This window comes from Nitrospirota bacterium (genome assembly GCA_030645475.1).
Lineage (GTDB): Bacteria > Nitrospirota > Nitrospiria > Nitrospirales > Nitrospiraceae > Palsa-1315.
In genome coordinates, this window is sequence record JAUSMA010000069.1 from 1 (window position 1) to 55,972 (window position 55,972).

General features: G+C 55.8%; 62 protein-coding genes and 1 other RNA gene (1 of these 63 cut by a window edge). 35 read left to right on the forward strand and 28 right to left on the reverse strand.

What is annotated here, in order from left to right; all coding sequences use genetic code 11:
- Together Q7U76_14970 and Q7U76_14975 are read left to right on the forward strand one after the other, a co-directional pair.
- Window positions 1-542: DNA gyrase C-terminal beta-propeller domain-containing protein (locus Q7U76_14970; protein MDO8357686.1), on the forward strand; the 542-nt coding region annotated here is incomplete at its 5' end.
- A 28-nt stretch (window positions 543-570) separates the two neighbouring features.
- Window positions 571-1,179: a hypothetical protein gene (locus tag Q7U76_14975; protein MDO8357687.1), complete on the forward strand. Its 609-nt coding sequence runs from the start codon at window positions 571-573 to the stop codon at window positions 1,177-1,179.
- Here Q7U76_14975 and Q7U76_14980 read toward each other — a convergent pair.
- Entirely contained in the window at window positions 1,133-1,621 is a 489-nt protein-coding gene (locus Q7U76_14980) for a DUF721 domain-containing protein (protein MDO8357688.1), read from the reverse strand. The genes Q7U76_14975 and Q7U76_14980 overlap by 47 nt on opposite strands.
- Before the next feature lie 131 nt (window positions 1,622-1,752).
- Between Q7U76_14980 and smpB the strand changes: the two genes are divergently transcribed.
- From smpB to Q7U76_15095, 23 genes are all read left to right on the forward strand, one after another.
- Window positions 1,753-2,232 (forward strand): SsrA-binding protein SmpB, encoded by a 480-nt coding sequence (gene smpB, locus Q7U76_14985; GenBank protein MDO8357689.1) that lies wholly within the window; start codon window positions 1,753-1,755, stop codon window positions 2,230-2,232.
- 187 nt (window positions 2,233-2,419) lie between these two features.
- Window positions 2,420-2,863, forward strand: a complete 444-nt coding sequence (locus Q7U76_14990) for a DoxX family protein (protein MDO8357690.1) — start codon at window positions 2,420-2,422, stop codon at window positions 2,861-2,863.
- 27 nt (window positions 2,864-2,890) lie between these two features.
- Window positions 2,891-3,748: an NAD(P)H-binding protein gene (locus Q7U76_14995; protein ID MDO8357691.1), complete on the forward strand. Its 858-nt coding sequence runs from the start codon at window positions 2,891-2,893 to the stop codon at window positions 3,746-3,748.
- Window positions 3,749-3,762: 14 nt separating this feature from the next.
- Window positions 3,763-4,644: a pirin family protein gene (locus Q7U76_15000; GenBank protein MDO8357692.1), complete on the forward strand. Its 882-nt coding sequence runs from the start codon at window positions 3,763-3,765 to the stop codon at window positions 4,642-4,644.
- Complete coding sequence (locus Q7U76_15005) at window positions 4,644-5,300, forward strand: DsbA family oxidoreductase (protein MDO8357693.1); 657 nt, start codon at window positions 4,644-4,646, stop codon at window positions 5,298-5,300. The genes Q7U76_15000 and Q7U76_15005 overlap by 1 nt, the downstream gene beginning before the upstream one ends.
- Window positions 5,300-5,734, forward strand: coding sequence for a VOC family protein (locus Q7U76_15010; GenBank protein MDO8357694.1), 435 nt, complete (start codon window positions 5,300-5,302; stop codon window positions 5,732-5,734). Before Q7U76_15005 ends, Q7U76_15010 begins: the two co-directional genes overlap by 1 nt.
- On the forward strand, window positions 5,731-6,102 hold the full coding sequence (locus Q7U76_15015; GenBank protein MDO8357695.1) for an ester cyclase: 372 nt from the start codon (window positions 5,731-5,733) through the stop codon (window positions 6,100-6,102). Before Q7U76_15010 ends, Q7U76_15015 begins: the two co-directional genes overlap by 4 nt.
- Before the next feature lie 33 nt (window positions 6,103-6,135).
- Window positions 6,136-7,242 carry an NAD(P)H-dependent oxidoreductase gene (locus Q7U76_15020; protein MDO8357696.1) on the forward strand — a complete coding sequence of 369 codons (1,107 nt, stop codon included), beginning with the start codon at window positions 6,136-6,138 and terminating at the stop codon, window positions 7,240-7,242.
- A 59-nt stretch (window positions 7,243-7,301) separates the two neighbouring features.
- Window positions 7,302-7,748, forward strand: coding sequence for a VOC family protein (locus Q7U76_15025; protein ID MDO8357697.1), 447 nt, complete (start codon window positions 7,302-7,304; stop codon window positions 7,746-7,748).
- A gap of 77 nt (window positions 7,749-7,825) precedes the next feature.
- Window positions 7,826-9,010, forward strand: a complete 1,185-nt coding sequence (locus Q7U76_15030; GenBank protein ID MDO8357698.1) for an efflux RND transporter periplasmic adaptor subunit — start codon at window positions 7,826-7,828, stop codon at window positions 9,008-9,010.
- Window positions 9,011-9,023: 13 nt separating this feature from the next.
- Complete coding sequence (locus Q7U76_15035; protein MDO8357699.1) at window positions 9,024-12,203, forward strand: multidrug efflux RND transporter permease subunit; 3,180 nt, start codon at window positions 9,024-9,026, stop codon at window positions 12,201-12,203.
- Window positions 12,196-13,611 carry an efflux transporter outer membrane subunit gene (locus Q7U76_15040; GenBank protein ID MDO8357700.1) on the forward strand — a complete coding sequence of 472 codons (1,416 nt, stop codon included), beginning with the start codon at window positions 12,196-12,198 and terminating at the stop codon, window positions 13,609-13,611. Before Q7U76_15035 ends, Q7U76_15040 begins: the two co-directional genes overlap by 8 nt.
- A 7-nt stretch (window positions 13,612-13,618) precedes the next feature.
- The gene (locus tag Q7U76_15045) at window positions 13,619-14,215 is read left to right on the forward strand and encodes a nitroreductase family protein (protein MDO8357701.1); all 597 of its coding nucleotides are present in this window, start codon (window positions 13,619-13,621) and stop codon (window positions 14,213-14,215) included.
- A 168-nt stretch (window positions 14,216-14,383) separates the two neighbouring features.
- Complete coding sequence (locus Q7U76_15050; GenBank protein MDO8357702.1) at window positions 14,384-15,115, forward strand: glucose 1-dehydrogenase; 732 nt, start codon at window positions 14,384-14,386, stop codon at window positions 15,113-15,115.
- A 10-nt stretch (window positions 15,116-15,125) separates the two neighbouring features.
- Window positions 15,126-15,515: a RidA family protein gene (locus tag Q7U76_15055; protein ID MDO8357703.1), complete on the forward strand. Its 390-nt coding sequence runs from the start codon at window positions 15,126-15,128 to the stop codon at window positions 15,513-15,515.
- A 28-nt stretch (window positions 15,516-15,543) separates the two neighbouring features.
- A complete protein-coding gene (locus Q7U76_15060; protein ID MDO8357704.1) occupies window positions 15,544-16,188 on the forward strand; it encodes a DNA-3-methyladenine glycosylase 2 family protein in 645 nt (214 codons plus the stop codon).
- Between the two features lie 10 nt (window positions 16,189-16,198).
- A complete protein-coding gene (locus Q7U76_15065; protein ID MDO8357705.1) occupies window positions 16,199-17,080 on the forward strand; it encodes an MBL fold metallo-hydrolase in 882 nt (293 codons plus the stop codon).
- Between the two features lie 2 nt (window positions 17,081-17,082).
- Window positions 17,083-18,717, forward strand: coding sequence for a hypothetical protein (locus tag Q7U76_15070; protein MDO8357706.1), 1,635 nt, complete (start codon window positions 17,083-17,085; stop codon window positions 18,715-18,717).
- 18 nt (window positions 18,718-18,735) lie between these two features.
- On the forward strand, window positions 18,736-19,668 hold the full coding sequence (locus Q7U76_15075; GenBank protein ID MDO8357707.1) for a VTT domain-containing protein: 933 nt from the start codon (window positions 18,736-18,738) through the stop codon (window positions 19,666-19,668).
- A gap of 80 nt (window positions 19,669-19,748) precedes the next feature.
- Window positions 19,749-19,955 (forward strand): hypothetical protein, encoded by a 207-nt coding sequence (locus Q7U76_15080; protein ID MDO8357708.1) that lies wholly within the window; start codon window positions 19,749-19,751, stop codon window positions 19,953-19,955.
- A gap of 18 nt (window positions 19,956-19,973) precedes the next feature.
- Entirely contained in the window at window positions 19,974-20,201 is a 228-nt protein-coding gene (locus Q7U76_15085; GenBank protein ID MDO8357709.1) for a DUF1772 domain-containing protein, read from the forward strand.
- Between the two features lie 74 nt (window positions 20,202-20,275).
- Window positions 20,276-20,625, forward strand: a transfer-messenger RNA (tmRNA) gene (ssrA, locus tag Q7U76_15090).
- 211 nt (window positions 20,626-20,836) lie between these two features.
- Window positions 20,837-21,805, forward strand: a complete 969-nt coding sequence (locus Q7U76_15095; GenBank protein MDO8357710.1) for an SUMF1/EgtB/PvdO family nonheme iron enzyme — start codon at window positions 20,837-20,839, stop codon at window positions 21,803-21,805.
- A gap of 43 nt (window positions 21,806-21,848) precedes the next feature.
- Here Q7U76_15095 and aqpZ read toward each other — a convergent pair whose 3' ends face one another.
- Window positions 21,849-22,538 carry an aquaporin Z gene (gene aqpZ / locus Q7U76_15100; protein ID MDO8357711.1) on the reverse strand — a complete coding sequence of 230 codons (690 nt, stop codon included), beginning with the start codon at window positions 22,536-22,538 and terminating at the stop codon, window positions 21,849-21,851.
- A 161-nt stretch (window positions 22,539-22,699) separates the two neighbouring features.
- On the opposite strand from aqpZ, the gene Q7U76_15105 reads away from it, so the two are divergent.
- The 3 genes from Q7U76_15105 (at window position 22,700) to Q7U76_15115 (ending at window position 24,643) form a co-directional block, all read left to right on the forward strand.
- Entirely contained in the window at window positions 22,700-23,518 is an 819-nt protein-coding gene (locus tag Q7U76_15105) for a polyphosphate kinase 2 family protein (GenBank protein ID MDO8357712.1), read from the forward strand.
- A gap of 10 nt (window positions 23,519-23,528) precedes the next feature.
- The gene (locus Q7U76_15110) at window positions 23,529-24,218 is read left to right on the forward strand and encodes a DUF4412 domain-containing protein (GenBank protein ID MDO8357713.1); all 690 of its coding nucleotides are present in this window, start codon (window positions 23,529-23,531) and stop codon (window positions 24,216-24,218) included.
- A 122-nt stretch (window positions 24,219-24,340) separates the two neighbouring features.
- Window positions 24,341-24,643: a hypothetical protein gene (locus tag Q7U76_15115; protein MDO8357714.1), complete on the forward strand. Its 303-nt coding sequence runs from the start codon at window positions 24,341-24,343 to the stop codon at window positions 24,641-24,643.
- Window positions 24,644-25,478: 835 nt separating this feature from the next.
- On the opposite strand, the gene Q7U76_15120 is transcribed toward Q7U76_15115, so the two are convergent.
- Window positions 25,479-26,816, reverse strand: a complete 1,338-nt coding sequence (locus Q7U76_15120) for an amino acid permease (GenBank protein ID MDO8357715.1) — start codon at window positions 26,814-26,816, stop codon at window positions 25,479-25,481.
- 214 nt (window positions 26,817-27,030) lie between these two features.
- Here Q7U76_15120 and Q7U76_15125 point away from each other — a divergent pair, with 214 nt between their 5' ends.
- Entirely contained in the window at window positions 27,031-27,381 is a 351-nt protein-coding gene (locus Q7U76_15125; protein ID MDO8357716.1) for a 4a-hydroxytetrahydrobiopterin dehydratase, read from the forward strand.
- Between the two features lie 42 nt (window positions 27,382-27,423).
- The gene (locus Q7U76_15130) at window positions 27,424-29,283 is read left to right on the forward strand and encodes a RiPP maturation radical SAM C-methyltransferase (protein MDO8357717.1); all 1,860 of its coding nucleotides are present in this window, start codon (window positions 27,424-27,426) and stop codon (window positions 29,281-29,283) included.
- A gap of 21 nt (window positions 29,284-29,304) precedes the next feature.
- On the opposite strand, the gene Q7U76_15135 is transcribed toward Q7U76_15130, so the two are convergent.
- The 3 genes from Q7U76_15135 to Q7U76_15145 form a co-directional block, all read right to left on the reverse strand.
- A complete protein-coding gene (locus tag Q7U76_15135; GenBank protein ID MDO8357718.1) occupies window positions 29,305-29,637 on the reverse strand; it encodes an arsenosugar biosynthesis-associated peroxidase-like protein in 333 nt (110 codons plus the stop codon).
- 84 nt (window positions 29,638-29,721) lie between these two features.
- A complete protein-coding gene (locus Q7U76_15140) occupies window positions 29,722-30,006 on the reverse strand; it encodes a hypothetical protein (protein MDO8357719.1) in 285 nt (94 codons plus the stop codon).
- Between the two features lie 141 nt (window positions 30,007-30,147).
- On the reverse strand, window positions 30,148-30,966 hold the full coding sequence (locus Q7U76_15145; protein MDO8357720.1) for an inositol monophosphatase family protein: 819 nt from the start codon (window positions 30,964-30,966) through the stop codon (window positions 30,148-30,150).
- A gap of 255 nt (window positions 30,967-31,221) precedes the next feature.
- On the opposite strand from Q7U76_15145, the gene Q7U76_15150 reads away from it, so the two are divergent.
- Window positions 31,222-31,731 (forward strand): winged helix-turn-helix domain-containing protein, encoded by a 510-nt coding sequence (locus Q7U76_15150; protein ID MDO8357721.1) that lies wholly within the window; start codon window positions 31,222-31,224, stop codon window positions 31,729-31,731.
- Window positions 31,732-31,957: 226 nt separating this feature from the next.
- Here Q7U76_15150 and lpxC read toward each other — a convergent pair whose 3' ends face one another.
- The 6 genes from lpxC to rplI form a co-directional block, all read right to left on the reverse strand.
- Window positions 31,958-32,893, reverse strand: coding sequence for a UDP-3-O-acyl-N-acetylglucosamine deacetylase (gene lpxC / locus Q7U76_15155; GenBank protein ID MDO8357722.1), 936 nt, complete (start codon window positions 32,891-32,893; stop codon window positions 31,958-31,960).
- Between the two features lie 320 nt (window positions 32,894-33,213).
- Window positions 33,214-33,885 (reverse strand): response regulator transcription factor, encoded by a 672-nt coding sequence (locus tag Q7U76_15160; GenBank protein MDO8357723.1) that lies wholly within the window; start codon window positions 33,883-33,885, stop codon window positions 33,214-33,216.
- On the reverse strand, window positions 33,872-34,981 hold the full coding sequence (locus tag Q7U76_15165) for a sensor histidine kinase (GenBank protein ID MDO8357724.1): 1,110 nt from the start codon (window positions 34,979-34,981) through the stop codon (window positions 33,872-33,874). The genes Q7U76_15160 and Q7U76_15165 overlap by 14 nt, the downstream gene beginning before the upstream one ends.
- A gap of 101 nt (window positions 34,982-35,082) precedes the next feature.
- The gene (gene nrdR, locus Q7U76_15170; protein ID MDO8357725.1) at window positions 35,083-35,547 is read right to left on the reverse strand and encodes a transcriptional regulator NrdR; all 465 of its coding nucleotides are present in this window, start codon (window positions 35,545-35,547) and stop codon (window positions 35,083-35,085) included.
- Window positions 35,548-35,577: 30 nt separating this feature from the next.
- Window positions 35,578-36,840: a serine hydroxymethyltransferase gene (gene glyA, locus Q7U76_15175; protein MDO8357726.1), complete on the reverse strand. Its 1,263-nt coding sequence runs from the start codon at window positions 36,838-36,840 to the stop codon at window positions 35,578-35,580.
- 16 nt (window positions 36,841-36,856) lie between these two features.
- The gene (gene rplI, locus Q7U76_15180) at window positions 36,857-37,330 is read right to left on the reverse strand and encodes a 50S ribosomal protein L9 (GenBank protein MDO8357727.1); all 474 of its coding nucleotides are present in this window, start codon (window positions 37,328-37,330) and stop codon (window positions 36,857-36,859) included.
- 248 nt (window positions 37,331-37,578) lie between these two features.
- On the opposite strand from rplI, the gene Q7U76_15185 reads away from it, so the two are divergent.
- The 4 genes from Q7U76_15185 (at window position 37,579) to Q7U76_15200 (ending at window position 41,116) form a co-directional block, all read left to right on the forward strand.
- Window positions 37,579-38,508 (forward strand): metal ABC transporter substrate-binding protein, encoded by a 930-nt coding sequence (locus Q7U76_15185; protein MDO8357728.1) that lies wholly within the window; start codon window positions 37,579-37,581, stop codon window positions 38,506-38,508.
- Window positions 38,509-38,554: 46 nt separating this feature from the next.
- Complete coding sequence (locus Q7U76_15190; GenBank protein ID MDO8357729.1) at window positions 38,555-39,346, forward strand: metal ABC transporter ATP-binding protein; 792 nt, start codon at window positions 38,555-38,557, stop codon at window positions 39,344-39,346.
- A 12-nt stretch (window positions 39,347-39,358) separates the two neighbouring features.
- Entirely contained in the window at window positions 39,359-40,189 is an 831-nt protein-coding gene (locus Q7U76_15195; protein ID MDO8357730.1) for a metal ABC transporter permease, read from the forward strand.
- Window positions 40,190-40,483: 294 nt separating this feature from the next.
- Complete coding sequence (locus Q7U76_15200; protein MDO8357731.1) at window positions 40,484-41,116, forward strand: outer membrane beta-barrel protein; 633 nt, start codon at window positions 40,484-40,486, stop codon at window positions 41,114-41,116.
- Window positions 41,117-41,186: 70 nt separating this feature from the next.
- Here the strand turns inward: Q7U76_15200 and Q7U76_15205 are convergent, their stop codons facing one another.
- The 16 genes from Q7U76_15205 to mnmE form a co-directional block, all read right to left on the reverse strand.
- On the reverse strand, window positions 41,187-41,618 hold the full coding sequence (locus tag Q7U76_15205) for a GNAT family N-acetyltransferase (protein ID MDO8357732.1): 432 nt from the start codon (window positions 41,616-41,618) through the stop codon (window positions 41,187-41,189).
- A 351-nt stretch (window positions 41,619-41,969) separates the two neighbouring features.
- Entirely contained in the window at window positions 41,970-42,392 is a 423-nt protein-coding gene (locus Q7U76_15210) for a hypothetical protein (protein MDO8357733.1), read from the reverse strand.
- Between the two features lie 48 nt (window positions 42,393-42,440).
- Entirely contained in the window at window positions 42,441-43,406 is a 966-nt protein-coding gene (locus Q7U76_15215) for an RluA family pseudouridine synthase (protein MDO8357734.1), read from the reverse strand.
- Between the two features lie 137 nt (window positions 43,407-43,543).
- Window positions 43,544-43,963: a F0F1 ATP synthase subunit epsilon gene (locus Q7U76_15220; protein ID MDO8357735.1), complete on the reverse strand. Its 420-nt coding sequence runs from the start codon at window positions 43,961-43,963 to the stop codon at window positions 43,544-43,546.
- Between the two features lie 116 nt (window positions 43,964-44,079).
- Window positions 44,080-45,522: a F0F1 ATP synthase subunit beta gene (atpD, locus tag Q7U76_15225; protein MDO8357736.1), complete on the reverse strand. Its 1,443-nt coding sequence runs from the start codon at window positions 45,520-45,522 to the stop codon at window positions 44,080-44,082.
- A 27-nt stretch (window positions 45,523-45,549) separates the two neighbouring features.
- Complete coding sequence (gene atpG / locus Q7U76_15230) at window positions 45,550-46,428, reverse strand: ATP synthase F1 subunit gamma (protein MDO8357737.1); 879 nt, start codon at window positions 46,426-46,428, stop codon at window positions 45,550-45,552.
- A gap of 30 nt (window positions 46,429-46,458) precedes the next feature.
- Complete coding sequence (atpA, locus tag Q7U76_15235; protein ID MDO8357738.1) at window positions 46,459-47,976, reverse strand: F0F1 ATP synthase subunit alpha; 1,518 nt, start codon at window positions 47,974-47,976, stop codon at window positions 46,459-46,461.
- A gap of 2 nt (window positions 47,977-47,978) precedes the next feature.
- Complete coding sequence (gene atpH, locus Q7U76_15240; GenBank protein ID MDO8357739.1) at window positions 47,979-48,575, reverse strand: ATP synthase F1 subunit delta; 597 nt, start codon at window positions 48,573-48,575, stop codon at window positions 47,979-47,981.
- A gap of 67 nt (window positions 48,576-48,642) precedes the next feature.
- The gene (mnmA, locus tag Q7U76_15245) at window positions 48,643-49,725 is read right to left on the reverse strand and encodes a tRNA 2-thiouridine(34) synthase MnmA (protein MDO8357740.1); all 1,083 of its coding nucleotides are present in this window, start codon (window positions 49,723-49,725) and stop codon (window positions 48,643-48,645) included.
- A 55-nt stretch (window positions 49,726-49,780) separates the two neighbouring features.
- The gene (locus Q7U76_15250) at window positions 49,781-50,200 is read right to left on the reverse strand and encodes a polymer-forming cytoskeletal protein (GenBank protein ID MDO8357741.1); all 420 of its coding nucleotides are present in this window, start codon (window positions 50,198-50,200) and stop codon (window positions 49,781-49,783) included.
- Window positions 50,201-50,291: 91 nt separating this feature from the next.
- Window positions 50,292-50,786 (reverse strand): polymer-forming cytoskeletal protein, encoded by a 495-nt coding sequence (locus Q7U76_15255; GenBank protein MDO8357742.1) that lies wholly within the window; start codon window positions 50,784-50,786, stop codon window positions 50,292-50,294.
- Between the two features lie 155 nt (window positions 50,787-50,941).
- Entirely contained in the window at window positions 50,942-51,790 is an 849-nt protein-coding gene (locus Q7U76_15260; protein ID MDO8357743.1) for a ParB/RepB/Spo0J family partition protein, read from the reverse strand.
- Window positions 51,768-52,544 (reverse strand): AAA family ATPase, encoded by a 777-nt coding sequence (locus Q7U76_15265; protein MDO8357744.1) that lies wholly within the window; start codon window positions 52,542-52,544, stop codon window positions 51,768-51,770. Before Q7U76_15265 ends, Q7U76_15260 begins: the two co-directional genes overlap by 23 nt.
- Before the next feature lie 81 nt (window positions 52,545-52,625).
- Window positions 52,626-53,273: a 16S rRNA (guanine(527)-N(7))-methyltransferase RsmG gene (gene rsmG / locus Q7U76_15270; GenBank protein ID MDO8357745.1), complete on the reverse strand. Its 648-nt coding sequence runs from the start codon at window positions 53,271-53,273 to the stop codon at window positions 52,626-52,628.
- Between the two features lie 76 nt (window positions 53,274-53,349).
- On the reverse strand, window positions 53,350-55,248 hold the full coding sequence (mnmG, locus tag Q7U76_15275; GenBank protein MDO8357746.1) for a tRNA uridine-5-carboxymethylaminomethyl(34) synthesis enzyme MnmG: 1,899 nt from the start codon (window positions 55,246-55,248) through the stop codon (window positions 53,350-53,352).
- Between the two features lie 13 nt (window positions 55,249-55,261).
- Window positions 55,262-55,972, reverse strand: the 3' end of a protein-coding gene (gene mnmE, locus Q7U76_15280; GenBank protein ID MDO8357747.1) for a tRNA uridine-5-carboxymethylaminomethyl(34) synthesis GTPase MnmE. Its footprint extends 717 nt past the window's final position; 711 of the gene's 1,428 nt are visible here — the last part of the coding sequence; its start codon lies off the right edge, out of view; it ends in the stop codon at window positions 55,262-55,264.

A 55,972-nucleotide genomic window follows, 5' to 3' on the forward strand; every position in this document is an offset into this window, starting at 1 on the left:
TGGAGAAGGGAGATCGGCTCCTCAGCGTGCATGTCACCGCCGGCCAGCGGGAAATCCTGTTGGGCACGATGAAGGGTATCCCGATTCGCTTCAAGGAAGACGAAGCCAGGCCGATGGGCCGCACGGCGCACGGGGTGCGCGGCATTACGCTGGAAGAAGGCAACGAAGTCATCGGGATGGAAACCATCACTCCCGACTCCACCACGCAGATACTCACGGTTACTGAGGGTGGTTATGGCAAGCGCACGCCGGTGAATGAGTATCGTATCCAGGGACGTGGAGGGAAAGGCATTATCAGCGTAAAGACCAATGAGCGCAACGGGCTTGCTGTCGGGTTTCTTCAAGTCCGAGACGGCGATGAAATCATGCTGATGGCCGCTCACGGCAAGGTGCTTCGGTGCAAGGTGGATGAGTTCCGCGAGATCGGCCGCAATACTCAGGGCGTTCGCATTCTCGATCTCGATGGCGAGGGCGACCGGGTTGTGGCTGTCGCGCGGTTGGCGGAAGCGGTTGAAGTGCTCCCTGAAGAGGGTAGCGCGTAAGGGGTAGCGCGGCGTTATCCTCTTTACCATGCACGAACAGAATGCTTCTTCAACGACCCCGTCCGAATCTCAGCCGAAGAAGCCGCTGGATACGGTCGTCAAGATGGCCCTCGGTGTGTTCGTCGGGTCGTTTGTCCTGATCTGGGGCGGGATGTATCTGAGCCGTCCCGATCGTTCGATCCCTCCTTTTAGCATCGGATCGCAAGAAGAGACGGCCGTTGCGATTCATGTCCCCTCGTGGACGAGCGATCAGGAAATCGAAACGCTGATCGAGCGTTTCCGCAAAGTCGGCCGCGAATCGAGAAATTTCGGGTCGCTCAAAGTGAGGCCGACGACGCCGGACGATCCGACCAACCGCTACCGCCGACTCACCCTCTATGTGTTTTCTCTCGATGCCTGGGCTGATCCGATGATGCTTCACAAGTATCTGACCGGTGAAGATCGGGATGTGCGCGACGGGTTTCGAAAAGCCTTACGGGGGCTGTATCAGATTACGGAGTCGGACGAAGAAGGGCGGATCGGTCCTATGCTGGAGGGTCCTGAGACGCCGGCGACGAAGGTCTATGCCCACCAGCTCTTCAAAGGACCGCTCAACGTGCCTTTGGTCCAGGCGGTTGAGCCAGTGCCTGCGCCATGAGCTGCGCCAGGTGATTGCGGAGCTCCGGGTCTTGAATCGTGGTCACATGCGCCGAGATCTCCGCGAGTAGCGCGTCGCTCGGTGGGGAGGCCGGCGCGTGATGCACCTCAGGCACTGCGGCAGCACGGTCGACTTTCGGCAACGTCCCTACCCGCAATACGATGTCCGTAATGAGTTCTGAACCAACTACTCTGTTGAGCTTTTCGATGAGCGTCGGTTTTAGGAAGGTGAGTTGGTGGAGCCAGACACTATTGTGGACTAAGAGGTAGAGTTTCTTGTATCGAATCTGATCGGGCCAGGTATTCGAGGCCATGGGTTCCCCGACGATGGAGACCCAATTCCGCCGCAAGCGGCTTTCGAGCAGTATGGATTCGAGCCCAAGACGGCGAACCAGTCCTTCGAGGACGCTGAATACTGAATCGTTGGAGCTGAGTCCGCCCATGGGGCCATCATAGCAAAATCGGTTGAGGCAATCAGTAGCCGGCTCCCGGTCATACTCGGATGGTCTTTTCCTGGTATTCTAGAACGAATGCTGTCCGCGCTTATACTTTGGCAATGAAAGTCTGATGCCTGATGGGGAAAGAGAGAGAGAGTTTTGAACGGCCGGTGGTCACGAACCGTAAGGCGTACCACGACTACTTTATTGAAGAGAAGTTCGAGGCGGGTATCATGCTCCAGGGCACGGAGGTCAAGTCTCTCCGTGAGGGGCGCGTGAACCTGTCAGATAGTTATGCCAGTGTGAGAGAAGGGCAGATATTTCTCCACCATTGCCACATCAGTCCCTACAGCCACGGCAACCTTTCGAATCATGAACCGCTCCGCACCAGGAAACTCCTGCTCCATCGCAAGGAGATCAATAAACTCCTCGTCAAGACGCAGCAGCAGGGGCTGACGATCATCCCGCTCAGAATCTATTTTTCCAATCGTGGCCTGGCCAAAGTCGAACTCGGGTTGGCGAAAGGCAAAAAACAGCATGACCGCCGGGAATCCGACAAGACGCGTGAAGCCAGCCGCGAAGTGGAACGGGCGATGAAAGGATCGCGGCGCGATTAATTCGCACGGGTCCGTTTCCTGCTGTCTCGCTCGAACCGATTGATCCCACTCACAATTTTACAAAGAAAAGAGGGGACGGATTTTCTCTATTGATATTGTGCTAACTAGGACTATTATAATCGACATGTCGGGCAGTGCAATGTTCGGCGATCGGACGAGGTGGTTAGACCATTCAAGGAGGTGTGTGATGCGGCAATTATTTTACACAGACAACAACTGGGCCGGTCTTATTCTCCGTGTAACACTCGGACTGGTGATGTTTCCGCATGGAGCCCAGAAATTATTGGGCTGGTATGGCGGGTTCGGATTCGCCGGAACCATGGGATTTTTCACGGAGACCATGCATTTGCCTTGGATCGTCGCCTTCTTGGTGATCGTGGGAGAGTCCTTCGGCAGTATCGCTCTGTTGCTCGGGCTGTTGACGCGCTTCACGGCGGCGAGTTTCATCGTGATCATGCTTGGCGCCATTACAACCTCGCATCTCACAAACGGATTCTTTATGAACTGGTTCGGGAAACAACAGGGTGAAGGTTACGAGTATCATCTCTTGGTGATCGGCATCGCTGTGGCCTTGCTCATCACAGGCGCGGGCCGGTGGTCAGCGGATCGTATCATCACTGAGAAGTTGTAACGGTTGCCGGGCACAGGAGGCTCCATCATGTTTGTTGTTGTGGGTGCCACAGGGAATACAGGATCAGCGGTCGTCGAGACCTTGCTCAATCGGAAGCAGCCGGTACGAATCGTGGTGCGCTCGGCTGAGAAGGCTGCGTCTTGGAACGCGAAGGGGGCGGAGGTTGCGGTCGCCTCGTTGGAGGATGTGCCGGCGATGACGAAAGCCTTAGAAGGCGCGTCGGGTCTCTATTTGCTGGTTCCACCAAACTACGGGGCAACGGCCTGGCTCTCCGAACAACGGCAACGGATGGATCAGGCCGCGGAAGCCGTGAAGGCCAGCGGAGTTCCGCACGTCGTCTTCTTGTCGTCAATCGGCGCCCACATTGCGAAAGGCACAGGGCCTATCCAGGCCGCTCGTTATGGCGAGCAGGCGCTCGGGGCTGTGGCCAAGCATCTGACCGTCCTGCGTCCCTGTTATTTCATGGATAACTGGGTACCGGGGATCGGTATGGCCAAGGGGCAGGGCCGCCTGCCGACCTTCATCGCGCCGATGGCGAAGGTGCCGATGATTTCGACCAAGGACATCGGCCGCACGGGAGCTGAACGGTTGATTGCGGGCGGCCAGGGCAAACAGGTTGTGGAGCTGGCGGGTCCCGAGGAATATAGTCCGGAAGAGGTGGCCGCGGCCCTGGGCCAGATTCTTGGGAAGTCGGTGTCGACGCAACATGCGCCGCTCAGCGCGGTGGTGCCGACGTTCACGTCGTTCGGCTTCTCCACGGAAGCGGCAACCTTATTCGAAGAGATGTACGCAGCATTCGCCAAGGGCGCGATTGGATACGAACGTCCTGAGCAGCGTATTCGGGGTACGGTGACGCTTGCCGAGGCATTACGAGGCCTGGCGTAAGAAAGGAGGCCATTATGGCCACAGATACGACAACAGCAAAGCCCGTACTCGGTGTTTATCAGCCTGGGTCCGCATACATGGTCGGCGATGGATTTCCCGTAAGGAATCTCTTCCCGAGTAATGACCTCGATCGAGCAGTCGATCCGTTTCTCATGCTCGATTATGCGGGGCCGCAGTACTTCTCTCCTACGGACCATCCGCGTGGGGTTGGAGAACATCCACATCGCGGGTTTGAAACGGTCACGATCGTGTATGAAGGCGTATTGGCCCATCGCGACTCCGCCGGTCATGCCGGGGTGATCGGACCTGGCGATGTGCAATGGATGACGGCGGCGTCCGGGATCGTCCACGAGGAGTTTCACGAGAAGGCATTTGCGAAAAAAGGCGGCACGCTCCACGCGATTCAGTTGTGGGTGAATCTGCCGCGCGCGTCAAAAATGTCTCCGCCGGGCTATCAGACGATTCTGAACGCCGATATTCCGGCTATTGATCTGGATGGTCATGGGACATTGAGGGTGATCGCCGGATCATATTTAGGACAGAAAGGCCCGGCGCGTACGTTCACGCCGATTCACTTGTATGACGTTCAATTGAACGCGGGAGGTCGTGTCTCGTTGACGGTGCCCGAGGGGGACAACAGCTCGATCTTTGTGCTGCGGGGCCCTGTCTCGGTGAATGGGTCCTGGGAAGCCGGTGAAGCCGAACTCATCGTCAATGAGCGGAACGGCTCGCAGATTCTGATCGATGCGCAGGCGGACAGCCGCCTGTTAGTCATGAGTGGCACGCCGATCGATGAACCGATCGCCCGGTACGGTCCCTTCGTGATGAACACGAAGGCCGAATTGACGCAGGCGGTGCAGGACTATCAAGCGGGCAAGATGGGACATTTATCGTGATGGAGACGAAGCTTCACATCGAGGTCTATTCCGATGTCGTCTGTCCCTGGTGTTATGTGGGGAAGCGTCGGTTGGAGCGGGCACTGAGTGACTCGAAGGGTCTGGTAAAGCCGGCGATCACCTGGCGGCCGTTTCAACTGAATCCGACGATGCCGAAAGAAGGCCTCGAACGCACAGCCTATCTCGAAGCGAAGTTCGGAAGCTTGGATGCGTTTCGCCAGATGGAAGAGCAGGTCCTTGCGGCTGGCGCTGATGAGCATATTGCCTTTGCGTTCGACAAGATTGCGCGGACGCCCAATACCTTCTTGGCCCATCGGCTGATTTGGTATGCGGGACAAGAGGGGTGCCAAAACGCCATGGTCGACTCGCTCTTCAACGGCTACTTCGAAGAGGGTGCGGATATCGGGTCGCACTCAATCCTTGCGCAGTTGGCCGACCGTGCCGGGCTCAAGGCCGAGCCATTTCTCAGAGGTCAGGATGGAACGGCAGAGGTGAAGGCTGAAGAATCGGCGGGACATCGGCTCGGTATTCGCAGCGTCCCTTATTTCCTGCTGAACGGGACCTATGCGCTATCCGGCGCGCAGCCCCCGGATCGATTCGTTGCAGCCTTCAAGAAGGTCGAAGTGGATCAGCTGACAAGAAAGGCAGGTGCGTAATGGCCGTTCAGGTCTATGGCTGTAACCATATCGTGATCGAAGTGACCGATGCCAAGAAGGCGGTGCAGTTTTATGCCGATGTCTTTGGTTTGACCATGCTCACCGGTGGCGAAGGCGCAGCCTGGTGCAAGCTGGGCGAGCATCAATTCATGGCGATCTTTGAAGTGGAGACATTGCAACCGGACCGTGTGAAACATTTCGGTCTGATGGTCCGGGATGCCAAGCAGATCAAAGAAGTCCGGCGTAAGTTGATGAGCAAATACAAGCTGAAGATGCGGCCGGGTTTTCGGTGCGACTTCCGCGATCCCTGGGGAAACCGTATTCAGGTTGGCGATCTCAGCGACGAATCGCTGGTCTGGCTTCTTCCCTATCAGGAAGTGCAGAAGGCCGGGATTACATTCACGAGCCAACCTCGAAAGGAGAAACAATCATGAGCGCGGCGAATCTACAACAGCGGCTGAACGATCTGTTGGGCTACATCCGTCAGGGCAAGATCATCGAAGCAGTCACGGAGTTTTATGATAAAGACGTGAAGATGCAGGAGAATGCCAATCCCCCAACGATAGGCCAGACGGCAAATATCGAGCGGGAAAAGCAGTTCATGAGCGGCGTCAAGGAGTGGAAAGGATTCAACGTGACGGCTCAGGCTGTGAGCGATGACACAACCTTCTATGAGTGCAACATGGACTTCATTGCCACCAATGGGCAGCCGGTCCATATGGAGCAAGTGGTGGTGGCGAAGTGGAAGAACGGCAAGATCATCCACGAGCGGTACTACTACGATAGCGGTGCGAGCAAGTAAGGCACCGAGATCTCATCACCGAGGGAGCCTGTGATGCCGGACAGACAATGGACGGACATTGGAAGCGTCGAAGAGCTGAAGAAGACGCCTCTGCAGGAAGTCTCTTCCGGGAAGACAACCATCGCGCTGACGTATAAAGACGGCTTGTTTGCCGCGATCTCCGGGGTCTGCAATCATGTCGGTGGTCCATTGGGTGAGGGCACGATCGACGGCGACTATGTGGTCTGTCCCTGGCACTACTGGAAATTTCATCGCCAGACCGGTCAAGGAGAACCGGGGTACGAACAGGATCAGGTTCCTGCCTATGCGACCAAAGTGGAGAACGGCCGGCTCTCTATCGACCTGTCGTCGGCGACGAAACGAAAGAAGCAGAAGCACGAGCCCCATCCGCTCGCACGCCCGGTGGTGCGCCAGGCCGGCCCGATCCGCGTCGTGGGGATCTCGACGACGGCTATGACGACGGAACATCCACGGTACAGCACGTCCGACGCGATGTTGGACGTGGCGCTGGACCATGCCCGGAGCGCGCTGAAACTGGAAACGCAATGCATTAAGCTCCGCGAGTTGAACTTTCGATCCTGTGAAGGGTTTTATTCCAAATCGGCTCAGGCCTGTACCTGGCCCTGTTCGATCACTCAGATGGATCCGAGGGATCAGCTCGACCGCGTGTACGAAGCGATCGTGCATTGGGCCGATGTGATTCTGATATCCACCCCCATCTGCTGGGGCAACGCCAGTAGTCTGTATTACAAGATGGTCGAGCGGATGAACTGTATCCAAAATCAGGAGACCATTGCGAATAAACACTTGCTCAAGAACAAGGTGGCGGCATTCATCATCATGGGCGGGCAAGATAACGTCCAGGGGGTGGCTGGACAACTCATGACCTTTTTCGCCGAAGTCGGCTGCCAGTTCTCACAGTTTCCATTCATTGCCCATTCAAGGGGTTGGAGTGCCGAGGACATGGAGCGGAATGTCAAAGAGGTCCAGAATAGCCAGGAACTTCGGAAAGGGGCGCAAGAACTCGTTGTGCGCGCGGCGGACTTGGCGACGCTCATGATCGGCGGTCAGATTCCTGAGCATCCGCTTGCCCGTGGTGGACGGAAGGCCCATCAGCTCGATCGTGAGCCGACCGGGTAAGTCATCGGTAGAGGTAGAATGTATTTACGAATCGTGTCTCCTATCTGTGGGGTGCAGGAATGAGGGCTCACTATCTCGGCCATGTCGTGTTCTATGTGAAAGATCTGCAGCAGTCCCTTGCCTTCTATCGGGATCTGTTGGGCTTCAAGGAGGTTGGACGGATTTTCAACGGTGCGGCGGCAGCGCTGACCTCTGGACGGACCCATCACGAGCTGCTGTTGATTCAGGTCGGTGCTGCGCCTGGTCCACTCGAAGGACGCCGTCGAGGGCTCTATCACATCGGTATCAAGGTCGGAGATAGTCTCGACGAGTTGCGTACGGCGAAGAAAGAGCTGGAGCAGGCCGGGATCACGATCGACGGCATGAGCGATCATACGGTGAGCCAAAGCCTCTATCTGCGCGATCCGGATGGGAATGAGATTGAGTTGTATGTGGACGCAGATGAATCGGTATGGAAGAGCGATCCGGCGGCTGTGGTGTCGCCGATCAAGCCCCTTGTGCTCTGATCGTAGGTGCGAGGTAGAGAACTCTGAGCATAAAGAGGTAGACTGAGCGGCTCCTCTACAATGGAATTGGTTTGATCATGGTAACAAGACATAGGGTTGCACATATCGTGTCCTACGGGCTTTCGGCTGTTTTGCTGGCTGTGCCTGTTGGCTGTAAACAAGATGCGGGATCCGCCCCGGCTCCTCAGGTCTCGCAAGTCGAGGTAATGACGGTGGTTCGTCAGACGATCCCGGACGAACCGGAATTTATCGGGCAAGCCGAGGCTTCGCGTCCGGTGGAGATCCGTTCGCAAGTGACCGGCCTGCTGAAGGCCGTGCTCTATCAGGAGGGGCGTGACGTCAAGAAGGGCGACCGCCTCTATCAAATCGATCCCGTTCCCTTCCAAGCCGCCGTGGCGATCGCGAAAGCCAAGATTGCCGAGGCGGAAGCGAGGCTGGTGCAGGCGAAACAGGATCTGGCGCGTGTCAAACCGCTTCTGGCGGAGCAGGCGGTGAGTCAGAAAGATGTCGACGATGCCGTGGCCGGCGATCTCACCGCCAAAGCGCTGCTGCAAGGGGCGAAGGCGGAGTTGACCAAGGCGCAGTTCGATCTCGACAATACGCTGATCACGGCCCCCATTACCGGATTGATCGAACGGAGCCGCTACTACGAAGGGCGCCTAGTCTCTGCGCAAACGGATTTATTGACGGTGGTCCATCGTGTTGACCCTATGTATGTCGTCGTGAGTGTCCCGGAGACGTTTATCCTCAAGCGGCGGCGGGACATCGAGTCGAAGAAAATCACCCATCCGGGGGTCTACCAGTTGCGAGGACAGCTCACACTGATGGATGGCTCGGCCTATGCGCATGAAGGGGTGCTCGATCTCCTGGAGCCAGGCTTGCGAACGGAGACCGGATCACGTCAAACCAGAATCACCTTTCCCAATCCCCAGCGCAGTCTTCTGCCGGGGCAATTTGTGAAGGTGCGGTTTACCGGCGATACGAAGACGGACGCAATCCTCATTCCCCAGCGCGCCGTGTTACAGGGCCCGCAGGGTCCTTTCGTCTATGTGGTGAATCAAGACGAGAAGATCGCCATTCGCGACGTGGCCGCGTCCGACTGGAAAGGGGACCAGTGGCTCATCGACAGCGGCCTCAACCAGGGCGATCGCGTGGTGGTGAATGGGCTGATGAAGATCGGTCCCGGCGCTCCGGTGAAGGCCATTCCCTGGGGAGGGACGAATGTCCCGGCCACGGACGTCACTCCTCCCACCTCTCAATAAGGATAGATTGGTTGTGACGTCGCACGTCTTTATCGACAGGCCTATTCTTGCGTCGGTGGTCTCCATCGTCATTGTGGTGATGGGCCTGCTCGCGCTGCAGTTTCTACCTGTCGCCCAGTTTCCGGAGATTACCCCGCCGGTCGTGCAGATCGATGCGGATTATCCAGGCGCCAGCGCGGAAGTTGCCGCAGAATCAGTCGCCCGGCCGATCGAGGTCACGCTTCCCGGCATCGATAATTTATTGTATTTCGATTCCACTAGCAGCAACGATGGACACGTCACGATCAAGCTGACGTTCGAGATCGGCACCGATCCTGACATCGCTCAGGTCCAAACCCAGAACCGTGAAAAGCTCGCCGAGCCGCAACTGCCGACGGAAGTCATCCGGCAGGGTGTCACCGTCAAGAAGGTGTCTCCGGACCTCGTCGCAGTCATCGTCCTGAAGTCCACGGATCCCCGCCATGACGCGGTCTTCCTCTCGAACTATGCCACGCTTCGGCTGGTCGACGATCTGAAGCGGGTCAAGGGCGTCGGGGATGCGCTGGTATTCGGACAGCAGAATTACAGCATGCGGATCATCCTCAATCCCTTGCACATGGCGAAACTGGGTCTCATGCCGACCGACATCGCGGCGATCATTCGAGAGCAGAATCGCGATTATCCAGCCGGGACGATCGGGCGGGAACCGGCGCCGAAGGGCACCGAGCTGACGATTCCGATCATCACGAAGGGCCGACTGACCGATGTAAAGGACTTCGAGGAACTGATCGTGCGTGCATTGCCGGACGGCTCCACGGTCCGGCTGAAGGACGTCGCGCGCATCGAACTGGGTGCCCAGTCCTATGCCCTTGAGGGGCGCTGGAACAGCAAGCCCACGACATTTATTTTGACGTTTCTTTCTCCCGGGGCGAACGCGCTGGACACCATTCGTCGCGCACGCGCGCAGATGGATGAGCTGGCCAAGAACTTCCCCCCCGGGGTGTCCTACGATATTCCCTACGACACTACGCGCTTTATCGAAGTCTCGATCAAAGAAGTGGTCAAGACGTTGGCCGAGGCCATGGTCCTGGTGGTGCTCGTGGTCTATCTGTTTCTCCAAAGCTGGCGTGCCACGATCATTCCAACCGTCGCTGTGCCGGTCTCGCTGATCGGCACCTTCATTGGCCTGTATGCGTTGGGATTCTCGATCAATACGATCACCCTATTCGGAATGGTGCTGGCCATCGGGATCGTGGTCGACGACGCGATTGTGGTCGTGGAAAACGTTGAACGGCACATGCGTGAAGATCGTCTCTCGGCCAAAGACGCGGCGAAGCGGGCGATGAGCGAAGTGACGTCGCCGATTATCGCCATCGTGTTGGTGCTGGTCTCTGTCTTCGTCCCCGTCGGTTTTGTCGGCGGGATCACGGGAGCGCTCTATAAGCAATTTGCCGCGACGATTGCGATCTCGGTCACCGTGTCCGGCTTTGTCGCGCTGACCCTGAGCCCGGCGCTTTGTGCGATGGTCCTCCTCCCGCAGCATGAAACGCGTGGTGGGTTTTGGGCTTTCTTCGACCGGACGTTCGGGCGGACGCAGCGTGGTTATATGGGTGTGGTCGGCGCCTTCATGGTGCGGCCGGTTGTCGTGATGCTGTTGTTCGGAGTGCTCCTCGCCGTCTCGACCGGTCTCTTCAAGGCGCTGCCGAAAAGCTTCCTTCCGGAAGAGGACCAAGGGTATTTCATCGTCGTCGCGCAACTACCGGACGGCGCATCGAAGCAGCGGACCGATGCGGTGCTCGAACGGGTCGAACGGTATTTTCAGGCAAACCCGGCGGTTCATTCAACCGACGCGCTCTCCGGCCAAAACTTCGTCTTTGGCACCAGAGGGCCGAACTCGGCGACGATGTTCGTGCCGCTGACACTCTGGGATGAGCGCGCGGAGCCGCAGAATCATGCGAAGGCGTTGGTCGGGGCGGCCTATGGAGAATTTGCGAAGATCCCTGAAGCCTTGCTGCTGGCGTTCAATGCGCCGGCGATTCGTGGCGTCGGGGCGGTCGGCGGATTCTCTGCACAGCTGCAAGACCCCAGCAGCGGAGACTTTAAGAAGTTTGCGGCGGTCGCGCAGCAGTTCGTCGATCGGGTACAGAAGGAGCCGGCCATCGGTCGGGTCGGGACGAACTTCCGTGTGTCCTCGCCGCGGCTGTACGTGCATGTGAATCGGGAGCGGGCGAAGGCGCTGGGAATCCCGATTTCTGACATCTTCGACACGCTGCAAGCCTACTTCGGGAATTTCTACATTAACGACTTTGTCAAATTCGGCCGCGTCTATCACGTGCAGACAGAGGCGGAGGCGGAGTATCGGGCCACCCCTCAGGATATTTCGAAGATCTATGTGCGGGCTCAGGGTGCCCAGGGCTTCAACATGATTCCCCTCGACACGGTGGTAACGACGGAGTATCAGAGCGGACCGGATCCGGTGAATCACTTCAACGGATATAATACAGCCCTGGTGTTGGGTGCTGCAGCGCCAGGCTACAGTTCTGGTCAGGCGCTCGAAGCGCTCGATCGCGTGGGCAAAGAGGTGCTCGTGCCGCAGGGCTACGCGATCGACTACAGTAACATCTCCTTCCAGGAACGGCGGGTCGGCGGCCAGTCCACCCAGGTCTTTGCCGTCGGTCTCTTGATGGTGTTTCTCGTGCTGGCCGCCCAGTTCGAGAGCTGGGTGGTTCCCTTCGCGGTGATCCTGGCCGTGCCCTTCGCCATTTTCGGCGCCTTGTCAGCCGTGTGGATGCGCGGTTTCGAGAACGATGTGTATTTCCAGATCGGACTGGTAACCTTGATCGGCCTGTCGGCAAAAAATGCGATTCTGATCGTCGAATTTGCCAATACCCGCTATGAAGCGGGACGCCCGTTGATCGAGGCCGCGCTGGAAGCGGCCCGGTTGCGGTTCCGGCCGATCATCATGACCTCCATGGCCTTTATTTTTGGGATGGTCCCGTTGGTCGTGGCTTCAGGCGCGGGGGCCTCAAGCCGTCAGTCGATTGGAACCGGTGTGATGGGTGGGATGCTCGGGGCCACCTTCCTTGCGATCTTTTTTGTGCCGCTCTTTTATGTGGTCATTCGTCGGCTGACCCAGCGTCGTGTATTGGCAGAGCCAGTCGCGGAGGAACTATCGATGACATCATCTCCGGAGGATCAGGCCCAAGATGCGTAAGCCAGTTGTCATTGGCCTCTCGTGTTTTCTCATGTCCTGCGCGATGGGACCGGACTACGAACGCCCCAAGACGGATATGGCAGAGAGCTTTCGGATGGCCGACGCATCGCTGGACGCTCCGTCGATCGCGAATTTGCCTTGGTGGGAACTCCTGCGCGATGAGCCGTTGCAACAGTTGATGCGTATCGCGCTGGAAGAAAATAAGGATCTCCAGCGCGCTGTCGCAGTGGTCGATGAATTCCAAGCCCGTGCACTGATCGCCCGCTCGGACTATCTTCCAGGAATGTCCGTTTCCGGGAATGCACCGTCCTTGGGACGGAAGACGATCTTCCTCTTTCCCGGTTTTGCCAATCCCTTCAACTATTATCTCCAGGGCACTCTCACCTGGGAGCTTGACCTCTGGGGCCGTGTGAGGCGCTCGAACGAAGCGGCTCGTGCCGATCTCCTCTCGAAGGAAGAGAATCGGCGGGCGGTGGTGTTGCAACTTGTGAGCGGCGTCGCAGAAAGTTACTTCAACCTGCTCCAGTTCGATATGCAGTTGGATATCGCCAAGCGGACGTTGCAATCCTGGGAAGAGTCGGTTCGCATTGCGCAAGCCAGGCTGAAACAGGGCATGACGTCGCGCCTCGACACGGATCAGTTTGAAGCGGAACGAGCCAACGCTGCTGCACGGATGGCGGAGCTCGAACGGCAAATGGTGCAGGCGGAAAACCAATTGAGCGTGTTGCTGGGGCGCAAACCATTTTCGATTCCCAGGGGCCGTGCCCTCACGGATCAGGTAATGCCGCCTGCCGTACCGCCCGGTCTGCCTTCGGAACTGTTGCAGCGACGGCCGGACTTGCTGCAGGCAGAACAACAGCTCGCAGCCGCGACGGCCCGTATCGGAGCGGCCAAGGCTGAGCGCTTTCCCAAGATTTCACTCACGGGGTTGCTTGGTGTGGCCAGCCCGCAGCTATCCCAGCTCTTTACCGATCCCGCCTCCTTTGGTGTAGCCGGGGTTGGACTGGCTGCGCCGTTGTTGAACGGACAGGTCCTGGGGTTTCAGCAGGAAGCGGCGGAGGCGCAAGCCAGGCAGGCTGTCGCGCAGTATGAACAGACGGTCTTGACCGCGTTTCGTGAAGTGGAAGATTCACTCGTGGCGGTGCGGACGGTGCGAGTGCAAACCGACGCGCAGCAACAACAAGTGACGGCCCTGCAGTCAGCGCTCAAGTTGGCTGAACTCCGTTATAAGGGTGGATTGGCGAACTATCTTGATGTGCTCGTGGCGCGGCGGAATCTCTTTGAGGCGGAATTGTCCCTGACCGGCACGCGCCGTCTGCATCTGGTCTCGGTGGTGCAACTCTACAAGGCTCTTGGCGGCGGTTGGTCTCCCGAGATGGCCCGACAAAAAGACCTGAGCAAAGGATAATAGGGTTATGGATAAACCGGCAGAGACGCAGTATCCCATCCACGACCTGTTACGTCAGCGGTGGAGTCCCCGCGCCTTCGACAATCGGCCGGTCGAGCCGGAGAAGCTCCGCAGTCTGTTTGAAGCGGCTCGCTGGGCGCCGTCATCGAATAACGGACAGCCTTGGCGTTTTTTGGTTGTGACCAAAGAGAATACGACCGAGTACGAACGATTGTTCAACTGCCTGGTCGAAGGCAATCAGAAATGGGCCTACCGCGCGCCGGTGCTGATGTTATCCGTGGCGCAACTTCAGTTTGAGGACGGTTCGCCGAATGCCCATGCATTGCATGACACGGGCATGGCGGCAGAGAACCTCGTGCTGCAGGGTACGGCGTTGGGGCTGGTCGCCCATCAGATGGCGGGGTTTCGAAGCGATCAGGCGAGGGCGGACTGTCACATTCCCGAGGGCTATGTGCCGGTGGCCATGATCGCGGTCGGGTATCCGGGCGATCCTGCCGTGCTGTCGGATCGCCTGCGGGCAAGGGAAGTGCAGCCAAGAGTCCGGAAGCCCCTCACAGAGTTGGTGTACTCGGCAACCTGGGAACAGCCCTCGCCTCTTCTCTGATAAGGAGTGAGTCGAGAGACTGTTCAAGGATCGAGTCGAAACAGGGTATCCACCAAATCGTCGATGAGGCAGTGAGTCTTTATCGACTCGCTCGGCTCGCGTATTGTTCTGGTTTCAATGAGTAGTAGCAGAGAGATATCCGGTACTCAGCACGGTAAAGGAGATAACATGGCCTCACTCAGTGGAAAGGTGGCGATCGTGACCGGATCGTCCAGCGGAATCGGGCGAGCGATCGCGGAGCGCTTGGCCGAAGAGGGCGCGATTGTCGTGGTGAATTACGGGACCAGTGCTGAGAAAGCGCAACAGGTTGTCACGGGCATTCAGGCCAGGGGCGGGAAAGCCGTTGCGGTGCAATCCGACATCAGTCAGGTGGCGGAGGCCCGCCGGCTCGTGATCGACACGGTGAAGCAGTTCGGGCGGCTGGATATTCTCGTGAATAATGCCGGGAAGTTTATGCCAAAACCCCTCATGGACACGACCGAAGCCGACTTCGATCAGGTGATCGGCTTAAACGCCAAGGGTCCTTACTTCGCGATGCAGGAAGCGGCTAAGACCCTTAAAGAGGGTGGCCGCATCGTGAACATTTCCACCGATGGAACCCATTTGAGTTTTCCAGGCGCGACGGCTTATCTTGGCAGCAAGGGTGCGCTGGAACAGTATACGAAGGGACTGGCGCAGGAACTCGCTTCACGTGGGATTACGGTGAATACCGTGTCGCCAGGGTTTACGGAGACAGGCATGATGACCGAGCCGTTTCGCCAGATCGGTATCCAGATGTCGCCGTTGAAGCGGCTGGGTACACCCAAAGACATCGCCGATGTGGTGGCGTTCGTCGTCAGCGAGGAGGCCCGTTGGTTGACGGGCCAGAATATTCATGCCGGCGGCGGCATCGTGATGTAGGAGGAAAGAGATGGGACGGCAGAATATTTCCACTGGTGGTCCTTGGGAAGCGAAGATCGGCTATTCACGGGCGGTGCGTGTTGGTACCTCGATCTCCGTCTCCGGTTCGACGGCGATGACCTCTTCCGGCCTGGTCGGCAAGGGGGATCCCTATGCCCAAACGATTCAGACCTTCAAAACGATCGAAGCGGCGCTCCAGCAGGCCGGCGCTTCGCTTGCCGATGTCGTGCGGACGCGCATCTACATGGCGAACATCGATCAATGGCAGGAGGTGGGCCGCGCGCATGGTGAAGTGTTCGGGACCATCAGACCTGCGACGACGATGGTGGAGGTGAAGCGCTTGATCGATCCCGACATGCTGGTTGAAATCGAAGCCGATGCCATTATGAGTCATGGCTAGAGCTTGTTCGACGAGTGGATAGGATCGGATGACCGGGCATTGTCCTGAGACGAAGTTTCTGGCGAGGGTCGATCCAGTGATGCGCCGGTTGATCCGCGAGGTGGGCCCCTTCACGTTAACGCCCCGAGCGCGTCGGTCGCCGTTCGAGTCCTTGGCACGAGCGATTGCGAACCAACAACTGCACGAGAAAGCTGCTGACAGTATTTTGCGCCGGTTCGTTGCCCTGTTTCCGGCTCGGCGTTTTCCTCAACCGGCCGATCTACTGGCGATGGACGAGCAGATGATTCGAGGCGCTGGGTTTTCGCAGGCGAAGGTGGCGGCGCTTCGCGACTTGGCTGCGAAGACGCTCGATGGTACCGTGCCGCACGGTCGTGTCATCAAGAGGCTTGAGGACGATGCGATTGTCGAACGTCTCGTGGCGGTGCGCGGCGTCGGACGTTGGACGGTCGAAATGTTGCTGATCTTCCAGCTGGGCCGTCCCGATGTCCTGCCGGTCGACGACTTCGGTGTGCGTAACGGGTTCCGCATCGCCTACGATCGGCGTGCGATGCCGGCGCCCAACGAGGTGTTGCGATACGGAGAGCGCTGGAGACCCTATCGCACGGCGGCGGCTTGGTATCTCTGGCGTGCGGCCGATCGCGCGAAAGAAGAGGGCGTAGGAGTCATCCTCTAGAGGTTGTGGTATGGCCGATCAGAAGAAACGACTCGATTCCAATATCGCTGGAAATTTCTATGTCGATGCGACCTGTATCAACTGCGACACCTGCCGCCAATTAGCTCCGATGAGCTTCGAGGAAGTCGGCGATTTCTCGGCAGTCACCAGCCAGCCGGCCGAACAAGGGCTTCTCCATCAGGCCTATCAAGCGCTACTCGCCTGCCCCGTCGGTTCGATCGGCACCGAGCACAGTGACAAGTCTCTGATGCAGGACGCGATGGCCAGCTTTCCGATCCATCTGGAGGGCGGTGTCTCCTACTGTGGCTTCAACTCAGAGAAATCGTTCGGTGCGAACAGCTTTTTCATCGAACATCCTGACGGCAACTGGCTCATCGATTCGCCGCGCTACATCAAGCATCTCGTCGAGGCCTTCGAACGAAAGGGCGGCATTGCCCGCATCTTTCTCACGCATAAAGACGATGTGGCCGATGCAGAGAAGTACGCTGCACATTTCGGCGCGAAGCGGATGATTCATCGGGCGGACATCGAAGCGGTTCCGGATGCGGAATGGATCATCGAAGGAGTCGACAGCGTCGAGGTCTCGCCGGAGTTTCTGATTATTCCTGTGCCAGGCCATACGGCAGGCTGCATGGCTCTCCTCTACAAGAATCGGTTCCTTTTCACGGGTGATCATCTCTGGTGGGACTCCGAGCAGAAGATGCTCGGCGCTCCGAGCCGGCTGGTCTGGAGAAAACATGTGCTGGTGGACTCGATCAGGAAGCTCCTCGACTACCCATTCGAATGGGTTCTGGCCGGGCATGGGGATCGGACGCGATTACCGGCTGATGAGATGCGCGCGAAGTTGCAGGCGTTGGTCGAACGTCGCCAGCCCACCAGGGTGGGGTCATAGCGATGTTTATGCGGCTGGTCCAGTGGGTCGATCGCAACATTCTTTCCCTCGGCCGTGATATGCGGCTCTCGTACCTGCCGCCGCTCATGGTCTACATGGCCTACGGGATCTCGGGCCTTACCGGTATTGTCGGAACCTTCTTCGTCAAAGACTACCTGGGACTTTCCGCTTCGTTCCTTGCCGCGTTGGGTTTCTGGGCCGGCATTCCCTGGGCATTGAAGATGCCCATCGGACATACGGTCGATCTGTTATGGCGCTGGAAAGGCTGGCTCGTGGGCCTTGGAGCCGGGCTGTTGGCCGCCAGTCTGGCCATCATGGCGGCGTTGATCGGTGCCCGCGAGGGGATGACCGCAATCCTACCAGCCGAGGTCTGGTTTGTGATGAGCGCACTCCTGGCTCCTATCGGGTATGTGCTGCAGGATGCGGTGGCGGATGCGATGACGGTCGAAGCCGTGCCTCGTGTGGATGAGCGAGGGCAGCCATTCGATGAGCCGACAAGGAAGCTCATGCATACGACGATGCAGACGCTTGGCCGCGTGGCGATTGTCGGAGGCGGGATCCTGGTGGCGATGATCAACGTCTATGTTTTCACCGGGACGGAAGGGCTTCCACAGGCAGAGATCGTACGGCTGTATAAGCAGGTCTACCTCATGGCGCTTGTCATCCCCTTCGTCTCAGTTCTTGGGTTGGGGGTAGCCTGGTGGCTGCAACGGCAACATTGGCAACAGCTTGTTCAGCAGGGTTTCTCGCGTGAGCAGGCTCGGCAAATGGTCGATGCACGGGAATCGTCCGGCGAACCGACGAAGCCCAATTGGTACATTCTTGGCGGGAGCTTCGTGTTTGTCCTCTTCACTTTGACGGTCGGTTTCGGCGGCTTCTCCTATAGCGAAGAGATTGTGTTTGCCGGCTCGATGGCCATTGTCCTGTTTCTGATGTCTCGACTGGTGCGGGAGCTGGAGCCTGACAAGCGATTCACCCTGGTCGGGACAGCCGTGGTGGTCTTTATCTTTCGCGCGATTCCAGGAACGGGGCCTGGGACGACCTGGTGGATGATCGACCATCTGAAGTTCGATCAGCAGTTTCTCTCCATCCTCTCGCTGATCGGGAGCACCCTCACGCTGGCTGGCATGTTTGTCTTTCGCCGTTTTATGGCCGAGCGGTCGATCGCGTATGTGGTGGGGTTTCTCACGGTGATCGGTACCGTGCTGACCCTTCCAATCGTGAGCATGTTCTACGGCTTGCATGAATGGACGGCGAGCATGACCGGAGGTGTGGTCGATGCCCGCTTCATTGCGCTGATCGATACGGCGCTGGAGTCGCCCCTCGGTCAAATTTCCATGATTCCGATGCTCGCCTGGATTGCGAACAGTGCCCCCGCAAATCTGAAAGCCACGTTTTTTGCCGTGATGGCGTCGTTCACCAATTTGGCCCTGTCGTTGAGCCAGCTCGGAACCAAATATATGAATGATGTCTATGTGGTCACGCGGGAGGTTCATGACCAAGCCTCCGGTGCGATTCAGACTCCCGCCGACTACAGCCAGCTCGGCTCCCTCCTCATCGTGCAGTTATTGTTAGGTCTGGCCCTCCCTTTCGCCGCAATTGTGTTTGCCAAGGTCACTCGCTTCAAGAGCGCCTGACATGAACGGGTTTGCCGTATGACCACCGTGCAGTTTCTTGTCGATCACGGCGCCTCGGTCCTGTTCTGGGTTGTGTTTATCGAACAGGTGGGCCTGCCGATTCCTGCTATTCCCCTCTTGATTGCCGCCGGCGCACTCGTAGGAGCCGGCAAGATGAGCGTCCTGACCGCGCTGCTGATTCCTGTTGCCGCGTCGCTGCCTCCCGACCTCGCCTGGTATTACCTGGGTCGGTTGAAGGGGGGGAAGGTGCTGGGTTTCTTATGCCGGATGTCGATGGAGCCAGACTCCTGCGTGAGGGATACGGAAAATCTCTTTCATCGGCATGGATGGCGCGCGCTGCTCTTTGCAAAGTTCATCCCTGGATTCAGCACGGTGGCTCCTCCGTTGGCCGGCATCGTGGGCATGGGGGCCGCAAGGTTTCTCTTGTACGATACAGCCGGGGCGCTGATTTGGGTCGGGGTCTGCGCCGGAATCGGCGCGCTCTTCAGCAACCAACTTGAACAGGTTGCTCTGCTCATTGACCAGACCGGTGGCTGGTTTCTCATGATCATCGGGGTCGGCCTGGTCGGATTTATCGCCTATAAGTTCCTTCACCGGCAGAAGTTTCTGCGAGATCTCCGAATGGCGAAGATCACCGTGGATGAATTGAAGCAGCGTATGGATGCCGGCGATCTCATCACCATTGTCGACGTGCGGCATCCGATGGCTCTGGAGTTGGATCCCGAGACGATCCCAGGATCCTTGAACTTTCGGATGGAGGAGATCGAACATCGCCATCACGAAATTCCGCGCGACCGGGACATTATCCTCTACTGCTCCTGTCCGAACGAAGTGTCCAGTGCCCGCACCGCATTTCTTTTGAAGAAGAAAGGCGTCCACCGTGTCCGTCCGCTCGAAGGGGGCCTCGATGCCTGGCGGGAACGGAAGTTTCCGATTGAGCGGCGCAGCTGATAGAAACTGGTTCCAAGCTACGGGATACTCCCTGGTGATAGCCTGGGCCTGCTCGAAGCGTGCATGAGAAGGAGGAGCTTATGGTCATCGGTCTATTCGCGCTAGTCCTTGCATCGTTATTCACAGGAGCGGCCTTCTATATTACGTTGGTGGAGCAGCCAGCGCGTCTGGGGCTTGAGGATCGGGCTTTGCTGGCAGAGTGGAAGCCAAGCTACAAGCGCGGCTTCAACCTGCAAGGATCGTTGGTTGCCGTGACGGCTCTGGTCGGGGTCATCGCCTATATTTAGACCGGACATTGGTTATGGTTGACCGGTGCCCTCATCATTTTTGCTAACTGGCCCTATACACTCATCTTTTTGGTACCGACCAATAACAGGTTGCTGGCCATTCCCCTGGAGTCCGCCGGACCAGAGACCCGCAGGATGATTGAGGCGTGGGGGCGAGGACATTTGGTCCGCGGTTGTCGCATTCTTCTTGGCGGCCTTCTCCTGAGTAGCCAGATCGGTCCTACATCATCTCTGGCAAACCCTTGACCTGTGCAGTATGATGAGTATCTAAGACGTGAGCGAGGTTCCTCTCATGTCTTCCGTTTCACGCAAACAAGAAAGGGGGCGACCGGAATCGACGGGGATACTAAGGTCAGCGGTGCATGTCGAGCTCTCGGGGTCTCGTAAATCCTCCGGGAAAATGTAACTGCAAACCAAGAATTTGCACTCGCAGCTTAAATAACTGCGACGTTCCTCCACCTGAGGCCCGCGGGGGTGGTCGGAGCGCGATACAGCGGGCTGGTCCAAAGCTGGTGCTCAGCGGCTGAGGACGAGACAATACTGGGCTAGTGGCCAGTCTAAGCTAGCCGGTGGGCGTGGGTGGCTGCGAAACTAAAACGATCGGCTAAACATGTAGATCCGTTGTGCTGAAGGTCTTCGGACAGGGGTTCAACTCCCCTCGCCTCCACCAAATCGCGCATCGTGCGTGCCGCCGGCTCTTCATCGCTGTATTGCGATGAATGCCGGCGGGTCAAATCTGCAGTCTTTCTTGTCCTCTACCATATGAAATAGCGTATCGCCCATTCGAGACTGGCAGAAGAGTAGATTTGTCCTCACGGTTTTCGGTACCCTGGTCTGGTGGTGCACGAAGCACCTGCTCTTTCACGGAGACGAGACCGTCGATGATGCAGTCTCGGAACATGATTCACGGCATGATGTTCGGCTTGTTGTCGGTGTTATGGATCACCAACGATCTTTCACTGGCGAATGAAGCGCCGCTTGCCAAGCCGGAGCCGGTTCCAGCACCAGCTCAAGTTCCAGCCCCAGCCCAACCCAAGCCCCATGTGGCAGAGAGTGAACCGAAGCCACCTGGAAAGGTACATCCTCCTTCTACTGCTGGAGCCACCTCAAAGCCGGTCAGTCCGCCCCAACTGCCTGCCGAGATCACCGGAAAAGATGCTGTTCCCATGATGCTGGTCCCAGCCGGTGAGTTCACGATGGGGAGCGACAAGGGTGATGACGACGAGCAGCCGATCCATCGTGCCTTCCTCGACAGTTTCTATATGGATAAGTTCGAAGTGACGAACGGCCGATTTGCGAAGTTTGTCGAGGCGATTCAGAGTGAACCGCCTTGGGGCTTCGCGGATAAGGAGACCCCGGTGGTCCATTCGGATCGTCCGGTCCGATGGGTGAACTGGATGGAAGCCATGGGTTATTGTCTCTGGGCCGGGAAGCGATTGCCGACCGAGGCAGAATGGGAGAAAGCCGCCAGAGGTGCGGATGGAAGGATCTATCCCTGGGGGAGTGATGCGCCGACGCCGGCCCATGCGGTCTTCGGGTTAAAAGAAGGGGCGGACACGGTTTCTCCCGTCGGCAATCGCGACAAGGGGAAAAGTCCCTATGGTGTCCACGATCTGGCGGGCAATCTGTACGAATGGGTGACCGACTGGTACGACGAAGAGTTTTATAAGAAGAATCCTGCCATCAACCCGCGTGGACCGGTCGAGGGCACCGCGAAGGTGCAACGCGGCGGCTCCTATATCAACAATCCCTATCGGCTCCGGTCGTCTTTTCGGACGAAAGGCGATCCCACCGAGCATGATCCGAACGTCGGATTTCGCTGCGCCCAGGACGCCCCGAAACTGCCGTAGCCTGTTCTCTCTCTTCTCGCTCTGTGCCTGGAGAACTCCAACCTTATCGTTTCGGGCTGCCTGCGATCAGAGGATAGGCGACTCCTGCCAATGCGGCACCGATGATCGGGGCGATCCAGAAGAGCCAGAGTTGGCCGAGCGCCCAGCCTCCCACGAAGAGGGCGGGGCCAGTGCTGCGCGCCGGGTTGACGGAGAGATTGGTGATCGGGATGCCGATCAAGTGGATGAGCGTCAGGCCCAGGCCGATTGCGATGGGCGCGAAGCCTTGGGGTGCGCGGCTGTCGGTGGCTCCCAGGATAATGAACAGAAACATGAAGGTGAGTACGACTTCGGTGAGGAGCGCGGCCATGAGCGAATAGCCGCCCGGGGAATGTTCTCCGTACCCGTTGGAGGCGAAGCCGCCGAGGTCAAAGCCAGCTTTCCCGCTGGCGATGAGATAGAGCGTTCCGGCTCCGAGGACCGCACCGAGTACTTGGGCGCCGATGTATCCAGGGAGATCGCTGGCCGGGAAACGTTTACCGACCACGAGGCCCACGGAGACGGCCGGGTTTAGATGGCAGCCGGAAATATGGCCAATGGCATAGGCCATCGTGAGGACGGTCAGTCCGAAAGCGAAGGATACACCGAGCAGGCCAATCCCGACTTGTGGAAAGGCGGCGGCCAGCACGGCGCTCCCGCATCCCCCGAACACCAGCCAAAACGTGCCGATCGCTTCTGCTGCCAGTCGATTCATCGTTCATCCTCCCGGTAGGTGTACTGCTGAGCCGCACTATGCCCGTGGTTTCGATAAATCGCAAGGTGGGAGGCGTTCATGTGCCAGGCCTGGCACTATATTCTTTGTTCGGACCGGCGTATTTTTATGGAGATACTACCACGAGGCGGAGGGAGGCACTGATGAAAGACTATCGAGTAAAGCCGGGACGCGCGTTGTCGCTCGCACGATTCGACCCTGATGACAGCGGTGACTACAAGAAGACCGATCAAGGAAAAGAGAAAGCCAAGGCCATCACGGCGGGGTTGATCGGTCGGCTGGGCGAACTCCAAGAGCGGCTTTATGCGAACGGGACTCGATCCTTGCTGGTCGTGCTGCAGGGAATGGACACCAGCGGGAAAGACGGCACGATTAGGAGCGTGATGTCGGGGGTGAACCCCCAGGGCTGCAAAGTTGTGTCATTCAAAGCTCCGTCGTCCGAGGAGTTGAGCCATGACTTTCTGTGGCGCGTGCATCAGAAGGCGCCGTCGAAGGGCCAGATCGGTATCTTCAATCGCTCGCACTATGAGGATGTCTTGATCACCCGCGTCCATGGATGGGTGTCTGACAAGGTGGTGAAACAACGGTTCAATCAAATTAAAGAATTCGAGGGGCTGCTCGCTGAAAACGGGACAACTGTGCTCAAGCTCTTTCTGTACATCTCGAAAGACGAACAGAAAGAGCGGCTGGAGGAACGTATCCGAGATCCGGAGAAGCGCTGGAAATTCAACGAGGGGGATCTTGAAGAGCGGAAGCTGTGGAAGCCCTACATGGATGCGTTCGAAGACATGATGGCCGCCACGAGCACTGATTGTGCTCCCTGGTATATTGTGCCTGCCAACCGGAAGTGGTATCGCAATCTTGTGGCCGCGGAACTTGTAACCAACGCATTGGAAGCGATGAAGCTCACGACACCACCGGCGCCTGAAGGCATCGACTTTTCCACGTTGAAAATTGTGTAAGAAAAACCGAATGAACAAAATCCACAGGGCGAGCAGTGACGTGGGCATCACATTGTTAGCGGTGGCCTTGTCGGGTCTGGTCTGGCTTGGGTATCCGAGTCTCGTGCGCGCTGGTTCTTTTGAAGGCGTGGTGGTTATGAAGAGATCGTCTGATGGCGAGGTGAGCACGCACAAGACCTATTTCAAAGGTGAGAAGATGCGTGCCGATGGTGAGAGGAATGGAGATTACATGGTGTGGGATTCCACGACCCAAGAAGGATTCGTCGTGGAATCTCAAGAGCGGAGCATGATGATTCTGCCACGGAATCATCTGAAGTCTGAGGACGTCAAGAAGATGTTCGAGGGCACGACGGTGACGAAGACCGGGAAACGCAGCAAGGTGGCTGGATATCCCTGTGAGATCTATGTGGGCAAGGACGATGACGGAACCAGCGAAGTCTGCGTTGCGAAGGGCATCAGTAACGCGGCGTTCTACGGGTTACTGTCCAGTGATCCTGCAGGTGGTGGAGGTTATCCTTCCTGGGTCCGCGACATCATCAAAGACGGCGGCTTTCCTCTCCGCGACATCGAACGAGACGAATCAGGAAAAGAAGCATCTCGTGAGGAGGCGATTCACATCAAGGCCCAACGCTTAGACGACAGTCTGTTTGCTCCTCCGGTGGGTTACCGGACGGGGGAGTACGCGCCGATCATGAAATAGGCAGACGGGGCGATAGGGCGATCCCCATCATCGTAGGCACTTGAATCTATGTAGACTGTTCGATAGGCTTCCCCAAGCCGCTCGTTCCCCGGGCGGTTCTCATCATTTAGGAGGAACTTCAGATGCGCAGATCAATGTCTGTAACGTTGACGATGTCCATGATGGTTCTGGGATTGTCTTCAGTCGTCTTCGGGCAAGCTCCGTCGCTCAGCGATATGCAGCAAAAGCTCGATCAGGAGATGGCCAATGCCAAGCGGTCCGCAACGGAATCCAATTCCAGCGCCCGCCAGGCAGCGAGTGACAAGAAATCTGAAGCCGAGCAGAAGATGAGCGACATGGCTGCCCAGCATAAGAGCCAGGCCGAAGGGAAGATGACGGAAGAGATTGAAAAGGCAAAACGGAAGGCCCAGGGCACGGGCTATTAGGGGTACTTACGTTTCGGCGTTGTCTGTGGGGGGATCAGCCATCAGGTTGATCCCCCCTTGTCGTTTGTGAAGGAAGCCGCAAGTGGTGGTCGGGGGTCCGAATGTGGCTGCTACGAAGGCTTCTTTTCATAACCGTAGGACGGTATTCGCTCCTGAAAGGCTTGCGGGTGTCCGCACAAAAAATAATGGCACCCCATTGACACGTTTTACTAATGGGCGTATGAGGAAAGTACGGCCCATTCATTCACTCGATCAGAGGGACCGGACAGACCGCGCGGCTGTCAACGGGTCCCCCGCACACTTTCTCAAGAGAGGAGGGTAGCGATGGATGATCTCACTCCACCTGACCACATAGGCCCGTCGACTCGAAGGCGGGGCTTCTGATTGATCGTGTTAGCCGGTTCTCCACTGGCTGTGCCGTAACGGCACCAAAGACCAATAGGTTATCAGCCGATTTCATCGTGGAGAACTCGACGCTGGCCGAGGCACACAAGCTCCGGGGATGCATGCATGTTCCCCCGATCAGGTGCCCGATATTCTCGTAGTCGCGCGGGTTTCAGTTTTTGCTGGGCCGAGACAATTACACAGCGAAACCGGCGTCCTAAGCGCCATAGAACGGGCGACCTCCTACCTAGTGCAGGGTCGCCCGTTCCATTTCTGGCAGGCTGTTCAAAACGGGGACCCGGCCGCCTCACCGCTCGGCGGTGCGCACAAACTTGGTGCTCCTTATTCGTCGCACCGTGCGCTCCAGAGGGTACGCCTCCGGTCTTCACTCTGCTTTTCTCGGTGTGGGCGAGCCCTGTCGGATTGAGGTGGATGATTGGGATGGGGATTTTTATGGGCCTCGTTGGGACTCATGCCGGTGGTGATTGTTCGCCCTCCGCCAGTAGTAATACAGCGGAATACCGCTGAGAACAGTTGCAGCACCGTAGAGCGATTCTGCAGGTCGTTCGAGCATACTGGAGAGGACTAGGGCGGCAGCACCACAGACGAGCGTGATCGGGAGAAATGGATAGAGTGGTGCCTGGTACTGCTGGATCTCTATGGGACGTGCTCGACGAAGACGAAAGATGGAGGAGAGGGTCAAGGCCATGAAGAACGAGAGTACGAGGCCACTATAGACGAGGAGTTGTTCGAACGTTCCACTCACAATGAGTAGTGAGGCCCAGAGGCTTTGAAAGACGATTGCCCGAGCCGGCACGGCGGTGCGGGGATGGAGCTTGGCGAGCCAGGGCGTAATCATGCCATCCTGTGCCATCGCCCAATAGACACGGGGTCCTGCCCAGGTCATGGCGCTGACGGCTCCAGCAATGGAGAGGCAGAGAATGGCAGCCACTACTCGTCCGCTCTGGGGTCCCCACAAGGCTGCAGCGGTCTTCTCCGCGACCGGCACAATGGGTTCTTGGGCCAACTCCGTGATCGAGAGCGTCGACAGGTAGACGACATTCAGCAGGAGATAGATCATGGCGACGAAGGCTGTGCCCCCGATCATGATCCTGGGCAAGGTCCGTCGGGGGTCAACGATGTCGCTGGCAATGTAGCCCGCCACGTTCCAGCCGAGATAGCAGTAAGTCACGATGACCAGCGCGATGGCGGAGGCTCCAAACGTCGGCTGGAGCAGGGAGGGCCTCTCGAGGAGGCCGATTCCCTGGTCTGCCATCGCCCATAACCCGCCGAGGATCAATCCCCCAATGGCGACGACTTTTGTGGTGGTGAGCAAGAGCTGCACGCGGCCGCCGGTTCCCAGGCCTTGGCAATGCAGGAAGGTCGCCATCCAGAGCAGCGCGAGTGATAGACCCTTTGCCAGCCATCCCTGCTCATCCACGATCGGTATCACTCTCAATGCATAGGACGAAAAACTGATAGCTGAGGCTGCGACTGCGGCCCCGAAGCCGATCGTAAAGGAGGTCCATCCACTGAGGAATGCCACCAAAGGCCCATAGGCCTCTCGCAGGTAGACGTAATCCCCGCCGGCATGTGGGAGGCGCGACCCCAGTTCGCCATAGATCATCGCACCGCCGACGGCGAATAATGCTCCCATGAACCATAAGAGGAGAATCAGCATCGGATCGCCGAGATCCCGGGCCATGATGCCGGTCGTCGTGAAGATGCCGCCCCCGACGATATTGCTGATGAGAACACAGGTAGCCGTGAACCAACCAATTTTTCGCATAGAGGATTTCTGTCCTGGTTCCTTATTCGAAGGGTGGTTCATGGCAACTTGTACCATTGTTCCCTAGCACAGTGAGCGATGCCTGGGAAGCAAGCCCGTAGAGCTTCCTGGTCTCCAGTTTTCCCCACCTTGCCCTTCCTGCCTGAGCCCCTTTAGAATACCGTGCTCGGAGTGAACGACCGGGGGAATGGATTCCCTATCGGGAGGTGGTGTCATGGGTCTTGCCGACAACAAATGCATCCCTTGCCGTGGTGGGGTGCCGCCGGTTCCGGCGGATCGCGTGCAGACTCTACTGAAAGAACTCGGGCGGGGCTGGTCGCTGAATCAGGTCGGCCATCTTGAACGATTGTATACATTCAGTGATTTCGCCCAGGCACTGGCCTACGTGAACAAAGTGAGCGCGATTGCTGAAGCCGAGGGTCATCACCCGGATCTCTATCTCGCCTGGGGCAAATGCAAGGTCGAAATCTGGACTCACAAGATCAATGGCTTGACCGAGAGCGATTTTTTTATGGCAGCTAAAGCCGATCGCGAATTTGAACCGTTTCGCGCATCCGCCAGTTAATCCCATGTCAGATAGTTGTGTCATGAACCCACGAGGCAGCAGATGAGCGACAAGGCCGAGGTGGCGCTCGTCAATATGCCGTTTAGTTACTCGAAGTATCCTTCGATCCAACTGGGCACCCTCTCTGCGCTGCTCAAGTCGAGGGGAATCCCCGTCGACTGCCACCATCTGAATGTTCGGTTCGCCCACAAGATCGGTGTCCCCCTCTATGAAATGATCTGCGAGAAGCGGGCGCTGTTTGGCGAATGGCTGTTTTCCTACCTCTTGTTCCGAGACAATCCGAAGCGCGCCGAGTACCCCCGACTCTTCAAGCCGGTATTTGAGCAGGTTGCCAAGGAGAGTGGGCATCAGGCTTCGTTCTTTGAAGGTATGGCGACGAGGACGGCGCCACAGTTCTTGACCGGGGCTCTGACCTCCATTGACTGGGGGCAATACAAGATTGTCGGCTTCACCTCCACGTTCGACCAAAATGTCGCTAGCTTGACGATGGCTAAACTCATCAAGGATCTCTATCCCGATGTGACGATCGTGTTCGGTGGAGCGAATTACGACGGCGAGATGGGGCTGGAATATTTTAGGGCCTTTCCCTTCATCGATCATGTCGTGGTGGGGGAAGGGGAAGAGGTGTTCCCGGAATTGGTTCGTTATCTCCTTGGGGGAAAGACCGGGGCGATGCCCAGCGGCGTGACCTATCGAGAGGGCGAGAGGATCGCCTTCAACCCGAACCAGGCATTGTTCACGGATTTTGCGAAGACCGGTCCTCCGGACTATGACGATTACTATCATTTGCTGGCTGAACTCGGGGATGCGGCACAGGGGCTCGACCGGATTCTTCTTTATGAGGGGTCACGGGGCTGCTGGTGGGGGGAGAAGCATCATTGTACGTTTTGCGGATTGAACGCACAGAGTATGAAGTTTCGGGCGAAATCGTCCGAGCAAGTGGCCCGGGAGATGGCCTATCTGTCCAGTCGCTATGACACGGCGCGATTTCGCCTCGTGGACAACATCATCGACATGAAATATGTGGACAACCTCTTCGGTCGATTTGCGGCAGACCATTGTGATCTCGATGTATTCATCGAAACGAAAAGTAATCTCCACAAGAGCCAGATCCGAACACTCGCTGCCGGAGGCGTGAAGTGTATGCAGCCGGGATTGGAGAGTCTGAGCCTCAATCAGTTGCAGTCGATGGATAAGGGCGTCACCCCGATGCAGAATATCATCTGCCTTAAGTGGAGCTACTACTATCATGTCGCGGTGTCGTGGAATATCCTGCTCGGATTTCCCGGAGAAACGAACGAAGACTACCGTCGGCAGATCGACCTGATCCCGTCGTTGTTCCATCTGCATCCGCCGGAGTCGACCGGCAAGTTATGGCTGGAACGATTCAGTCCCTACTACACCAAGCCACAGGAATATGGTGTTCGTATCACCGGTCCTGGGACGCCCTACGAGTATGTCTATGATGCTCGGCAGGTGGACTTGAAGAAGATCGCCTATGACTTCGAGTATGAATTGGACAATTGGCAGGTGGACCAAGAGGTCTATCAAGAATTGGTCGACCTGGTTCAGGAGTGGCAGCGATTAGTCGCGTCAAGCGATCGGCCGTTTCTCTATTACTCGAAGGCGATGGATTATGTCACGGTCTACGATGGCCGGAATCCAAAGGCACCGATCAGGCGGCGTTATGATTGGCCTGCAGCGGGGATCATCGAGGCCTGTAACGAAGCGGCTAAAAGTGTGGACCAGATTCGTGCCCAGCTAACAAGCCGAGCCGGCAAAGGCGAGAGCAGCGACGCAGACATTCATCAGGCCTTGGCTACGTTGACGGCGGCGCGGATTCTCTACGAAGAACGCGGCAAGTATTTTACTTTGGCCGTTCCTGAAAACCCCTACCTCTAGCTGAGCGTGACCCCGATCCCATCACATCGAGAGCTTATCGGCGACATTGCGCATCTGAACGCCATGCGCGAGCGATGCGCCGCCTCTGATGGCACAGGCGACATGGACGGCTTCTGTCATTTCCTCGATGTTCGACCCCTTCTCCAGGGAAGCCTGCGTATAGGCATCGATACAGTAGGGGCATTGAACCGCGTGGGCGACCGCAAGGGCGATGAGGGCCTTCTCTCGCTCGGTCAAAGCCCCTTCAGCGAAGACGGCGCTGTAGTAGGCCATGAACTTGTCCCAGAGATCCTTGTTCCCCTTGCCCATATCGGAAAACTTCCCCAGATCATGGGGATGATAGTAGGTGTCCATAGGCAACTCCTTGGTCGACGGTTCTGGCCGAGTTTGAGTGCTCCGGAACAAGACCGCTTCAACTGTCACTGCTAGCTTCGGCTGCTAGGCGTTGCTGGGTGGTTCGGGGTCAGCTTGGGTGAGCACCTGCGAAAACCTCGTGCCGACGATACCGGTCACCTTGGCCATGAGGTCGGTGACTTCTTGCCATTCCGTCGGCAACAAATCTTGTTTCAGTTGGGGATGGATCGCCCATTGAGCATCGACTTGTGTTCCCTTTCGGCTCACGAGCACCCGGAGCAGTTCCACATCCTTGTTGTGCGACTCGGTTCCTGTCGCTTGGGGAGAGTTTCCGTTTAATGGTCCTGATGGAGGCGTTGATCGTGCCATTGAGCCAATCTCCTTCACGTGTGTAGTGGGAGATCATACCGCATCAACATTCGGTCTGTATATCTGCCAGCAGGCCTCTAGGGCTAGTCCTGGCTGTTCGCCCATCTCGCTGGATTGGCGTGAGCGTGGCGGGGCTGAGTTCTATGAGTGGGTTAGATCCTCACGGAGTACGTCGAGCATGGACTGATGGATTACCCCGTTACTTGCAACCAGTTCTTGCTCATAGATTGAAAGGGGGGTACCGTTGAAGTCTGTCGCCATTCCCCCGGCTTCTCGGAGGATGACGACTCCCGCCGCCATATCCCAAGGGTTTAGTTTCACTTCCCAAAATCCATCGAATCGGCCGGCCGCAACATAACAGAGGTCTAAAGCCGCCGTTCCCGTGCGCCGCAGCCCCTGCACCTTCAAGGCAAATCGTGCGAAGTGGTCCAAGTTATTATTCGGGGTCTCGCGAATGTCATACGCAAACCCCGTGACAAGAAGCGCCTGATCGAGATGATCCGTGGAGGATACGGAAATGGGTGTCCCGTTGAGTTGGGCTCCGTGGCCGAGCTGCGCGGTGAAGAGTTCATCTCGAGTCGGGTCATAGACCACCCCAATTACTTCACGTTCGTCACATTCCACTCCGATGGACACACAGTAAGCGGGGAATCCGTGGGCGAAGTTGGTCGTACCATCAAGAGGATCGATTATCCATTTATAGCGGGATTGGGCCTGTCCGGTCAGCCCTCGTTCCTCGGCGAGAATGGGGTGGGTTGGGAAGGTCTCGTGGATAACGTCAATGATCCGTTGTTCCGCCTCGTGGTCGGCATCGGTGACCAGATTAATGACCTGTTTATGCTCAATGCGAAATCCAGTACGCGCGGACTTTATGAGAACGGCTCCGGCCTGGCGGGCTGCATCTGTCGCGACGGAAAGGATTCTGTCGAGGGGAATATTGTCACTCTGTGCTGGAGTCATGGGGCGGCATCTTAACACGAGCCCATGTTTCAACCATGCAGAGCGGATAGATCTTTGACGCAGGTCATCCGTTCATCGTGCAGTGAAAGTACATGCTTGCTTGTCACTCTAATAGACTTAACCGAGACCATGTTTAGTAAGCAATGATCAGTTTTAAAGCTATCATGCTATGCAAGCAACTAATACAACTTTACCTATTGACTTGCTTTGCAAGCAATGCTATAAAGCAAGCATGCTTCACCTGGGGGCGATTTCGTGGAAGAACTCACCGATATTTTGGTCGGTCTTGAGCAGCGGATTAGCGCGTACAAGAACCGGCTGCAAGAACTTGAAAAGAAACGTCGTCGCTTGGACGACGAAATCGCCACGATCAAAAAATATTTGGAATTGGCAGAAACGCTCTTTCGCGTTGAAGCCGACAAAGCCAAGCTCGCCAGTCTTTCCAGCCAATTCTACTCCGATGAAAAAGGCGGCCGACAACGACCCAATACTGATGTCACGGACCAGTCGAGGGAAATCCTCATGGGCCGGAGTAAGTACTCCGGGAAGAGTGTTTCTGAAGCCGCGTACGAAATGCTCCGCGAGGCGAACCGGTCGATGCATGCAAAAGAACTTGTGCAACGATTGGTCGAAGGGGGTCTCCAGATTAAGGGGAAGACCCCGTTAACATCTGTCGCGACGTCTTTGAAGCGAGATAAGCGGTTCAGGAAAGTGGGGCCGAATACGTTTGAGGCATTGGAAGAAGCCCTGATCCACGCAGTGTAGTGCGACTGGGCCAGTTAGACCTTAAAAGACACGAAGGGGGGTGAGAGTCTTGGCGACGAAGAAAGCAGCAAAGAAGAAGAAGAAGTAGTCCCCGCCTTGATTCTAGCGTCGGGAGCAAGGCCACTTGCTCCCGACGTTAAATCACTTGATCGTTCACCACACGTTATGAATCATCTCGCCTGTTGAGGCGAGACCGCGAGCAGAGTTCCATTGAAAAGGATAGGAGTTAGGAGGCCTGGAGTGCCACCAGCGATGCAAATCGCGGTGCAGCCATGGCCGAGCGTGGTTCGGACGCGGCAACTGGTTCCTCAGCGTTGAGCAATACCCAGCTGTCCGGATGGTTCAGGATCTGTTGAACAAGGCGCGTATGTATCGCATGCCCGGAGCGTTCCGCGATCACATGTCCGATAAAGGGTACGCCGAGTAATGAAAAATCTCCAATCAGGTCCAGAATCTTGTGACGGACGAATTCATTCGTAAATCGCAGGCCTGATTCATTGAGGATACCGTCCTGAGAAAGGATGATCGTATTATCCAGGCTGCCACCCTTTCCAAGTCCACGGGCCCAGAGAGCTTCCACTTCCTGCATGAAGCCGAATGTCCTGGCGTCCGCGATCTCGCGTTCGAAGGCATGGACCGAGTGCTCATAGGCGTAGGTCTGAGTCTGGATCAATGGATGATTGTAGTGGATAGAGTAGGTAATTTTCGTGGTCGAAGACGGTTCGATACGAACCCGTCGATTTCCATCTATGACCTCGAGGGGCCGTGTGATTTTCAGATAGGGTTGCCGTTGGCTCTGGGGAGCAATGCCAGCTGAGCGAATGAGGCGAACGAAGTGGCCTGCACTTCCGTCCATGACGGGGGCTTCGGCGGCATCAACCTCGACGTATACGTTATCGATGTCGAGTCCGGTTAATGCTGCCAGAATGTGTTCGATCGTCTTGACTTGAAAGCCATTCCCGCTGATCGCCGTGCAGAGTTCCGTTGCCACCAAATGTTCAACGGAGGCAGCAAGAGAGGCTCCGCCTTTGCCGCTTCGGTTTACGAATACCACACCGGTATCCGCTGGAGCAGGTCTGAGTGTAAGAGTTACGGGCAGTCCTGAATGGAGCCCAACCCCTGAACAGCTCACCGCATTTGCCAACGTCTGCTGTACTCTCACAGATCACCTCAATAATTACACAGAGGTAAAAGCAACTCGTGTGCCAGAGATTTCTGTTGAGGTTAAACAACAATAAGACATTGATATTACATGCATAAATAGACATTTCCCTTGCTGTAAGTGGCGTTGTATAAATATTACACCTGTGACTTTTCATAGAATGCAGGGAGCACAGTCGCAGTGCTTTGACGTCGATCGCTGTGGTCGGTAGCAAAGGCTCAAGACCTGTTGGTGGCTGAGTCAACCGTGTAATCGGCTGCTTTAGGGCGATCTGAAAACGTCTTGTCTCGCAGGAAGGCTTCCTGTAGTGGTCACAGCAGCTATGGTCGTGGGTCCAACTCGATGAGGCCTTTCCGAATGGCCAGGATGGCGGCTTGTGTGCGATCGTAGACTTGGAGCTTGTGAAAAATATTCCGGACATGGTTCTTGACGGTCTTTTCGCTCAGATCTAAATTATTGGCAATTTCCTTGTTGGTCTTGCCGTCAGCGACCAAGCGGAGGACTGTGATCTCTCGCTCTGTCAGGTCGTGCTCGACCCACCCTGGTTTTTTGCCCTTTTTCTGGGACATCAAAGAGAACTCTGCCAAGATCTTGCTTGCGACCGAGGGATGGATGAGGGATTCGCCTTTGTAGATCGCGCGTATCGCGGCGACGATCTGAGAGGACTCAGAATCTTTCAAGAGATATCCGGTGGCCCCGGCTCGTACCAAATCAAAGATGTATTGTTGCTCGTCATACATGGTCAGGGCCACGATGCCGATGTGAGGGAATTCGCGCTTAATCTGTCTAGTCGCTTCGACCCCGCCCATTCTGGGCATGCTTACGTCCATGAGTACCACGTCGGGTACCAACGTCTTCACCTTTTCGACGGCCTCCATGCCATCCTGGGCTTCCCCCACGATTAGGATGTCGTCTTTCGTCTTGAGGATCGCGGCCAGTCCTTCACGCACGACCCGATGATCATCTGCGATGAGTACTTTAATCTTCTCCATGCGCTGTCGTCTCCTTTTTCATCAGCGGGACGTCGACGACGATCGTCGTCCCACGCCCTTTCTTTGAATCAATCTTGCCCTCGCCTCCTACCAGGCGAGCCCGCTCTAGAATGCCTCGAATTCCGAAATGATCCCATTTATCGGGATCACGTAGCACCGTGTCCATGTCGAATCCCACGCCGTTGTCCCCGATTGTGACACGGAGCCGTTCGGGGTCGATGTCTAGTTCCACGGTGACTCGAGTCGCTTTCGCATGTCTCTCGACGTTGCTGAGGGCTTCTTGCACAATGCGAAAGAGGAAGATTTTGGTGCGCGGAAATAAGATCTGTTCATCGCCGGATACGCGGAATTGCGTCTTGATGTGGTACTGGGTTTCGTACGAGGTGAGGTAGTTGGTGAGGGCGGGGAGCAGCTCCATCTTATCGTAGTGGAGGGGCCGAAGATTAAAGATGACTTGCCGCGCCTCCTGGATGGCCAGTTTCAACTGAGCTTTGCTTTCGCGCAAGGTAGCCAGACTGGCTTTCGGGTCTTTTCGAATCAGTTGCTGGCTCAGATCCAGCTTGAAGTTGACGCCGGCCAAACTCTGCACAAGACCGTCGTGCATTTCGCAAGCAATGCGCGTTCGCTCCTCCGTCACCGCGACACCCGTTTCCTTGACGTAGAGCCGATAGAGCGATTGGTATTTATTTAAGGTCTTCTCGATTTCTGCCGTGGCGCGAATGCGAGCCTCGATGAGTTCCCACATGAATTTCGCGCTGGCCCCGCCGATGATCGTCACGCCCATGCGGTGAAAGTCTTGGAGTAACTGCCAGACTTTGGCATTGCCCGATACGTCAATGATGAGATCTACACGCTCAAGATCCAGAAGCTTCCGGTAATCGCGGGTCACAGGGATGCCGAGCCGTTTCGCCAGTGCGATACCCGGTGCATTTTTCTGAACTTCAGCCACGCCGACGACCTGCACTAATGGGTCTGTTGCAAAGATTTCAATCAGTGCTGTGCCGCCACGACCTGCGCCGATGATCGCGACATGCGTGCCAGTTGGCGCATGTATCTTGCGTGGTCGTTTGGGAGCCTTGGCCTTGGTTATCGGCATGTTGACACCTGCTTGCAGTGAGACCGCACCATGTTGTTAACCGGCGAACCAGGGAAGGACAGGGAGAGGACGATGAGGAGAGAGGATGGGTTCCGCGGCCCTCACCGGTCGCGGCGTTGCTGAGCCAACGTTCTCAGCTCGTCCATGAACTGGTCAATATCTTTAAACTCACGGTAGACAGAGGCAAAGCGAACATAGGCGACCTGATCTAATTGATGCAGCTCTTTCATCAACTCTTCGCCCACGATCCGGCTTTCTATTTCCGTCTCCCCCATCTCTTGAATGCGTTTTTCAATACGGTCCGTCACCATTTCGATGGTAGCCGTGCTGATGGGCCGTTTTTCACAGGCTTTTTTGAGGCCGGCAAGAATCTTACTGCGGTCAAACGATTCCCGGCGGCCGTCTTTTTTTACCACCACGGGAAGGATTTCTTCGACACGCTCGTAGGTCGTGTAACGGCGTTTGCAGCCGAGACATTCGCGCCGACGGCGAATGACTTCGCCTTCCTTCGCCATACGCGAGTCGACGACTTTGTCTTCGAGTTCATCGCAGAACGGACATTTCACAGGCGGTGATCCTGCCCCGTCTGGCGCGGCTTAGTAGGTGTGAAAGATCGGAAAGCGGCTGCAGAGCGCTTTGGCCTGCGTGCGAACTTTCTCGAGCATTGCGGGATCTTGCCGATGCTGTAGTACCTGATCGATCAAGTCTACAATCTCTTTCATCTCGGTTTCCCGCATCCCTCTGGTCGAGACTATGGGAGTTCCCAACCGAATACCACTGGCCACGGCTGGTGGTTTCTCGTCGTAGGGCACGGCGTTCTTGTTCACGATAATGCCGGCGGCGTCCAATGCGGCATCCGCCTCTTTGCCGGTAATGCCTTTGTTGGACAGATTCACCAGCATGAGATGAGTATCTGTACCGCCCGATACGATCTTATATCCTCGGTCGAGGAGCCCTTGGGCCAGCACTTTTGCATTGGCGATGACCTGCTGTTGGTACCGCGTAAACGAGGGCGAGAGCGCCTCCTTGAACGCGACGGCCTTGGCGGCGATCACATGCATCAAGGGCCCGCCTTGCATTCCGGGGAAGATAAACTTGTCGACTGCTTTTGCATGCTCGGCCTTGCACATGACCACGCCACCACGGGGTCCCCGCAGGGTTTTGTGGGTCGTCGTCGTGACAAAGTCGGCATAGGGGATAGGATTCGGGTGGAGTCCCGCAGCGATCAGGCCAGCGATGTGGGCGATATCGACCATCAAATAGGCACCGACCGATTTGGCGATTTGTTGGAATCGCGGAAAGTCCAGGGTCCGCGCATAGGCACTGGCACCTACGACGAGCATACGTGGCCGGCATTCTTCTGCCAGCTTTTGCACCGCGTCATAGTTGATGGTTTCGGTCTCTCGGTCCACGCCGTAGGAAAATGCGCGAAACAGGATTCCTGAATAATTGACCTTGCTACCGTGAGTGAGGTGACCGCCTTGCGCGAGGTCCATCCCCAGGATGGTGTCGCCGGCCTTCAGTACGGACAGGTAAGCTGCCATATTGGCCTGCGACCCTGAGTGGGGCTGCACGTTTACATGCTCGGCGCCGAAAATCTGCTTGCAGCGTTCGATAGCGAGAGATTCGACGGTGTCCACATGTTGACAGCCGCCGTAGTACCGTTTGCCCGGGTACCCTTCAGCGTACTTATTCGTCATGAGGGAGCCTTGAGCGGCGAGGACCGCGGGGCTGGCGAAGTTCTCCGAGGCGATCAGGAGCAGCTTGTTGCGCTGACGCTCTTCCTCGGCGGCAATCGCGGCATAGACATCCGGGTCTGTGGCTTTGAGCGCGTCTAAGGAACCAACCGCATCGTTCATGACTACCTATTCCCTCTTAGGCCTCGGCAGGGGCCGCTTCGGCTTCCTGTTTCTTCACGACGTGGATGACTACCGTTGCGGTCACGTCTCGCGGGAGCTTGATCGGCACGGTGAAGGTGCCGAGTTCTTTGATCGGCTGCTCCAGCTGGATCTTGCGCCGATCCACCACGAATCCTTTTTCAGCCAATCCTTCTGCAATGTCTTTGACCGTGACCGATCCGAACATCTTGTCGTCCTTGCCGACCTTGGTCTCCACCGTAAGGGACACGGCTGAGATGCTCTTGGCATGGGTTTCGATCTCGACTTTTTCTTTCTTTGCCCGCTCGGCCGCCACGCGCTTGATATGTTCAAATGCTTTGATGCTGCGGCTGTCGGCTAGTACTGCTTTTTTGCGCGGAAGTAGAAAGTTCCGTGCGTATCCGTCTTTGACATCGAGGAGATCGCCGAGGTGGCCGACCCCTTCCATCGTTTCTTGTAGAATAACTTTCATGCCCCTAACTCCTTCTGTTGGAAAGGGAATGAGCATACTGGGGGGGGCGAAAAAAGTCAATTATCAATATGGCCTGAGAGGGAGGGAACACCAGGAGAATAGTCGGCGTTTCTCAGACTGCTTCCTGCCAAATATGCTGAATGGGGTAGCACATCATATTCTTGGCCCATGTGCTCCCGTAGAGTGGGATAGCTCTCCAGACATTTCGTTGACAACCAGGGACCCCAATGTTACCGTCCGCGCCCATCATGTTGAATTTGCGGCGTCTGCTCCTATTTTGGGCCATTCTCATCAGTCAGGGTCTGCTCACGGCACCTCTTGTTCTTGCTGTTCCGACGACTGAGCCTCTCAATATCGTGGTGACCATTCCCGTTTTGAAGGACCTGGCCGAACAAGTCGGTGGCCCCTATGTCCGCGTGACATCCCTTCTGAGCGGCTATGAGAACGAACATACCTATTCCCCTAAACCGAGCGATCTTGTCGCCGTTCGGAAGGCTCGGGTGCTGTTTGAAGTGGGTATCGGCCTCGAAGTCTGGGTCTCCTCATTGGTCAAGAATGCCGGCAGTTCCTCGCTCCGTGTCGTCACCACGTCCAAAGGCATCGCATTGCTCCGCGACGAATCGGGCCACGAAGGAGCGAGTCATGCTGGCGGAGAAGACGAACAGGGAAATCCTCATGTATGGATGGATCCTGAGAATGCGATGACGATGATGCGTCATATTACGGAAGCGCTTATTCAGGCAGATCCCGCGCATGCGACGGAGTTTCGATCCAATCAGGCCTCGTATCTCCGGAAACTGGACCAACTGCGAGTGAACTTGAGTGAACGGATCGCAGGCCTGGCCGATCGCCGATTTGTTGCGCATCATCCAGCCTGGCCGTACTTCGCGAGGCGGTTTGGCTTCGACGTTGCTGCCACGATTCAAATGCAATCCGGCTCAGAACCCTCAGCCCTTCAGCTTCAGACTCTAATCGGCAAGATCAAGAAGGACCGGATTAAAGTCATCGTGTCGGAGATTCAGCTCAGTCAAAAGCTCCCAGATCTATTGGCAAAAGAAACGAAGACCAAAGTCATCGTGTTGACCACGCTACCGGGAGGCCTGCCAGGGACCGAGACCTACCTCGACATGCTCCGCTATAATGTGCTCCAATTGGCCAACGCGCTAGAGTCTCCGTAACGGCTCTACGGGCCATCTTTTTGCGCCGGAAGGAGCGCCTGGTTCCGTGTCAGACTCCCTCGAGCCTATCATTCGGTTTGACCATGCCTCGTTTGGATTTCCCGGCGTCATCGCGCTCAAGGATATCTCGCTTTCTATCAATGCAGGCGAGTTTGTCGGCGTCATCGGCCCGAACGGATCCGGGAAAACCACACTGTGCCGCGCTATTTTAGGCCTCATGGCTCCCGTTGAGGGCCATCTCCATATCTTCGATTGCGCCTGTGATGCCTTGCGTTGCCATCACAGGGCTAAGATCGGTTACCTTCCGCAAAAGGGCGTCGTCGATCGCAACTTTCCGGTGACGGTTCTTGAAACGGTCATGATGGGTCGATATGGAGCCTTGGGCCTCTTCACGCGCCCAGGGTCGAAAGATCGAGCGATTGCCATGGAGGCACTCTCCCATGTTGAGATGGACAAGCACAAAGATACGGCTCTAGGCCATCTGTCCGGCGGTCAGCAGCAGCGGGTCTTTATCGCGCGGGCGTTAGCCCAACAGCCCAAAGTCCTTCTGCTCGACGAACCGACGACCGGGCTGGACATGACCGCTCAGCATAATGTGATTGAACTTATCGAACATCTGCACGATGAGTTGAGGCTGACGATTGTGCTGATCACTCATGACATCAATATGATCCGCTCGCGAGTAGACCGGCTCGTACTCCTGAAAACCCGCCTGTATGCCGCAGGGCCTCCTGCCGATGTGTTGAAACCGGAGATCCTCAGCCAGGTTTACGGAAAAGATCTGGTGATTACAGACAAAGATCTCATCATCGTCGAGGACTATCACCATCATCATTGACCAGGCGGCATCATGATTGAGCTCTTCACGTACGACTTCATGCAACGGTCTCTGCTCGCCGCCGCGATGGTAGGAGGGCTCTGCTCGGTTGTCGGCGTGTTCGTCGTTCTACGAGGGCTCGCGTTTGTTGGGGCAGGGACAGCGCATGCGGCTTTTGCCGGTGTGGCGCTGGGGTATCTTATGGGCTGGCCGCCGCTGGTGCTGGCGATTCTTTTTGGTCTTGCCACGGTCTGGATCACGGGCTGGGTTGAAGAAAAAGGCCGGATGAAGCTGGACGTCTCGATCGGCATTCTCTACACAACGACAATGGCCTTAGCCATTCTCTTCATCGGCTTGATGAAAACCTACAATGCGGAAGTGTATGGCTATCTCTTCGGGAGCGTACTCTCGGTCACCAGCGAGGAGCTGCGCATCATCGGCGGGTTGAGTGTTCTCGTGCTCGGCCTCATCGTGCTGTTCTCGAAGGAGCTGTATTTTATTGCCTTCGATCAAGAAATGGCCGAAGCCTCTGGCGTTCCAGCGCGACGGATATTTTTTCTTCTGCTCACCCTGGTCGCCCTGACCGTCGTCGTCTCGCTGAAAACGGTCGGTGCCATTCTGGTCTTTGCCATGATCCTGATTCCTGCCTCAACGGCCTATCAACTGACCTCCAGCCTCAGGACACTCACCCTCTATTCCATCGTCATCGGTGTCACTACAGCCGTCGCTGGGGTGGTGATCTCCGCCACGTGGGATGTGCCGTCAGGCCCTGCGATTGTCCTCCTCGCCACCACTGTTTTTTTCATCTCGGTGCTTTTTTCTCCGAAGAGGATGAAGCGAGCAGTCCAGGCTCACGCACATTAGTCGGCTATGGCATCTCACTGTAGGGCCAAGCGTACAGTGACTGTGTCATTCATGATTCATTTCTCCACAATCGTAAGATCGAATAGCCAGTGCAGGGACTAACGTGATCTCAAAATAGAATGTCGTGGTTCCCATCTTAGTTCTGCGAAACCGATCAATATTGATCAGACTATGTTCGGCCTTCTCAGGCAACATTCACTCTCAAGGGAATAGAGGTGCCAATCTTGCATTACCATTTCGCGTGACTGTAACCGTTGCCTATTTACATCATTACACCATGGAGGGTTTATAAATATGGGTCTCAATTCGGCTCGTGTGGGTTTACTGGGGGTCCTGCTGACAAGCGTGTTCGTCTTTGGCAGCCAAGCGATGGCGGAAGAGTGGAAGATGGAACAGGGCGGCATAGAACCAGGAAAATTTGTGCTCGGTATGCGGGCAGGCTTTGCGCCCTTGACTCAATCGTTAACTGCTAATAGCTCAACAGACGTGGGCTCCTTGGTTAATTTCCAGGGGTTGTATAGTCTCAATAAATGGCTATTGGTTGGGATGATGCTAGAGTGGGAACGCCATGGCGTGGATCAAGAGCGGCCTTTTAGGGACTTGGGACATCAAGACACTGTGTCGGTACTCCCGACCGTCGAAGTTCGACCGGTGCGATTTGGGCCGATCAGTCCCTATGCCAACATGAGTTTCGGGGTGAATGTGAATAGTTTCGGTGAAAACAGCTCGACTCGTATTTCCCCGAGCAACACCTTCGCCTGGCGGCTTGGCTGGGGCGCCGACTACATGCTGACTAAACAGTTCGCACTGAACACCGAAATGGCCTATAAGCGGAACGACGGACATGCGACGGTGAACGGGAATCGTAATAACGACTGGAACGCGTCTTCGTTCGGCTTTCTCTTTGGTGCCAAGCTCTTTTTTTAGCGCCCGACTGCTGGAATGATTGTGGTGATGCGGAACCCTGCCTGCGGGGGTTCCACGTCGGCGAATCGGGTTACTCCGCTTGGCCTTGCTGTGATCGGCTCCAGACCATCCCGGTCTGCTCCTTCGAACTAAAGCCAAGCTTTTCGTAAAATTCAGGTTTACGGGTGCAGAGCCAGAAGAGTTCGACTTTCTTGAGGCGGGGGTGATTCAAGATACGCTGGACGATATCGGTGCCGATGCCTTGACCCTGGTAGGCTTTATCGACGATCACATCCCAGATGGTCGCCCGGTAGATATAATCCGTTAATACCCGTCCAAATCCGATGAGCACCTCACCTTCCCAGGCTGTCACGGCCACATCGGTGTGGCGCAACATCTCACGCGCGTCTGCAAGGGTCCGTCCTTTAGCCCAGGGCGCTTGCTGGTAGAGGCGGACGAGCTTGGCGGGGTCGAGGTCTTTCTTCTCGGCGAAGGTGATGGCGGGCTTGAGGGTTGGGGGCATCTTGTACTAGATTATCTCCCGGAGAGAGCTTTAAAAATCACGCGGAGTGTACGAGGAACATCATGACAACGCAAGTCCGTAGCTGCCCCAAGTGTGCTCAACTGATGTGGCTTACAGAAAATCAATATGAACTCCTCGATGAGGCGACTGTTCGAGCCAAATGTCCACATTGCGGGTCGAGCGTTCGCTTCTCCCTTGTTTCGCAGGGGGCCAATGCAGCTGGCCCCAAAATGGGCCACTGATTTAATAGCTGTCAGCATACAGCGATCAGCTCTCAGCCTTAGGATATTCGCTCCGACAGCCCTTCGCTGCAGAAGCGGACAGCTGATGGCTGAACGCTTCACGGCTTAATTACATTCCTCGCCCTGCGCCGTCTAACTCAGGCTTGTTGCCTGGAAGAATCTTGTTCAGCACCGAGCGATAATCGCCGGTTCGCTTTTCATCGATCCGCCCAATCTCGATTTCTTTATCTCGTTGCATCCGCTCGAGATGGTCGAGCACAGTCAAGAGCGGTTGGACGGAGCCGAGTAATCGACCCACTTCGAAGGCCTCCAGCGATTCGACAAACAAATCGTTCAAACCTTTATAGGCAGTACCAGAGCTCTGGTTACGGAAGCGAGAGACGATCTCCTCATATTCCTCAATGGCTTCAAACTTAGGTTTGACACCGGTCGGCACGGCCGACAGATGCACAATCGGCGGCAGCTTGGCGGCATATACTTTCAACTGAGCCACTAATCCACCTATTGCGTCGAGTACATCGGCTGTTTGCATGACATCATCCTTCGCGGGGGCATTGCTTACGCCAAGTTGAGAGGCCTGTCAAGATTTCTTGGCGCCCGGAGGAGGCGTGAGGGCATCGAGTGCCTGCACCACCTGCTCCATATCGGTGGGAAAAGGCTTTGTGTATTCGTGGAATTCTCCCGTAGAGGGATGACGGAATCCCAGGGTCCTGGCATGCAGCATCACCCGGGGGATCTCAATCCCTTCGACCTCGCAGACCTTCTTTCCCCCATAGGTCTGATCTCCCAGAATGGGATGGCCTAGAGAGGTGAGATGGACACGGAGTTGGTGCGTCCTGCCTGTGCGCGGGTACAAGAGCACATGAGCGGCCAGTTTGCCGAATCGGTGATCGACCTTGTATTCCGTCACGGACTCCTTGGGTCTCGCGGTGTGGGCGGAGAATTTTTTCCGCTCCTTCTTATCCCGACCGATGGCCAATTCGATCAACCCATGCCCTTTTTTCGGTACGCCTGTGATCAGTGCCTCGTACACCCGCGTGATTGTATGTAGTTTGAATTGAGCGGAAAGGGCGCGGTGGGCCTGGTCTGTTTTGGCAATGACCATTACTCCAGACGTATCCTTGTCCAGGCGATGGACCAGACCTGGTCTCTCTTTCCCACCGATCGTTGAGACTGTGCCGCCGGAGGTCTGAAAGTGGTGGAGGAGGGCATTCACCAATGTGCCTGCCCAATGCCCAGGCGCAGGATGAACGACGAGGCCGGATGGCTTATTCAGGAGCAACAGCACATCGTCCTCGTAGAGGATCTCCAGAGGGATGGCCTCACCTTTGAGTTCCAGAGGTTCTGCTTTTGGAATGTCGAACGCGATGTTGTCGCCTGGCTTGATCTTTTGGCTTGGTTTGACGACCTGACCGTTGATCCGCACCCGCCCTTGACCGATTAATCGTTGCAGGGCTGATCGCGATAAATTCGGCTCACGATTGACCAGGAAGACATCCAATCGTTTGGGTTGCTCACCGGCCGTTACGACAAATTCTGTGACCATTGGACGAATCGACCTCACCAGTAGGTTCAGGCCACGCTACTGTAGCGCGAGGCGAAATTGCAATCTGGAGGTTTACCGAACTGGTTGCTCCAAGAGGCGTGGGAGAGGAGCGAGTCTGAACGATGTGGAGCGGAGAGTTATACGTGAACCTTGCGGGCACGGTCGGCGATCTTTTTGCGGAGTCTGGCTTTTTCGAGACTGATTTCTGCTTCTTTCACTTCAGAGGGCAGACCGCCAGCCTTGAGCCGTTGTTCGGCCTTCACGAATGCCGCCTGAGCCCGCTCGACGTCAATGTCTTCTGCCTTCTCGGCGATCTCGGCCATGATAGTGACTTTGGTCGGTGTGACTTCTGCATAACCCCATAGAATCGCCATATGTGTGGTCTGGTCTCCGACACGATAGCGAAGCTCACCGATGCGTAAGGTCGAAAGAAAATGACAATGTCCCGGCAATACGCCGAATTCGCCCTCTGAACCTGGTGCGATGACCTCATCCACCTGTTGGCTCAAGAGCAACTTCTCCGGCGTCACCACTTCTAATAGAATCTTCCCTGCCATATCTCTCCTACGCGCGTATCAAAAGGTGTCAGTGGGCGGGATGCTCTGACGTGCGCGCATCGACCGAGCACTTGTTTCATCGTGCGCGGTCTGCGAGCACAAGAGCGCCCGTCCGCTTATACCTTCACTCCCATTTTCTCTGCCTTTGCGATCACTTCCTCGATCGGGCCGACCATGTAGAAGGCCTGCTCCGGGAGGTGGTCGTATTTGCCGGCGAGAATTTCCTTAAAGCTTCGCACGGTATCTTTGAGCTTCACATACTTGCCTGGTGAACCGGTAAAGGCTTCAGCGACGTGGAATGGCTGGGACAAGAAGCGCTGAATCTTCCGCGCCCTGGCCACCGCCATTTTGTCGTCTTCCGATAATTCGTCCATACCGAGAATGGCAATAATGTCTTGAAGGTCTTTGTACCGCTGCAACACGGACTGGACTCCTCGTGCGACTTTATAGTGATCGTCGCCGATGACTTGCGGATCGAGAATACGCGAGGTGGAGTCGAGCGGATCGACGGCTGGGTAGATACCCAGCTCAGCCAATTGCCGTGACAACACGGTGGTAGCGTCCAAGTGGGCGAAAGCCGTGGCCGGTGCCGGGTCGGTCAGATCGTCTGCCGGCACGTAGATGGCTTGCACGGATGTAATCGAACCACGCTTGGTCGAGGTGATGCGTTCTTGTAGTTGTCCCATCTCGGTCGAGAGGGTTGGCTGATAACCGACGGCGGATGGCATACGTCCGAGCAAGGCGGAGACTTCCGAACCGGCTTGGGTAAACCGGAAGATATTGTCCACGAAGAGCAATACGTCCTGGTTCTCTTCATCGCGGAAATATTCTGCGACGGAGAGTCCGGTCAGAGCGACGCGCAAGCGGGCTCCCGGTGGCTCGTTCATCTGTCCATAGACCAACGAGACTTTTGACTTGGAAAAGTCCGTGGGGTCGATGACTTTTGACTCCTGCATTTCGTGCCAGAGGTCGTTTCCTTCACGGGTCCGTTCACCGACGCCGGCGAACACCGAGAATCCACCATGGTGCAAGGCGATGTTGTTGATGAGCTCCATGATGATGACGGTCTTGCCGACTCCGGCGCCGCCGAAGAGACCGACCTTGCCGCCCTTGCTGTAGGGCTCCAGCAGATCGATGACTTTGATCCCGGTTTCGAGGACTTCGGTCTTGGTGTCTTGATCTTCGAGACGCGGCGCAGGCCGGTGGATCGGATAGGTCTTGGTCGTCTTGATCGGACCCATTTCGTCGACTGGTTCGCCCAATACGTTGATCAATCGTCCCAATGTTTCGCGGCCGACCGGCACAGAAATCGGTGCGCCAGTGTCATGGACATCCATCCCGCGCGTCAGACCGTCGGTCGTGGACATCGCGATCCCGCGCACGCGGTTTTCACCGAGATGCAGCGCGACTTCCAGCGTGATGCGGACGGCTGGCGTACCAGCGGCCTTATTCTCTTCCTGAATGACTTTCAGCGCGTTGTAAATGTTCGGCAGTTGTCCGGGAGGAAACTCCACGTCCACGACTGGTCCGATGACCTGAATGACTTTTCCAATGCTCACGGCTCACTCCTTCTTCAACGTGGCGGACTATTTCAGCGCTTCGGCACCGCCGACGATATCCATCAATTCTTTGGTAATGGCGGTCTGACGAGTCTTGTTGTAATGCAAGGTCACTTTCTTGATCAACTGGCCTGCGTTCCGAGTCGCACCGTCCATCGCCGCCATACGGGCGCCATGCTCCGCCGCGGCAGATTCCAAGAGGATACGAAACGTTTGTATCTGGAAATGTTTCGGAATAAAGACGTTCAACAGCTCGGATTCATCGGGCTCATAGAAATAGCTGCCGCCGGTCGTGCCTTCCGCTTGTGCTGTCCCAAACTCGGCTGCGGTATCGACCGGGAATAATTTTTCCACTATCACGCGCTGTTGAATGGCCGATTTAAATTCGTTGTAGACGATGTAGAGTTCGTCGAACGTGCCCTTGACGAAGTGGTCGGTGAGGTCGCCGCCGATGTCGATGGCATGTTCGAACGTGAGCTTATCGAAGATGCCGGTCCATTCCTGCCGGATGGGCCAGGTGCGACGCCGGAAATAGTCGCGGCCCTTACGTCCGACGATGCTTAAATTCACTTGCAACCCACGGGTTTCACATTCCCGTACGAACTCGGAAGTTTTTCTCGCAATATTGCCGTTGAAACCGCCGCACAATCCGCGGTCACTCGTGATGACCAGTACTTCGACCTTCTTGCCTTCACGTTTTTGCAGCAGGGGATGGGAGGATCGATTCACGCGCTGGCTTAAGTTGCTGACCACGGCCCTCATCTTCAGCGCATAGGGCCGCGCCGCCAAGATGCGATCCTGTGAACGTTTCAGCTTCGCCGCGGCCACCATCTTCATGGCCTTGGTAATCTTCTGCGTATTCTTAAACGCCGCAATTTTACGGCGCAGACTCTGTAAACTCGGCATGGTCTAGATCTCTTCTCTATCTGCCAGCAACTACTTAGCGCCGTATCCCATCTTCTGTTTAAAGGTCGAGATAATCTCTTTCAGTCTGGCGCCAACTTTATCGTCGATTTTCCCGATGCTCGCAATTTCCTTTTTCAGCTCCGCATGATTCTGCTGCACATAGTGCAGGAGGTCAGCTTCGAATTGCTGGACCTTGTCGACCGCGACATCGTCCAAATATCCGTTGACGCCGGCATAGATGGAGAGCACCTGGTCGGCAACGGGCATGGGCTTGTATTGTCCCTGCTTCAGCAATTCGACCATACGCACACCGCGCGCGAGCTGCATCTGGGTCGCTTTGTCGAGTTCGCTGCCGAACTGAGAGAAGGCGGCCATTTCTCGGTACTGAGCCAGGTCGAGCCGAAGGGTACCGGCCACCTGCTTCATGGTCTTGATTTGGGCCGAACCTCCGACGCGGGAGACCGACAGACCGACGTTAATGGCCGGACGAATACCGGAATAGAACAGATCGCTTCCAAGATAGATCTGGCCGTCGGTGATCGAGATGACGTTGGTTGGAATGTACGCGGACACGTCACCGGCTTGTGTTTCAATAATGGGCAAGGCCGTGAGGCTGCCCCCTCCGAGTTTATCGCTGAGCTTGGCTGCGCGCTCCAAGAGTCGGGAGTGGAGATAGAACACGTCGCCAGGATAGGCTTCGCGTCCTGGCGGCCGACGGAGCAACAGGGATAACTGACGATAGGCGACAGCATGTTTAGAGAGGTCGTCGTAGACGATCAAAGCATGCTTACCGTTATCTCGGAAATATTCTCCGATGGCTGCTCCCGAGAACGGCGCCAGGTACTGCATCGGTGCTGCGTCGCTCGCGGTGGCTGCCACGACGATGGTGTATTCCATTGCGTGGTTTTCTTCGAGCGTCTTGACGACGCGTGCCACGGTGGAGCGCTTCTGTCCGATGGCGACATAGATACAAAATACGTTGAGGCCCTTTTGATTGATGATCGTATCGACGGCAATGGCGGTTTTGCCGGTTTGCCGGTCGCCGATGATCAATTCACGCTGCCCACGGCCGATGGGGATCATGGCGTCGATGGCCTTGATGCCGGTCTGCAAGGGCTCGCGCACGGACTGACGTGTATTCACGCCGGGGGCGACCACTTCGATACGGGACGACAGCGTCGAGTTGATTGGACCTTTTCCGTCGATAGGCTGGCCAATCGCGTTGACCACACGACCGATCAAGGCTTCACCGACTGGAACCTCGGCAATACGTCCAGTCCGCTTGACCGGATCGCCTTCCTTCACGCCGACATCATCGCCCATCAGCACGGCGCCGACGTTATCCTCTTCAAGGTTGAGCGCAATGCCGTAGAGGCCGCCTGGGAATTCGAGCATTTCTCCGGCCATCGCACCGTCGAGACCGTAGACCTTGGCGATTCCGTCTCCGACTTGGATGACTGAGCCGGTTTCTTTGACGTCGACCTGTTTGTCGAAGCCTTTGATTTTTTCTTTGATGATCGAACTGATTTCTTCTGCCTTGATCTGCATGGCTACTCCTTAGTCAACAAACTCTGCATCGCTTGTAACCGCCCACGGACGGTGCTATCGACCACCGTGCTGCCGAGTTGAATCTGAACGCCGGCGAGATGGCGGGCATCCGTGTGAAAGGTCACGTCAACCTGACGTTTGAGCATCTCGCGCAGGCGAGTGCTGATTCGATCTTGTTCGGCTGGGGGCAACGCCGCCGTCGAAGACACGGTAATTTGTTGGGTGCCTTTTGACGCATCAGCTAGTTTCGCAAAGGCCTCAGCGATTTCCGGAAGAAAGCCGACACGATTCTTTTTTACGAGCTGTGCGAGAAATGTTTTTCCGACTGGAGGGCATCCGAGGCGTGCGCCGAGCTCTGCGAGGACGGCGATTTTTTCTTCGGCACCAAACGTTGGCGAGGCCACGACATGGCGCAGCGAGACGGAGTCTTTGATCGCCTCACCTAATCCCGTTAAGGCTGCGCGGGTGGACTCAATGGTGGATGCGTCTAGGAGCTCGAAGAGTGCCTGTGCATAACGTCGGGCAACTGCTGTCTTGATCACTATGCTGATCCGTTCGTTCTTCTTTTTGACAAAAGGAAAGCCTTCGTGCGTCTGCACGAAAAGAGGCGCGCCAAGTTAGCATTGGCGGATGAGGGCTGTCAATACGAGGGTATGGGGGATGAGACTAGACCGATTGGATGATTCCGCCGCCGAGGACTCGATCGTTTCGATAGAACACGGCAGACTGCCCCGGGCTCAATGCCCGCTGGGGCTCATGGAAATCTATTTGAATGGTGCCTTCCGATAGTGACTGGACGGTTGCGGTTCCGGCAGGAGTGGCATACCGCACCTTCACCTCTACCTCTGTGGTGCCTGTGAGTAATGACGGATCGAAGAGGTTCAAATCTCCGATATTACATTGGCTGCGACGCAAAGACTCTTCCGTCCCAAGGACGACTGTATTCGTGGCAGGCTGTACTTGTTGGACATAGAGTCTGCGGCCGGTCGCGATCCCGAGGCCTCGTCGTTGGCCTGGGGTATAGAACGCGATCCCTTCGTGATCTCCTAAGTACTGACCTGTGTCATCGACGAATGATCCTGACTTCTTCGCCTTCGGGGCTTCCTTCTCAATGAAGGTTCGATAATCGCCGTGACTGACAAAGCAGATTTCCTGACTTTCTTTCAATTCATCCGCAGGAAGGCCCAGGGCCTCTGCCTCCTGCCAGACCTCAGATTTTTGCATGGCTCCTACGGGAAAAAGAAGGCGTGAGAGCCATGATTGGCGTAGTCGATAGAGGAAATAGCTTTGATCTTTTTTGAGGTCGGCCGCTCGCTGAAGTGTTGGTAGTCCTTCGGACTCGCCAATGCGGACATAGTGGCCGGTGGCGACATAGTTGATCCCGCGTGCGTCGGCAAGTTCGATGAGTCCCCTCAGTTTGACTCGCTCATTGCAACGGACACAGGGATTTGGGGTGGTACCGTCGAGATAGCCTGCCAGAAAGTCGTCGATCACCCCAGTGCGAAAGGCTTGCTTGGTGTCGACCACTTCATGTGGAATTTTCAATGTCTGCGCGACGTATCGGGCAATGCCGATCTTACAGCATCCACGCTCTTCCCATTTCTTGGAAGCCGCGACGGTGTCATCTTCATGTTCCCAGACCTGGAGTGTAACGCCATGGACATCGTAGCCCTGGCGAACCAGAAGCGCTGCCGCCACGGAGCTGTCCACTCCACCGCTCATGCCAAGGAGAACTGTAGGGCGAGTCATAATGCGGCTATTGTACTGAAGTAGAGAGCGAAAGGGCTAGAGGGAGGGAACGCTACTAATGTGCAGAGGCTGTGGCAGGACCGTGAGGCGTTCTGACTGAAACGGCACGTTCTTCATTCCAATGATGAGCGCCCATATCGCACATGCCATGGAAATGGGAGCCTTCTTGAATCGCAATGACGGGGGTTCGAATATCACCGATGAGCGTGCCGGGCTTTAGAATCTCGATTTTCTCAGTGGCCGTGATGACTCCATTGATCTTGCCGCTATTCATGAGCACGCCGACTGATATGATGCCCTTGATCACGGCATGCTCTCCGACGATTAAGGTCCCGGTTGTATGGATTTCCCCTTCGACGCGACCATCTACCCGTACGGTGCCATCAAAACTGACGATCCCCTTAAAGTCCACTCCTTTACCCAGGAGTGTGAAATTCTCGCTATCTGATTCCGACTGCTGCTTTCGCTCTTTCATCGCCCACATCCTGGTCTCCTCCGACTCTTTCCTCACGCGCACATCTCGTCGCGTCCATATACAAAAATGTACTTACGTATTAATAAACAATCTAGCCGTTGACGCGTTTGATATCTGGCTGCGCGATGACTCCAACCGGCCGCAAGGGGACTTCCCGCGGAAGCTCACGCACGGTGTGAGCCATCTCGAGATCACCATTGAATAACACGCCGTCTTCCATTGAAAGGACAGGCGTCTTTACGCTGCCACTCACCACCGCCGGAGCGCGAAGCTTCACGCGTTCTTTCACCACAATATTTCCGGTGATTTTCCCTTTGCACACGACCGTTCCAGCCGTGATTTTTGCCTGGATGACGGCATCCTCACCGACCAAGAGTATGCCCTCAGTGTGAATTTCCCCATCGAGATATCCGTCTATTCTGACTGTTCCGCTATACGAGATGGTGCCTTTAAACTCGACACCTTTCCCGACGAAGGCGATAATGCCCTCCGTATTTTCGGCCGCCAGGCCATTGGTTATATCGCTGGTCTCTTCACGCTCTGGTTCGGTCTCGCTCGTCTCCGGCTGTTTCTCCTGACCCCACATGAGTACGCCTCCTCGAGTTCATCACATTACTTCGTCGTGACCGATGACGCAGTATGGTAAGTAGGTTATGAAGGAAGGGCTCAGTCACGCATTGAGCATGAGCAATAAATATGCCTCATGCTCTCGCGAGTTTACGAGTGAGAAAAACAGATGAGCTAATTCAGAAGTGTTTCAAGAATCCCGTCGAGCTCAGGGGGAGAGAAGTAGTGAATGAGAATTTTTCCGCCACGTCTTCCTTTTTGAATCGTGACTTTGGTCCCAAATCGTTTTTGCAAACGCTCTTCAACATCAGACCATGGTGTTCGGCGTAAGTCTTTTGTCACTCGTTTTTTCGCAACCGGTGATGATTCTACGAGTTTTTCAGTCTCTCTCACTGAGAGGGTCCCTGAGACCACGAGTTGGGCGATCCGAAGCTGTTCACTCTGGCCAGGAAGACCAAGAATCACTTTGGCATGACCCATGGAGAGCTGATTGGTTTCAATCAGCTGCTGAATCTCTAAGGGAAGATTGATAAGACGTGCGACATTCGCGATCGAGGATCTTTCGCAACCGACTTGTTGGGCAATTATGTCCTGAGTCAGTCCAAATTCGTTCATCATCCGATGATAGGCTCTTGCCATTTCCATAGGATTGAGGTCTGCTCGCTGGAGATTCTCTACGAGAGCAAGGACAATAGATTCTTCGTCTCCACAGTTACGAATGACGGCTTGAATTGTTTCTAGTCCCGCGTCTTTCGTTGCGCGCCACCGCCGTTCACCAGAGATGAGTTCGTAGATTCCGTCGCCCTTGCGGCGCACCAAAATTGGTTGCAGCAAACCATTTTGCTTCAAAGATTCCGTGAGTTCTGCCAGCTCATGAGGTGCAAACGTTTGTCTCGGCTGATATCGATTCGGCACAATGGCATCGACACGTAATCGTTGAACCTCTGCCGATTCAGGCATCGGTGCAGCCTTGACCGAGGGCAATAGTGCATCGAGCCCCCTACCCAGCGCTTTTTTCTCCATGACTGACAAACTCCTTGGCTAAAGACAGATAGGCTTGGGCTCCTGCTGATGCAACGTTATATAACATGGCCGGACGTCCGTAACTCGGAGCCTCAGCGAGTGTCACATTTCGAGGGATCACGGTGCTATAGACGGCATCTTTGAAATGCTCACGAACTTGCTCAACGACTTGGCGAGCCAACGTATTCCTCGCATCAAACATTGTCAAGACGATCCCCTCCAGCTTCAGGTCAGGGTTGAATGACTGACGAACGCGTTCGATGTTACCCACCAAGCGGCTCAACCCCTCCATGGCATAGTACTCACATTGAACAGGGACTAAAATGCTACGTGCCGCGACCAGTGCATTCACTGTCAGGATCCCCAATGTCGGTGGGCAGTCGAGAAAGATAACGTCGAATAGCGGCTCAACGTCTCGCAGATAACTTCGAAGAATCTTTTCACGTTCTTCAACGTTCACCAGCTCGACTTCTGCCCCTGACAAGTCAGCATTTGCCGGCAAAAGTGACAAACCGTTCACTTCTGTGACATGCACAGCATCATGAAACTTCACATAATTAATCAGGCAGTTGTAGACAGTTGTCTGTAGGGAGCGTGGGTCAACCCCTAGCCCGCTCGTGGCGTTTCCTTGTGGGTCCATATCCACAAGTAAGACGCGCTTACCGAGGAGTGCGACGCCAGCGGCAAGGTTCACGGCCGTTGTGGTCTTCCCTACACCGCCCTTTTGATTTGCGATCGCTACAATTTTTGCCATATATCAGGGTGAGCCAATAATTATTTCGTACACATCGATCATGTTCCACGTGGAACATTTCATATCACATTGATTATATTATCAATGCGCTATCTCTATCACTGAGATGACTCTTTTCCCAGATTTCTGCGGAAGGTCTAGGGCGGTTTCACTCACAAGATGAAACTTTCCATCTAATTCTTGATGCGTGATGGGCTCTGCTCGATATAAGACCACTTTTCCATTTGAGCTTAGTAATTTTGGGATGTGTTCTCTAATATCTTGAAATTTCAATGCTCTTACGACGATCATATCGATAACATGATCGAGCGGTCGTTTAGCGTACTGTTCTATGGTGCCATTAAACGTCGATACATCATGAAGCGTTAACAAGCCAATCATTGAGTTAAGAAAGGAACATTTTTTCTGAACGGGATCAATTAAGACCAGTCGTAAGTCAGGTCTTAGAATTTTAAGAGGAATGCCAGGAAACCCTCCTCCGGACCCCACATCAAGTACAGCGCCATTTTGCGGAAAATTTGTTGCGATAAGGGCAGCAAGTGAGTCAACGAAGTGTTTGATAATGATTTCTTTGTGATCGGTAATTGCGGTGAGATTAATAGTTTTATTCCATGTAATAAGATGAGCGAGATAACTCATGAACTGTTTGGCATGGCTATCTCCGATAATCAGACCAAGTTCCCGTACGGAATTAATTGTGAATTCGCGCAATTCTGGTTCATGTTCCACGTGGAACAATTACGTGAATCAACAGCTGAGGTCAAGACATTCCGAAGCGGATAGTAGTGGCTCTGTGTTTTGCCGTCTAGGATGAGATGTGCAGAAGGCTGTTTTGGCTAGATTCGCCCCTGTGTTTTTCAAGTGCTACAAGGAGGAGTGAAATTGCCGCTGGAGTGACACCTGAAATTCTTGAGGCTTGGCCAATGGAAGCAGGCCGAACTTTGTTGAGTTTTTCACGGACCTCTCGTGAAAAACCAGGCGTTCCATCGTAGCTAAATGCTATCGGAATGGGCTTTGATTCAAGCTTTTTGAATCGTCCGATCTGCTGGAGTTGTCGTTTGATATAACCAGCGTACTTGATTTGTAACTCTATTTCTTCATACGTTTCAAAGTCTTGGACTGATTCAATCTCAAGTGCTTCTAATAGAGTTTTATAGTCTGTTCCCTGACGTCGTAATAGTTGAGCCGCGGTGCAGGGCCCAGATATTTCTTCAATCTTGGCTATTGTCAGGCGCTTACGAACTGCTTCTGTGAGCCTGGGTCGAAACTCTTCGAGACGTATGAGTTCAGCTTCGATGGCTTTCTGCTTTACTTGAAAGCGTGCATAGATTTCGTCGCCAATCAATCCGACCTGCCGCCCAATGTCCGTTAACCGAAGATCCGCATTTCCATGGCGCAGCAAAAGACGATATTCGGCCCGTGAGGTAAACATGCGATAGGGCTCGCGAGCATCTTTTGTAATGAGATCGTCAATTAATACACCGATATAGGCCTGCGACCGATCTAGTACAAGCGGAGATGTCTCTTGAATTTTCAAGACGGCGTTGATTCCAGCCATCAGACCTTGAGCGGCCGCTTCTTCATATCCGGATGTCCCATTGATCTGTCCCGCATGGTAGAGGCCAGCGATATTTTTGGTCTCCAGAGTCGGGTGTAATTGTCGTGGAGGAAAGTAGTCGTACTCGATCGCATAGCCAGGTTTGAGCATGGTGGCATGCTCTAACCCAGGAATTGTCTTCAGTATTGCAGCCTGCACATCAACCGGCAGGCTCGTGGAGATCCCATTGGGATAAAACTCAGGCGTATCCAATCCTTCCGGTTCGATAAAGATCTGATGCCGTTCTTTATCCGCGAAGCGTACGACTTTATCTTCGATCGACGGACAGTACCGCGGCCCTATCGATTCAATGATGCCGCTGTAGAGCGGCGACCTGTCCAGATTCTGCTGGATTAACTCATGCGTGGCGCGATTGGTGTGGGTCAAATGACAGGGTAGCTGTCGATTGTCTATCCGATCGGTCCGATACGAAAATGGTGGCGGAGGATCATCCCCTGGCTGAGGCTCCATGACGGAAAAGTCGATAGTCGCCCCGTCCAAGCGAGGAGGTGTGCCGGTTTTGAGCCGGCCTAGTTCGAACCCTAGGTCGCGCATACAATCAGACAGGTGCTCGGCGGATGCTTCCCCAGCTCGTCCTGCCGGAAAATGATTCAAGCCGATATGGATAAGCCCCTTAAGGAATGTGCCTGAAGTCAAGATGACGGCCTTTGCCAGAATGTGATCGCCGTGACCTGTCACCACACCTGTGATGGAACCGGCACGCGTCAGCAAGCGATCGACTGTTCCTTCACCGATCGTCAGGCCCGCTTGCAGGCGGAGCGTTCGTTGCATGGCGTTTCGATAGAGTTTCTTGTCGCATTGAACGCGGAGGGCTCGCACTGCCGGGCCTTTACTCGTATTGATGAAGCGGAATTGAATGCCCGCTTGATCGGTGTTCCGCGCCATCTCTCCGCCCAGTGCATCGATTTCCTTGACCAGATGTCCTTTGGCAATTCCCCCGATCGCAGGGTTGCACGACATTTGGGCAATGCGGTCGTGATCCATCGTGAGCAGCAAGGTTCGCGCACCCATGCGCGCCGCAGCCAGAGCGGCTTCACAGCCGGCATGGCCTCCCCCCACTACAATGACGTCAACGACCTGTCCCACGTTCACCTCACTCCTACTTGCCGATACAAAACTTTGAAAAAATCTGACCCAGAATTTCGTCGGTTGTAATGGCGCCGGTAATTTCCCCAAGTGCGTCGGCTGCGGTACGCACATCGATCGAGACCAGCTCCCCGGGCATCCCACATTGCACGGACTCAAGAGCCTGGCCTAAGGATTCAACCGCCCGGCGTAATGCGTCACGATGTCGGACGTTCGTGACCGTGGCGGTTTCCGCCGATTCAAAGCCCCCGGATATGAGCTGAGTACGAAGGGCTGACTTCACCGTCTCAATCCCCGAGCCAGTTTTTGCCGATATACGGTATGCCACATGGTCTGCGAATGCTGCGTCTATTTCCAAGGTATCGGTTAGGTCCGACTTGTTCAGCACCACGATATGTTTACGATCTCTGACGAGATGCAATAGCTCTCGGTCATCGCTCGTGAGGGGTACCGTTCCATCCAGCACGACCAACAAAAGATCCGCCTCATCCTGTGCAATCCGTGTACGTTTTATACCTTCCCGTTCAACGACATCATCCGTATCCCGCATGCCGGCCGTATCAACCAAACGAATCATCACTCCATCAAGATCGATGGACTCCTCAATCACGTCCCTCGTTGTACCAGCGATGGCGGTGACAATCGCCCGCTCTTCCTTTAACAGACGGTTTAAGAGACTGGACTTGCCGACATTGGGGCGCCCAAGGATAACGACATAGGCTCC

What these genes read in the sequence shown, in the direction of transcription:
- Q7U76_14975 (MDO8357687.1), top strand. Translation starts at nt 571, where the DNA reads ATGCACGAACAGAATGCTTCTTCAACGACCCCGTCCGAATCTCAGCCG.
- Q7U76_14980 (MDO8357688.1), bottom strand. Translation starts at nt 1,621, where the DNA reads ATGGGCGGACTCAGCTCCAACGATTCAGTATTCAGCGTCCTCGAAGGA.
- smpB (MDO8357689.1), top strand. Translation starts at nt 1,753, where the DNA reads ATGGGGAAAGAGAGAGAGAGTTTTGAACGGCCGGTGGTCACGAACCGT.
- Q7U76_14990 (MDO8357690.1), top strand. Translation starts at nt 2,420, where the DNA reads ATGCGGCAATTATTTTACACAGACAACAACTGGGCCGGTCTTATTCTC.
- Q7U76_14995 (MDO8357691.1), top strand. Translation starts at nt 2,891, where the DNA reads ATGTTTGTTGTTGTGGGTGCCACAGGGAATACAGGATCAGCGGTCGTC.
- Q7U76_15000 (MDO8357692.1), top strand. Translation starts at nt 3,763, where the DNA reads ATGGCCACAGATACGACAACAGCAAAGCCCGTACTCGGTGTTTATCAG.
- Q7U76_15005 (MDO8357693.1), top strand. Translation starts at nt 4,644, where the DNA reads ATGGAGACGAAGCTTCACATCGAGGTCTATTCCGATGTCGTCTGTCCC.
- Q7U76_15010 (MDO8357694.1), top strand. Translation starts at nt 5,300, where the DNA reads ATGGCCGTTCAGGTCTATGGCTGTAACCATATCGTGATCGAAGTGACC.
- Q7U76_15015 (MDO8357695.1), top strand. Translation starts at nt 5,731, where the DNA reads ATGAGCGCGGCGAATCTACAACAGCGGCTGAACGATCTGTTGGGCTAC.
- Q7U76_15020 (MDO8357696.1), top strand. Translation starts at nt 6,136, where the DNA reads ATGCCGGACAGACAATGGACGGACATTGGAAGCGTCGAAGAGCTGAAG.
- Q7U76_15025 (MDO8357697.1), top strand. Translation starts at nt 7,302, where the DNA reads ATGAGGGCTCACTATCTCGGCCATGTCGTGTTCTATGTGAAAGATCTG.
- Q7U76_15030 (MDO8357698.1), top strand. Translation starts at nt 7,826, where the DNA reads ATGGTAACAAGACATAGGGTTGCACATATCGTGTCCTACGGGCTTTCG.
- Q7U76_15040 (MDO8357700.1), top strand. Translation starts at nt 12,196, where the DNA reads ATGCGTAAGCCAGTTGTCATTGGCCTCTCGTGTTTTCTCATGTCCTGC.
- Q7U76_15045 (MDO8357701.1), top strand. Translation starts at nt 13,619, where the DNA reads ATGGATAAACCGGCAGAGACGCAGTATCCCATCCACGACCTGTTACGT.
- Q7U76_15050 (MDO8357702.1), top strand. Translation starts at nt 14,384, where the DNA reads ATGGCCTCACTCAGTGGAAAGGTGGCGATCGTGACCGGATCGTCCAGC.
- Q7U76_15055 (MDO8357703.1), top strand. Translation starts at nt 15,126, where the DNA reads ATGGGACGGCAGAATATTTCCACTGGTGGTCCTTGGGAAGCGAAGATC.
- Q7U76_15060 (MDO8357704.1), top strand. Translation starts at nt 15,544, where the DNA reads ATGACCGGGCATTGTCCTGAGACGAAGTTTCTGGCGAGGGTCGATCCA.
- Q7U76_15065 (MDO8357705.1), top strand. Translation starts at nt 16,199, where the DNA reads ATGGCCGATCAGAAGAAACGACTCGATTCCAATATCGCTGGAAATTTC.
- Q7U76_15070 (MDO8357706.1), top strand. Translation starts at nt 17,083, where the DNA reads ATGTTTATGCGGCTGGTCCAGTGGGTCGATCGCAACATTCTTTCCCTC.
- Q7U76_15075 (MDO8357707.1), top strand. Translation starts at nt 18,736, where the DNA reads ATGACCACCGTGCAGTTTCTTGTCGATCACGGCGCCTCGGTCCTGTTC.
- Q7U76_15080 (MDO8357708.1), top strand. Translation starts at nt 19,749, where the DNA reads ATGGTCATCGGTCTATTCGCGCTAGTCCTTGCATCGTTATTCACAGGA.
- Q7U76_15095 (MDO8357710.1), top strand. Translation starts at nt 20,837, where the DNA reads ATGATGCAGTCTCGGAACATGATTCACGGCATGATGTTCGGCTTGTTG.
- aqpZ (MDO8357711.1), bottom strand. Translation starts at nt 22,538, where the DNA reads ATGAATCGACTGGCAGCAGAAGCGATCGGCACGTTTTGGCTGGTGTTC.
- Q7U76_15105 (MDO8357712.1), top strand. Translation starts at nt 22,700, where the DNA reads ATGAAAGACTATCGAGTAAAGCCGGGACGCGCGTTGTCGCTCGCACGA.
- Q7U76_15110 (MDO8357713.1), top strand. Translation starts at nt 23,529, where the DNA reads ATGAACAAAATCCACAGGGCGAGCAGTGACGTGGGCATCACATTGTTA.
- Q7U76_15115 (MDO8357714.1), top strand. Translation starts at nt 24,341, where the DNA reads ATGCGCAGATCAATGTCTGTAACGTTGACGATGTCCATGATGGTTCTG.
- Q7U76_15120 (MDO8357715.1), bottom strand. Translation starts at nt 26,816, where the DNA reads ATGCGAAAAATTGGTTGGTTCACGGCTACCTGTGTTCTCATCAGCAAT.
- Q7U76_15125 (MDO8357716.1), top strand. Translation starts at nt 27,031, where the DNA reads ATGGGTCTTGCCGACAACAAATGCATCCCTTGCCGTGGTGGGGTGCCG.
- Q7U76_15130 (MDO8357717.1), top strand. Translation starts at nt 27,424, where the DNA reads ATGAGCGACAAGGCCGAGGTGGCGCTCGTCAATATGCCGTTTAGTTAC.
- Q7U76_15135 (MDO8357718.1), bottom strand. Translation starts at nt 29,637, where the DNA reads ATGGACACCTACTATCATCCCCATGATCTGGGGAAGTTTTCCGATATG.
- Q7U76_15140 (MDO8357719.1), bottom strand. Translation starts at nt 30,006, where the DNA reads ATGGCACGATCAACGCCTCCATCAGGACCATTAAACGGAAACTCTCCC.
- Q7U76_15145 (MDO8357720.1), bottom strand. Translation starts at nt 30,966, where the DNA reads ATGACTCCAGCACAGAGTGACAATATTCCCCTCGACAGAATCCTTTCC.
- Q7U76_15160 (MDO8357723.1), bottom strand. Translation starts at nt 33,885, where the DNA reads ATGGAGAAGATTAAAGTACTCATCGCAGATGATCATCGGGTCGTGCGT.
- Q7U76_15165 (MDO8357724.1), bottom strand. Translation starts at nt 34,981, where the DNA reads ATGCCGATAACCAAGGCCAAGGCTCCCAAACGACCACGCAAGATACAT.
- glyA (MDO8357726.1), bottom strand. Translation starts at nt 36,840, where the DNA reads ATGAACGATGCGGTTGGTTCCTTAGACGCGCTCAAAGCCACAGACCCG.
- rplI (MDO8357727.1), bottom strand. Translation starts at nt 37,330, where the DNA reads ATGAAAGTTATTCTACAAGAAACGATGGAAGGGGTCGGCCACCTCGGC.
- Q7U76_15185 (MDO8357728.1), top strand. Translation starts at nt 37,579, where the DNA reads ATGTTGAATTTGCGGCGTCTGCTCCTATTTTGGGCCATTCTCATCAGT.
- Q7U76_15195 (MDO8357730.1), top strand. Translation starts at nt 39,359, where the DNA reads ATGATTGAGCTCTTCACGTACGACTTCATGCAACGGTCTCTGCTCGCC.
- Q7U76_15200 (MDO8357731.1), top strand. Translation starts at nt 40,484, where the DNA reads ATGGGTCTCAATTCGGCTCGTGTGGGTTTACTGGGGGTCCTGCTGACA.
- Q7U76_15205 (MDO8357732.1), bottom strand. Translation starts at nt 41,618, where the DNA reads ATGCCCCCAACCCTCAAGCCCGCCATCACCTTCGCCGAGAAGAAAGAC.
- Q7U76_15210 (MDO8357733.1), bottom strand. Translation starts at nt 42,392, where the DNA reads ATGCAAACAGCCGATGTACTCGACGCAATAGGTGGATTAGTGGCTCAG.
- Q7U76_15215 (MDO8357734.1), bottom strand. Translation starts at nt 43,406, where the DNA reads ATGGTCACAGAATTTGTCGTAACGGCCGGTGAGCAACCCAAACGATTG.
- Q7U76_15220 (MDO8357735.1), bottom strand. Translation starts at nt 43,963, where the DNA reads ATGGCAGGGAAGATTCTATTAGAAGTGGTGACGCCGGAGAAGTTGCTC.
- atpG (MDO8357737.1), bottom strand. Translation starts at nt 46,428, where the DNA reads ATGCCGAGTTTACAGAGTCTGCGCCGTAAAATTGCGGCGTTTAAGAAT.
- atpA (MDO8357738.1), bottom strand. Translation starts at nt 47,976, where the DNA reads ATGCAGATCAAGGCAGAAGAAATCAGTTCGATCATCAAAGAAAAAATC.
- mnmA (MDO8357740.1), bottom strand. Translation starts at nt 49,725, where the DNA reads ATGACTCGCCCTACAGTTCTCCTTGGCATGAGCGGTGGAGTGGACAGC.
- Q7U76_15250 (MDO8357741.1), bottom strand. Translation starts at nt 50,200, where the DNA reads ATGAAAGAGCGAAAGCAGCAGTCGGAATCAGATAGCGAGAATTTCACA.
- Q7U76_15255 (MDO8357742.1), bottom strand. Translation starts at nt 50,786, where the DNA reads ATGTGGGGTCAGGAGAAACAGCCGGAGACGAGCGAGACCGAACCAGAG.
- Q7U76_15260 (MDO8357743.1), bottom strand. Translation starts at nt 51,790, where the DNA reads ATGGAGAAAAAAGCGCTGGGTAGGGGGCTCGATGCACTATTGCCCTCG.
- Q7U76_15265 (MDO8357744.1), bottom strand. Translation starts at nt 52,544, where the DNA reads ATGGCAAAAATTGTAGCGATCGCAAATCAAAAGGGCGGTGTAGGGAAG.